General features: G+C 63.0%; 58 protein-coding genes (1 of these 58 only partly in view). 32 read left to right on the forward strand and 26 right to left on the reverse strand.

Annotated elements, in window-relative coordinates:
* Positions 1–160: 160 nt before the first annotated feature.
* From fusA to QUV35_RS13815, 9 genes are all read right to left on the reverse strand, one after another.
* The gene (gene fusA, locus QUV35_RS13775) at positions 161–2,263 is read right to left on the reverse strand and encodes an elongation factor G (RefSeq protein ID WP_300875051.1); all 2,103 of its coding nucleotides are present in this window, start codon (positions 2,261–2,263) and stop codon (positions 161–163) included.
* Between the two features lie 94 nt (positions 2,264–2,357).
* Positions 2,358–2,828, reverse strand: coding sequence for a 30S ribosomal protein S7 (gene rpsG / locus QUV35_RS13780; protein ID WP_056266870.1), 471 nt, complete (start codon positions 2,826–2,828; stop codon positions 2,358–2,360).
* Between the two features lie 158 nt (positions 2,829–2,986).
* On the reverse strand, positions 2,987–3,364 hold the full coding sequence (gene rpsL, locus QUV35_RS13785; protein WP_056266875.1) for a 30S ribosomal protein S12: 378 nt from the start codon (positions 3,362–3,364) through the stop codon (positions 2,987–2,989).
* A gap of 117 nt (positions 3,365–3,481) precedes the next feature.
* Positions 3,482–4,588 carry a D-alanyl-D-alanine carboxypeptidase family protein gene (locus tag QUV35_RS13790; protein WP_300875055.1) on the reverse strand — a complete coding sequence of 369 codons (1,107 nt, stop codon included), beginning with the start codon at positions 4,586–4,588 and terminating at the stop codon, positions 3,482–3,484.
* A 123-nt stretch (positions 4,589–4,711) separates the two neighbouring features.
* Entirely contained in the window at positions 4,712–5,335 is a 624-nt protein-coding gene (locus tag QUV35_RS13795; RefSeq protein ID WP_300875058.1) for a CocE/NonD family hydrolase, read from the reverse strand.
* A gap of 45 nt (positions 5,336–5,380) precedes the next feature.
* Positions 5,381–5,719, reverse strand: a complete 339-nt coding sequence (locus QUV35_RS13800) for a (2Fe-2S) ferredoxin domain-containing protein (RefSeq protein ID WP_300875061.1) — start codon at positions 5,717–5,719, stop codon at positions 5,381–5,383.
* 9 nt (positions 5,720–5,728) lie between these two features.
* Positions 5,729–6,838, reverse strand: coding sequence for a VanZ family protein (locus QUV35_RS13805; RefSeq protein WP_300875063.1), 1,110 nt, complete (start codon positions 6,836–6,838; stop codon positions 5,729–5,731).
* A 4-nt stretch (positions 6,839–6,842) separates the two neighbouring features.
* Positions 6,843–7,271 carry a CopD family protein gene (locus tag QUV35_RS13810; RefSeq protein WP_300875066.1) on the reverse strand — a complete coding sequence of 143 codons (429 nt, stop codon included), beginning with the start codon at positions 7,269–7,271 and terminating at the stop codon, positions 6,843–6,845.
* A gap of 275 nt (positions 7,272–7,546) precedes the next feature.
* Positions 7,547–8,671 carry a hypothetical protein gene (locus QUV35_RS13815; protein WP_300875069.1) on the reverse strand — a complete coding sequence of 375 codons (1,125 nt, stop codon included), beginning with the start codon at positions 8,669–8,671 and terminating at the stop codon, positions 7,547–7,549.
* 281 nt (positions 8,672–8,952) lie between these two features.
* Between QUV35_RS13815 and hemB the strand changes: the two genes are divergently transcribed.
* Entirely contained in the window at positions 8,953–9,954 is a 1,002-nt protein-coding gene (gene hemB / locus QUV35_RS13820; protein ID WP_300875072.1) for a porphobilinogen synthase, read from the forward strand.
* A gap of 10 nt (positions 9,955–9,964) precedes the next feature.
* The gene (locus QUV35_RS13825) at positions 9,965–11,077 is read left to right on the forward strand and encodes a magnesium transporter CorA family protein (RefSeq protein WP_300875075.1); all 1,113 of its coding nucleotides are present in this window, start codon (positions 9,965–9,967) and stop codon (positions 11,075–11,077) included.
* Between the two features lie 15 nt (positions 11,078–11,092).
* Here the strand turns inward: QUV35_RS13825 and QUV35_RS13830 are convergent, their stop codons facing one another.
* From QUV35_RS13830 to QUV35_RS13840, 3 genes are read right to left on the reverse strand one after another with little or no spacing between them, the layout of a single operon-like run.
* Positions 11,093–12,022: an amidohydrolase gene (locus tag QUV35_RS13830; protein WP_300875077.1), complete on the reverse strand. Its 930-nt coding sequence runs from the start codon at positions 12,020–12,022 to the stop codon at positions 11,093–11,095.
* A 6-nt stretch (positions 12,023–12,028) separates the two neighbouring features.
* Positions 12,029–12,712: a dienelactone hydrolase family protein gene (locus tag QUV35_RS13835; protein WP_300875080.1), complete on the reverse strand. Its 684-nt coding sequence runs from the start codon at positions 12,710–12,712 to the stop codon at positions 12,029–12,031.
* 29 nt (positions 12,713–12,741) lie between these two features.
* Entirely contained in the window at positions 12,742–13,341 is a 600-nt protein-coding gene (locus QUV35_RS13840) for a 2-hydroxychromene-2-carboxylate isomerase (RefSeq protein WP_300875082.1), read from the reverse strand.
* A gap of 85 nt (positions 13,342–13,426) precedes the next feature.
* Between QUV35_RS13840 and QUV35_RS13845 the strand changes: the two genes are divergently transcribed.
* The 3 genes from QUV35_RS13845 (at position 13,427) to QUV35_RS13855 (ending at position 15,492) form a co-directional block, all read left to right on the forward strand.
* Positions 13,427–14,185, forward strand: a complete 759-nt coding sequence (locus tag QUV35_RS13845; RefSeq protein ID WP_300875085.1) for an SDR family oxidoreductase — start codon at positions 13,427–13,429, stop codon at positions 14,183–14,185.
* A gap of 88 nt (positions 14,186–14,273) precedes the next feature.
* On the forward strand, positions 14,274–14,744 hold the full coding sequence (locus QUV35_RS13850; RefSeq protein WP_300875088.1) for a MaoC family dehydratase: 471 nt from the start codon (positions 14,274–14,276) through the stop codon (positions 14,742–14,744).
* A 127-nt stretch (positions 14,745–14,871) separates the two neighbouring features.
* Positions 14,872–15,492, forward strand: a complete 621-nt coding sequence (locus QUV35_RS13855; RefSeq protein WP_300875090.1) for a MarC family protein — start codon at positions 14,872–14,874, stop codon at positions 15,490–15,492.
* A 7-nt stretch (positions 15,493–15,499) separates the two neighbouring features.
* On the opposite strand, the gene QUV35_RS13860 is transcribed toward QUV35_RS13855, so the two are convergent.
* From QUV35_RS13860 to QUV35_RS13875, 4 genes are all read right to left on the reverse strand, one after another.
* Entirely contained in the window at positions 15,500–16,522 is a 1,023-nt protein-coding gene (locus QUV35_RS13860; protein WP_300875138.1) for a TRAP transporter substrate-binding protein, read from the reverse strand.
* A 17-nt stretch (positions 16,523–16,539) separates the two neighbouring features.
* A complete protein-coding gene (locus QUV35_RS13865) occupies positions 16,540–17,646 on the reverse strand; it encodes an aromatic ring-hydroxylating dioxygenase subunit alpha (protein ID WP_300875141.1) in 1,107 nt (368 codons plus the stop codon).
* 111 nt (positions 17,647–17,757) lie between these two features.
* Positions 17,758–18,585: a LuxR C-terminal-related transcriptional regulator gene (locus QUV35_RS13870; protein WP_300875143.1), complete on the reverse strand. Its 828-nt coding sequence runs from the start codon at positions 18,583–18,585 to the stop codon at positions 17,758–17,760.
* 41 nt (positions 18,586–18,626) lie between these two features.
* Positions 18,627–19,661 (reverse strand): 2-dehydropantoate 2-reductase, encoded by a 1,035-nt coding sequence (locus QUV35_RS13875; protein ID WP_300875145.1) that lies wholly within the window; start codon positions 19,659–19,661, stop codon positions 18,627–18,629.
* 323 nt (positions 19,662–19,984) lie between these two features.
* Here QUV35_RS13875 and QUV35_RS13880 point away from each other — a divergent pair, with 323 nt between their 5' ends.
* Both QUV35_RS13880 and QUV35_RS13885 read left to right on the forward strand, forming a co-directional pair.
* Positions 19,985–20,437 (forward strand): rhodanese-like domain-containing protein, encoded by a 453-nt coding sequence (locus QUV35_RS13880; RefSeq protein ID WP_300875147.1) that lies wholly within the window; start codon positions 19,985–19,987, stop codon positions 20,435–20,437.
* Between the two features lie 49 nt (positions 20,438–20,486).
* Positions 20,487–22,058, forward strand: coding sequence for a methyl-accepting chemotaxis protein (locus QUV35_RS13885; RefSeq protein WP_300875150.1), 1,572 nt, complete (start codon positions 20,487–20,489; stop codon positions 22,056–22,058).
* Between the two features lie 28 nt (positions 22,059–22,086).
* Here the strand turns inward: QUV35_RS13885 and QUV35_RS13890 are convergent, their stop codons facing one another.
* The 9 genes from QUV35_RS13890 to hpaR all read right to left on the reverse strand — a co-directional run bounded on the left by QUV35_RS13890 (position 22,087) and on the right by hpaR (position 29,574).
* Positions 22,087–22,992: a class II aldolase/adducin family protein gene (locus tag QUV35_RS13890; protein ID WP_300875152.1), complete on the reverse strand. Its 906-nt coding sequence runs from the start codon at positions 22,990–22,992 to the stop codon at positions 22,087–22,089.
* 10 nt (positions 22,993–23,002) lie between these two features.
* On the reverse strand, positions 23,003–23,830 hold the full coding sequence (locus QUV35_RS13895; RefSeq protein ID WP_300875155.1) for an HpcH/HpaI aldolase/citrate lyase family protein: 828 nt from the start codon (positions 23,828–23,830) through the stop codon (positions 23,003–23,005).
* Between the two features lie 13 nt (positions 23,831–23,843).
* On the reverse strand, positions 23,844–24,671 hold the full coding sequence (gene hpaH / locus QUV35_RS13900) for a 2-oxo-hept-4-ene-1,7-dioate hydratase (protein WP_300875158.1): 828 nt from the start codon (positions 24,669–24,671) through the stop codon (positions 23,844–23,846).
* Between the two features lie 64 nt (positions 24,672–24,735).
* Positions 24,736–25,182, reverse strand: a complete 447-nt coding sequence (locus QUV35_RS13905) for a 5-carboxymethyl-2-hydroxymuconate isomerase (RefSeq protein WP_300875161.1) — start codon at positions 25,180–25,182, stop codon at positions 24,736–24,738.
* Between the two features lie 4 nt (positions 25,183–25,186).
* Positions 25,187–26,110, reverse strand: coding sequence for a 3,4-dihydroxyphenylacetate 2,3-dioxygenase (gene hpaD, locus QUV35_RS13910; RefSeq protein ID WP_300875164.1), 924 nt, complete (start codon positions 26,108–26,110; stop codon positions 25,187–25,189).
* 80 nt (positions 26,111–26,190) lie between these two features.
* Complete coding sequence (hpaE, locus tag QUV35_RS13915) at positions 26,191–27,660, reverse strand: 5-carboxymethyl-2-hydroxymuconate semialdehyde dehydrogenase (protein WP_300875166.1); 1,470 nt, start codon at positions 27,658–27,660, stop codon at positions 26,191–26,193.
* Positions 27,657–28,451, reverse strand: coding sequence for a fumarylacetoacetate hydrolase family protein (locus QUV35_RS13920; RefSeq protein ID WP_300875168.1), 795 nt, complete (start codon positions 28,449–28,451; stop codon positions 27,657–27,659). Before QUV35_RS13920 ends, hpaE begins: the two co-directional genes overlap by 4 nt.
* Complete coding sequence (locus tag QUV35_RS13925; protein WP_300875171.1) at positions 28,448–29,095, reverse strand: fumarylacetoacetate hydrolase family protein; 648 nt, start codon at positions 29,093–29,095, stop codon at positions 28,448–28,450. Before QUV35_RS13925 ends, QUV35_RS13920 begins: the two co-directional genes overlap by 4 nt.
* Positions 29,095–29,574, reverse strand: coding sequence for a homoprotocatechuate degradation operon regulator HpaR (gene hpaR, locus QUV35_RS13930; RefSeq protein ID WP_300875174.1), 480 nt, complete (start codon positions 29,572–29,574; stop codon positions 29,095–29,097). The genes QUV35_RS13925 and hpaR overlap by 1 nt, the downstream gene beginning before the upstream one ends.
* Before the next feature lie 78 nt (positions 29,575–29,652).
* Between hpaR and QUV35_RS13935 the strand changes: the two genes are divergently transcribed.
* A complete protein-coding gene (locus QUV35_RS13935; RefSeq protein WP_300875177.1) occupies positions 29,653–30,705 on the forward strand; it encodes a nitronate monooxygenase in 1,053 nt (350 codons plus the stop codon).
* Here the strand turns inward: QUV35_RS13935 and QUV35_RS13940 are convergent.
* Positions 30,689–31,804, reverse strand: a complete 1,116-nt coding sequence (locus QUV35_RS13940; RefSeq protein ID WP_300875180.1) for a hypothetical protein — start codon at positions 31,802–31,804, stop codon at positions 30,689–30,691. The genes QUV35_RS13935 and QUV35_RS13940 overlap by 17 nt on opposite strands.
* 23 nt (positions 31,805–31,827) lie before the next feature.
* Here QUV35_RS13940 and radA point away from each other — a divergent pair, with 23 nt between their 5' ends.
* From radA to QUV35_RS14060, 24 genes are all read left to right on the forward strand, one after another.
* Entirely contained in the window at positions 31,828–33,204 is a 1,377-nt protein-coding gene (gene radA, locus QUV35_RS13945; protein ID WP_300875183.1) for a DNA repair protein RadA, read from the forward strand.
* Between the two features lie 62 nt (positions 33,205–33,266).
* Positions 33,267–33,689, forward strand: a complete 423-nt coding sequence (locus tag QUV35_RS13950; RefSeq protein ID WP_300875186.1) for a glycerate kinase — start codon at positions 33,267–33,269, stop codon at positions 33,687–33,689.
* Positions 33,690–33,756: 67 nt separating this feature from the next.
* Complete coding sequence (locus QUV35_RS13955; protein WP_300875189.1) at positions 33,757–34,707, forward strand: branched-chain amino acid transaminase; 951 nt, start codon at positions 33,757–33,759, stop codon at positions 34,705–34,707.
* Between the two features lie 5 nt (positions 34,708–34,712).
* A complete protein-coding gene (locus tag QUV35_RS13960; RefSeq protein ID WP_300875192.1) occupies positions 34,713–34,919 on the forward strand; it encodes a zinc-finger domain-containing protein in 207 nt (68 codons plus the stop codon).
* A gap of 102 nt (positions 34,920–35,021) precedes the next feature.
* Positions 35,022–36,101 (forward strand): dTDP-glucose 4,6-dehydratase, encoded by a 1,080-nt coding sequence (gene rfbB, locus QUV35_RS13965; protein WP_300875194.1) that lies wholly within the window; start codon positions 35,022–35,024, stop codon positions 36,099–36,101.
* Positions 36,098–36,997: a dTDP-4-dehydrorhamnose reductase gene (gene rfbD / locus QUV35_RS13970; RefSeq protein ID WP_300875195.1), complete on the forward strand. Its 900-nt coding sequence runs from the start codon at positions 36,098–36,100 to the stop codon at positions 36,995–36,997. Before rfbB ends, rfbD begins: the two co-directional genes overlap by 4 nt.
* A 10-nt stretch (positions 36,998–37,007) precedes the next feature.
* Entirely contained in the window at positions 37,008–37,895 is an 888-nt protein-coding gene (gene rfbA / locus QUV35_RS13975; protein WP_300875197.1) for a glucose-1-phosphate thymidylyltransferase RfbA, read from the forward strand.
* On the forward strand, positions 37,892–38,437 hold the full coding sequence (rfbC, locus tag QUV35_RS13980; RefSeq protein WP_300875200.1) for a dTDP-4-dehydrorhamnose 3,5-epimerase: 546 nt from the start codon (positions 37,892–37,894) through the stop codon (positions 38,435–38,437). The genes rfbA and rfbC overlap by 4 nt, the downstream gene beginning before the upstream one ends.
* Before the next feature lie 36 nt (positions 38,438–38,473).
* Complete coding sequence (locus QUV35_RS13985; protein WP_300875203.1) at positions 38,474–39,418, forward strand: hypothetical protein; 945 nt, start codon at positions 38,474–38,476, stop codon at positions 39,416–39,418.
* A 1-nt stretch (position 39,419) separates the two neighbouring features.
* Positions 39,420–40,508 carry a GDP-mannose 4,6-dehydratase gene (gmd, locus tag QUV35_RS13990; protein ID WP_300875206.1) on the forward strand — a complete coding sequence of 363 codons (1,089 nt, stop codon included), beginning with the start codon at positions 39,420–39,422 and terminating at the stop codon, positions 40,506–40,508.
* A gap of 6 nt (positions 40,509–40,514) precedes the next feature.
* A complete protein-coding gene (locus QUV35_RS13995) occupies positions 40,515–42,011 on the forward strand; it encodes an oligosaccharide flippase family protein (RefSeq protein ID WP_300875209.1) in 1,497 nt (498 codons plus the stop codon).
* Positions 42,012–42,074: 63 nt separating this feature from the next.
* Positions 42,075–43,022 (forward strand): FkbM family methyltransferase, encoded by a 948-nt coding sequence (locus tag QUV35_RS14000; protein WP_300875212.1) that lies wholly within the window; start codon positions 42,075–42,077, stop codon positions 43,020–43,022.
* Between the two features lie 39 nt (positions 43,023–43,061).
* Entirely contained in the window at positions 43,062–43,910 is an 849-nt protein-coding gene (locus QUV35_RS14005; protein ID WP_300875215.1) for a hypothetical protein, read from the forward strand.
* On the forward strand, positions 43,903–44,970 hold the full coding sequence (locus QUV35_RS14010; RefSeq protein WP_300875218.1) for a glycosyltransferase family 2 protein: 1,068 nt from the start codon (positions 43,903–43,905) through the stop codon (positions 44,968–44,970). The genes QUV35_RS14005 and QUV35_RS14010 overlap by 8 nt, the downstream gene beginning before the upstream one ends.
* Before the next feature lie 7 nt (positions 44,971–44,977).
* Entirely contained in the window at positions 44,978–45,949 is a 972-nt protein-coding gene (locus QUV35_RS14015; protein ID WP_300875221.1) for a GDP-mannose 4,6-dehydratase, read from the forward strand.
* A 6-nt stretch (positions 45,950–45,955) separates the two neighbouring features.
* Positions 45,956–47,191 carry a class I SAM-dependent methyltransferase gene (locus QUV35_RS14020; RefSeq protein WP_300875224.1) on the forward strand — a complete coding sequence of 412 codons (1,236 nt, stop codon included), beginning with the start codon at positions 45,956–45,958 and terminating at the stop codon, positions 47,189–47,191.
* 39 nt (positions 47,192–47,230) lie between these two features.
* Complete coding sequence (locus QUV35_RS14025) at positions 47,231–48,016, forward strand: methyltransferase domain-containing protein (RefSeq protein ID WP_300875227.1); 786 nt, start codon at positions 47,231–47,233, stop codon at positions 48,014–48,016.
* Between the two features lie 26 nt (positions 48,017–48,042).
* A complete protein-coding gene (locus QUV35_RS14030) occupies positions 48,043–49,311 on the forward strand; it encodes a hypothetical protein (RefSeq protein WP_300875231.1) in 1,269 nt (422 codons plus the stop codon).
* A 14-nt stretch (positions 49,312–49,325) separates the two neighbouring features.
* The gene (locus QUV35_RS14035) at positions 49,326–50,189 is read left to right on the forward strand and encodes a glycosyltransferase (RefSeq protein WP_300875234.1); all 864 of its coding nucleotides are present in this window, start codon (positions 49,326–49,328) and stop codon (positions 50,187–50,189) included.
* An 11-nt stretch (positions 50,190–50,200) separates the two neighbouring features.
* A complete protein-coding gene (locus QUV35_RS14040) occupies positions 50,201–51,025 on the forward strand; it encodes a glycosyltransferase (protein ID WP_300875237.1) in 825 nt (274 codons plus the stop codon).
* A 50-nt stretch (positions 51,026–51,075) separates the two neighbouring features.
* A complete protein-coding gene (locus QUV35_RS14045) occupies positions 51,076–52,206 on the forward strand; it encodes an N-acetyl sugar amidotransferase (protein WP_300875240.1) in 1,131 nt (376 codons plus the stop codon).
* Entirely contained in the window at positions 52,203–52,817 is a 615-nt protein-coding gene (gene hisH / locus QUV35_RS14050; RefSeq protein WP_300875243.1) for an imidazole glycerol phosphate synthase subunit HisH, read from the forward strand. The genes QUV35_RS14045 and hisH overlap by 4 nt, the downstream gene beginning before the upstream one ends.
* Positions 52,818–52,821: 4 nt before the next feature.
* Complete coding sequence (locus QUV35_RS14055) at positions 52,822–53,601, forward strand: AglZ/HisF2 family acetamidino modification protein (RefSeq protein WP_300875245.1); 780 nt, start codon at positions 52,822–52,824, stop codon at positions 53,599–53,601.
* Positions 53,598–55,566: the 5' portion of a bi-domain-containing oxidoreductase gene (locus tag QUV35_RS14060; RefSeq protein WP_300875248.1), read on the forward strand. It continues 185 nt past the right edge of the window; only the first 1,969 of its 2,154 coding nucleotides appear in the window; it begins with the start codon at positions 53,598–53,600; its stop codon lies off the right edge, out of view. Before QUV35_RS14055 ends, QUV35_RS14060 begins: the two co-directional genes overlap by 4 nt.

Genomic DNA, 55,566 nt, shown 5'->3' on the forward strand with positions numbered 1-55,566 from the left:
TGCCCACGTTCACGTGCGGCTTGGTCCGCTCAAATTTCTCTTTTGCCATTTTTCAATTCCTAAAGAACAAAACCCGTGTCACGGTTTAAGGTCTGCATCACACTGCTGGTTCGCCCCGCACGGGGACAGGGCGGCGCGTGATCGCAGACCGGCTAAAAACTTACTTGGCGCGTGCTGCGACGATGGCTTCGGCCACGTTGCGCGGTGCTTCGGCGTAGTGCTTGAATTCCATCGAGTAGGTGGCGCGGCCTTGCGACATCGAGCGCAGGGTCGTGGAGTAGCCGAACATTTCAGACAGGGGCACCTCGGCCTTGATGGCCTTGCCGCCACCAACCATGTCTTCCATGCCCTGCACCATGCCGCGGCGGCTGGACAGGTCGCCCATCACGTTGCCGGCATAGTCTTCAGGCGTCTCCACCTCCACCGCCATCATGGGCTCGAGAATCACCGGGCTGGCCTTGCGGCAGCCTTCCTTGAAACCGAAGATGGCGGCCATCTTGAAGGCCATCTCGGACGAGTCCACATCGTGGTACGAGCCGAAGTGCAGGGTGACCTTGACGTCGACCACCGGGTAACCGGCCAGCACGCCCGTGGTCAGCGCTTCGATCACGCCTTTTTCCACCGCAGGGATGTATTCGCGCGGCACCACGCCGCCCTTGATGGCGTCGACGAACTCAAAGCCCTTGCCGGCTTCGTTGGGCTCGATCTTGAAGACCACGTGGCCGTACTGGCCCTTGCCGCCCGACTGGCGCACGAACTTGCCTTCCGAATCCTCCACCGTCTTGCGGATGGTTTCGCGGTAGGCCACCTGCGGCTTGCCGACGTTGGCTTCGACGCCGAATTCGCGCTTCATGCGGTCCACCAGGATTTCCAGGTGAAGCTCGCCCATGCCGGCGATGATGGTCTGACCCGATTCTTCGTCGGTCTTGACACGGAAGGAAGGATCTTCAGCGGCGAGGCGCTGCAGGGCGATGCCCATCTTCTCCTGGTCGGCCTTGGTCTTGGGTTCCACGGCCTGCGCAATCACGGGCTCCGGGAAGACCATGCGCTCGAGCATGATGATGGCTTCAGGATCGCACAGGGTTTCGCCCGTGGTCACGTCTTTCAGACCCACGCAGGCGGCGATGTCGCCCGCGCGGATTTCTTCGACTTCCTGGCGGTTGTTGGCGTGCATCTGCACGATCCGGCCGATGCGCTCTTTCTTGCCCTTGATGGGGTTGTAGACGCTGTCGCCTTTTTTCATCACGCCCGAATACACACGCACGAACGTGAGCTGGCCAACGTACGGGTCGGTCATCAGCTTGAATGCCAGGGCCGAGAACTTCTCGTTGTCATCCGGACGGCGGCTGGTGACTTCTTCGTCATCGTCCGTGCCTTTGACGTCTTCGATGTCCACCGGCGAGGGCATGAGCTCGATCACGGCGTCAAGCATGCGCTGGACACCCTTGTTCTTGAACGCCGTACCGCACAACATCGGCTGGATCTCGACCGCCAGCGTGCGCACGCGCAGGCCGTGGGTGATCTCTTCTTCGGTCAGGTCGCCTTCTTCAAGGTACTTGTTCATCAGCTCTTCAGAGGCTTCGGCCGCGGCTTCAACCATCTTCTCGCGCCAGATCTTGGCGGTTTCGAGCAGTTCGGCCGGGATTTCCTGGAACTCGAACTTCATGCCTTGCGACGCTTCGTCCCAGATGATGGCCTTCATCTTGCGCAGGTCGACCACGCCGGTGAAGTGCTCTTCAGCACCGATTGGAATCACGATCGGCACGGGGTTGGCCTTCAGGCGCAGCTTCATCTGCTCGACAACCTTGAAGAAGTTGGCGCCGGTGCGGTCCATCTTGTTCACGAAGGCCAGGCGAGGCACCTTGTATTTGTTGGCCTGGCGCCAGACGGTCTCCGACTGGGGCTGCACGCCACCCACAGCGCAATACACCATGCAGGCGCCGTCAAGCACGCGCATGGAGCGCTCCACCTCGATGGTGAAGTCGACGTGGCCGGGAGTGTCGATGATGTTGATGCGGTGCTCCGGGAAGGACATGTCCATGCCCTTCCAGAAACAGGTGGTGGCAGCCGAGGTGATCGTGATGCCACGCTCTTGCTCCTGCTCCATCCAGTCCATGGTGGCCGCGCCATCGTGAACTTCACCGATCTTGTGGTTGACACCGGTGTAGAACAGGATGCGTTCGGTGGTGGTGGTCTTGCCGGCATCGATGTGCGCGGAAATACCAATGTTGCGATAGCGCTCAAGGGGCGTGATGCGGGACATGGAAATACTCCGAAAAGGGATCGAGCCCGCCACCCCTGGAAATCAAGGGACGCGGGCTCTCGGTGCTGAATGCTCTAAGGGGCGGTGGCCCGGATCAGAAGCGGAAGTGGCTGAAGGCCTTGTTGGCCTCGGCCATGCGGTGGACTTCATCGCGCTTTTTCATCGCGCCGCCACGGCCTTCGGTGGCTTCGATCAGCTCGTTTGCCAGGCGCAGTGCCATGGACTTTTCGCTGCGCTTGCGCGCGGCTTCCTTGATCCAGCGCATCGACAACGCCAGACGACGGACGGGGCGCACTTCAACAGGCACCTGGTAGTTGGCACCACCGACACGGCGGGACTTCACCTCGACCATGGGCTTGACGTTGTTGATGGCCACCGAGAAGATTTCGACCGGGTCTTTGCCGCTCTTCTTCTCGATCTGCTCCAGCGCGCCATAAATGATGCGCTCGGCGACAGCTTTCTTGCCGCCTTCCATGATCACGTTCATGAACTTGGAGAGCTCGACGTTGCCGAACTTGGGATCCGGCAGGATTTCACGTTTAGGGACTTCGCGACGACGTGGCATTTTTTCACCTCATATTGCTTCAGTTGGCACCTTGGCAGGCACCGCGAGGGTCATTGGAACCCTCACTTACTCGACCCACACGGACAATTCCGCGCTTCGGGTCACTACGCTGCATCACCGCGCCACGCGGCGAACAGCACCTTGAATTCGAACCAGGATTACTTGGCCTTGGGCTTTTTCGCACCGTACTTGGAGCGCGACTGCTTGCGGTCTTTCACGCCCTGCAGGTCGAGCGAACCGCGCACGATGTGATAGCGCACACCGGGCAAGTCCTTGACACGACCGCCGCGGACCAGCACGACGCTGTGTTCCTGGAGGTTGTGGCCTTCGCCGCCGATGTAGGAAATGACCTCAAAACCGTTGGTCAGGCGCACTTTGGCAACCTTGCGCAGAGCGGAGTTGGGCTTCTTGGGGGTCGTGGTGTACACACGGGTGCACACACCGCGACGCTGCGGAGAATTTTCCATGGCCGGGCTCTTGGACTTGGTCTTTTCGACCTCCCGGCCGTGGCGCACGAGTTGATTGATGGTTGGCATTGAAAACGTCCCTAAACGTTTGAGAAAAGCGAAAACGGAAAGCTCTTCGGAAAATTCCGAAAAGCCCGCTAATGTAGCACGAGGGTGGGCCCCTGGCAATTCAGTGGCTGCAGGCCTTCACTGGATCCAGAGGCGGATGGCGTCCCAGGCGCGGCCGAAGACGCCGCTTTCTTCGACGGTTTCCATCACCACCAGGGGCACCTCGGCCACCGTCGCGCCGCCGGCCAGGGTCACGCGCAGCGTGCCGAGTGCATCTCCGCGATTGAACGGAGCCACCAGGGGTTCGGGGCGGATCACCTCGGTCTTCAGGCGCGCACCTTCGCCCGCAGGCACGGAAACCACCACCCCTTCCGGGCGTCCAAGCTTGATCTGCTCGGCCTTGCCCTTCCACACGCGGGGAGTGGCCACAGGCTGACCCGCGGGGAACAAACGCACGGCGTCATATGCCGTGTAGCCCCAGTTCAGCAGCTTCTGGGTTTCAGCGGCACGGGCATTTTCGCTGGCGGCCCCGAGCAGGATGCTGATCAGCCGTCGCTGCCCCTGTGGGCCCTCTCCGAGTGCCGCCACCTGCCGCCGCGCTGTGGCGACCAGGCAATAGCCAGCGGCATTGGTGTGCCCCGTCTTCAGACCGTCCACGCTGGGGTCGCGAAACAGCAGCATGTTGCGGTTGGTGTCGTTCGCCGCCGGCGTTCCGGGGTAGCGGTAGCGCTGGATCGCGTAGTACGGCACATAGTCCGGAAAGTCGGTCATCAGCCGGTTGGACAGGATGGCGAGATCGCGGGCGGTCGTTGTGTGACCCGCTTCGGTCAGACCTTCCGGGTTGCGGTAGCCGGTTGAATTCATGCCCAGGGACTTGGCCTGCGCGTTCATGAGTTCGACAAAACGCTCCACCGATCCAGCCACCCCTTCGGCAAGGGCGACCGTGGCGTCGTTGCCCGACTGCACGATCATTCCCTTGACAAGGTCCTCGACCGGCACCTGCATCTTGGGGTCGATGAACATGCGCGAGCCCGGCATTTTCCAGGCGCGTTCGCTCACCCCGAAGGTTTGCGTCAGGCTGATCTTGCCGGACTTGAGTGCATCAAAAACGATGTACGCCGTCATCAGCTTGGTCAGCGAGGCCGGCTCGACGGACTGATCGGGATTCAATGACGCCAACACCTGACCGGAGGTCACGTCCATCAAGAGATAGGCCTTGGCCGCCACCTCGGGGGCTTGTGGCATTTGGGCGGATGCCGGCAGAACCGACCCGCACAGCACGACCGCAGAAAGCAACAGGGCAGAGAAACGACGAAACAAAATCCAGTCCTTCAACGAGAAGCAAAAAAAGAAAACCTGCCTGGCCCGTCAGGCCCGCAGGTGACGCAGCACCAACTCCCGCAACAAGGGAAGCTGACCATGAAAGAAATGGCCTCCACCCGGCACCACCAGAACAGGCAGCACCTGAGGCCGGGCCCAGTCCATCACGCTGGACAGCGGGACCGTGTCGTCCTGCTCCCCATGAACGACCAGGGTTCGGGCATGGAGTTCCGCGTTCACCGGAGCGACGTCGAACCGGCTGGCAGCTGTGCCGACCAGCACCAGATGCTGAAGATCGCGTGAGGCGTGCAGGCTGGCGGCCGCATGACTGGTGACGAACGCGCCGAACGAGAACCCGGCCAGACACAGGGCGCCCTCGCCCGCCTGGGTTGCGACCACAGCCAGAAGATCCTTGAGCTCGCCGCGCCCTTCGTCGTACTGGCCCTCGCTGGCCCCCACACCACGAAAATTGAAACGCACAGCGGTCCAGCCGGCAAGCACACATGCTCGGGCCAGCGTCTGCACCACCTTGTTCGTCAACGTGCCGCCGTGCAGGGGATGTGGGTGCGCAATGACCGCGGTTCCGCGGGGTGTGGCTTCAGGGCGGTCGATGGCCAGCTCGATCAGTCCCGCAGGCCCGGCCATGGTCAGGCTCTCGGTTTGGGCATTCATGTCGGGCCGACCGCGTTCACCCGGACGCAGACACGCTGTGCAGGGTCAACGGCCCACATCGGCGGGCGTCACAAGCCGCTGCACCACCACGCCATCGCGCAGGTGCGATTGAACGATCTCGTCGATGTCGTGCTCGTCGACATACGTGTACCAGACCGCCTCCGGATAGACCACGGCGATCGGGCCTCCCGAACAACGGTCGAGGCAACCCGCCTTGTTCACGCGCACCTTGCCCTCTCCGAGCAGGCCCATCGATTTGGCCTGTGACTTGCAGCGATCGAATGCAGCCTGCGCTTTGTGTTGCGCGCAGGAGGCCTCACCACTGTCACGCTGGTTGAGGCAGAAAAAGATGTGGCGCTCGTAATAAGACTTGTTTTCAATCATCCCCGGATTCTAGTTGGCGTGTGTGGGAGTGGCGGTCGAGCGCGACACCGCCAGCAGGCCAAACACGAGAGCGGCAAATGGCCACATCCAGCCCAGCCATTGGGAGAGCCCGTGGAAACGGATGAAGCGTCCTTGCTCCCAGACTTCGAGCGACTGCGCGAAATAGGGGCTGATGGGCGCTCCGTTGAGCAAGGCAAGAGAGACAGCCAGACACAGCAGCATGACCACGTTGCACATCCTGCGAGGCATCAGGACACACGACACGCCCACCACCACAGCAAGGATCAGACCCAGCTGCGCCTGCGGCGTGAGCCAGGCCCATGCGTGGTCCGGGCCGTAGGTCAGTGCGGCTGACAAGCCCGCGACGCAGACGGCACCCGCCACGACAAGGCCGCAGAAAAACAGCCGGCGGATCCTCGATCGCATGTCTGCGTAGCCCATGAGCAGAGGCGTCAGCACGCACAAGCCTATGCAAAACGCCTCGGCCAGAGGACTCAAAGGCGCCGGCGCCGTCTGGCGGACGGGGACCCAGGAGAGAAACGGCGTGTCCATCAACAACGTCGTGAGCGCATCTTCCAGGCGATCACGGACTTGCCCCAGTCCGAACGGCACGGGCTGCGGGTACAGCAAGGCAAACGGCCACAGCGCCAACAGCACGAGTCCCCCATGGGCAGAAGGCTCAAACCAGTTGGCCCGGATCTGGCTCCAGCGGCGCAGGGCGCCCAACCACTCGATCAACATCGCGAGTGCGACCCCCAGTGCGGCGCCAAGGGCGTTCAGCGCCAGATCAACGTTGGAAGGCACCCGCATGGGCAGGTAGCTCTGAAGCATCTCCACGGCCAGCGACAGCAGCACCGGAAGCGCCAGGGCCACCAGCCAGGCCCACTGCCCCACGCCAGAGCGCCGCAGGGCCAGTGCCAGCAGAAAGCCCAGCGGGGCATATCCCACCAGATTGGAGGCGATGTCGAATCCGGTCCAGTACTGGGGCAAAGGCGCCTGCAGGAAAGCCAGCGGCACCACACCCTGGTCGCGCCACCCTGTGAACGGGTAGAGGCTGGCATACACCACCATGCCGGCGAAAAGCAACGCCAGCGGCCAGGCGGAGGTGCGTGCTTTCAAAGCATCAGAAAGGCTTGACGACCACCAGAACCACCGCCATCACGAGCAGGATCACGGGAGCCTCGTTGAACCATCGGTACCAGACATGGTTGCGGCGGTTGGCGCCCTGGGAAAACCGCTTGAGCATCACACCGCAGGTGTGGTGATAGGCCAGCGCGAGCACCACCACCACCAGCTTGGCGTGCATCCAGCCATTGCCCGCGCCCAGACCGATTCCATAACCCAACCAGAGCCACAGGCCCAGTGCCACTGCGGGTACCGCCAGCAGGCTGGTGAAACGCATCAGCTTGCGCGCCATGAGGAGCAAGCGCTCACGTTCCGCGAGGCTCTCGGCCGGCACCATGGCCAGGTTCACGAAAATCCTGGGCAGGTAAAAAAGGCCGGCAAACCAGCTGGCCACGAAAACGATATGGAAGGATTTGACCCAAAGCATGGGGGCAGTGTAGCCCCCGTTCAGAGCCGGTTGTGCGTTCTCGCCAATGGCCTCTGGCGGGTAACGGGACAAAAAAAACCCGGCCGTTTGGACCGGGTCGGGAAGCCTTTTTGCTGTCACACACCAAGGCACCCGCTCAGGGAGGAAAAGCGGGGAGCCGCCTTGCGGCGGCCCAACGGCATGGTACACCAAACAAATCGGATATCCAACTTTGACCTGTCAACCTTGACATTGCTGACATTCCAGACCGACCAGCGCCGCAGGATCGAACCGGTCTACATCATCTTGGCCAGCTCGAACATCACGGCCGTGCCGAGCGCTTCGCGGATGTTGCCGCGCCCCACCTTGGCCATGGACAGTTCGCCAAAACCGGACATGTCGAAAGAGCTGTCGTCGGGAGAAATTTCCACGAACGGAAATTCGAAAACCTCGCGCAGCAGCTCGCGCCGGAACATGTCGAACGCTTCACCCTTGATTTCCGAGTCCACGATGATGAGGTTGGGCATGCGACTTCGAAGCGCCTGGCGCGCCTGTTCGAAATCGACCACGCTGTCGGACATCACGCCGATCTCCCGCAGGGCGTCCCGGATGTCGGCGCGAATCTGCAGTGTCGGAGAGATCGTCAACACATAAATGCCGGAGAGCGACTTGAACATCGACGAGTGATCGTCCGAGAGTTCAACAGCGGAAATGCCGTCCACAGCCTGCACGGTGCGCGTGAACAAGGCTGTGAAACTCACACCATCGTCGGTGACTTCGCGACTGATCTCGATGCCGCCAGCGGTCTGCGCAATCTGGCGGATGAGCACCCAACTCAGGCTGTCGAGCATCGCAACGCTGGAAGGAGGAGCACCGTCGTTCGACACCCGAACCTGCAGTCGCGCGTGTTTGGGCCAGGCGTTCATGTCCATGCGCACGTCGATGCGGTTGCCGAATGGCAGGCCCCAGTCGAGCACTGCGTTGACGAATGTGTAGGCCACCGTCGGGTCCACCAGCACTTCCACCGGCTTGAGCTTGCGGCGCAGCTCGATGCCGAGCACACCCAACTCGACCTTGCGGTCCTGAAGAATGCCCTCGACCAACTGAGCCATGTCCACCTTCTCGTGCGACTGACGGATTCGTCCGCCATAGAAGCGGTGGATCTGCTGCGTGCTGACGCCAGCCATTTTCAGGCGCTGGGTGGGGATGCTCAGGGAACGGTGTTCAGCAGAGGTGATGCGATCCTTGGCCAGCAGCTGGTCGATGCTGTTCTGGAGTGCGCTGACTCCCTCGGTGATCTGGTCGGCCAGGCCCGCCACCAGTTCGGGCCAGTGCGCTTCCAGTGACCAGGGTTGTTCGGCATGGCCACCCGGCTTTGCGGCTGCGGGGGCGCTGGCATGGTTCTTTTTGACAGAAAGCATGGTCGGTGGACAGGTTCGGTAAAGCGGGAACGTGCGTTTCGCAACGGTCTGAAGGAGGGCTCGCAAATAGCCACAAGTCTTCAGAAGAGGCCGGGCAAATGTTGCAAATTGCAATTATCACGACCGATTCGTGCTGGAACCGTGGGGGGGTATCAATCATTTCTTCTTACCGTGGACTTCAACACAATGCCGGCACCTTTGAATCCACCAATGCCACGAATGGCCGGCCGACCGGGCCAGGGCGACACCCGCAAGGGCTGGCTGTTTGCCACAATAGCCTGATGCACAACCCCGCCCCCTACCCCTTCAGCCGCCCCCGACGCCTGCGCCGGGACCCGTTCACCCGCGACCTGGTGCGCGAGAACCGGCTGAGTCCGGCCGATCTGATCTACCCGGTGTTCGTGCTGGATGGCTCGGGCCGTCGCGAAGCCGTGGGCTCAATGCCGGGCGTCGAGCGCCTGAGCCTGGATCTGTTGTTGCCGGTGGCCGAGGACTGCGTGGCGCTGGGCATTCCGGTGATGGCCTTGTTTCCCGTGATCGACCAATCGCTGAAGACGCCCGACGGCCGGGAAGCACTGAACCCTGAAGGCCTGGTGCCGCGCGTGGTTCGTGAGCTGAAAAAGCGGTTTCCCCAACTCGGCGTGATGACCGATGTGGCGCTCGACCCCTACACCAGCCATGGCCAGGACGGCCTGCTGGACGACAACAACTACATCCTGAACGACCCCACGGTGGAGATTCTGGTGAAGCAGGCGGTGAACCAGGCGCAGGCGGGCGTGGACATGGTCGCACCCAGCGACATGATGGACGGCCGCATCGGCGCCATTCGCACCGCACTTGAAGCCAACGGCCTGGTGCACACGAAGATCATGGCCTACAGCGCGAAGTACGCCAGTGCTTTCTACGGTCCGTTCCGCGACGCGGTGGGCTCGGCTGCCAACCTGGGCAAGGCCGACAAGAAGGTCTACCAGATGGACCCGGGGAACTCCAACGAAGCACTGCGCGAAGTGGCACTGGACCTGGCCGAAGGCGCCGACATGGTCATGGTCAAACCCGGCATGCCTTACCTGGACATCGTGCGCCGGGTGAAAGACGAATTCGCGGTGCCCACCTTCGCTTACCAGGTCAGCGGCGAGTACGCCATGCTCAAGGCCGCCGCCATCAACGGCTGGCTGGACCACGATGCGGTGATGATGGAGAGCCTGCTGGCTTTCAAGCGCGCAGGCGCCGACGGCGTGCTGACCTATTTCGCGCGCGACGCAGCCCGCCTGCTGCGCGGCTGAGCGCCCGTCCATGCGCGTCTTCCACATCCTGCCCGGCTCGGTGAGCGAGTCGGCGAGCCTGCCGATGGTGATGCCCGGCAAGGGCTACCTGTGGATCGCCTGCGGTCGGCGCGAGTTCGAGCTGGAGCAGGGCGCGGTGCAAAGCACCCTGCAGGTGCTTTGCGGCATGACGCTGGTGGACCTGCACCTCTCCGACCTGCTCAACAACCAGTTGCCCTCGCACTACGACTACACCTCGCAATACGACATCCTGGTGTTCCGTCGTCTGGCGGCCGGTCACAGCGAAACCGACCTCGCCCACCCGGGCACGGTGCTGACACACTCGACCAAGCGTGGCGGGCCTCCGGTGCTGCGTCGCATCGACACCAGCCCGGTCGGCTTCGCGGTTTTCGAACGCGTGTTGCTGACCGTGCACCCGGCCGGCTGCCTGGTTCTGGACCAGTATGCCGCGCGGCTGAACTCGGCCGCCTCCGCCGCCTCGCGGGCCGCCGGCGTGCATTTGCCGCCCAGCCCGGCCGATCTGATGCTGCGCATCATCAACCAGATGGTGGATGGCTACCTTGAACTGCGGCGTGAACTCACGCGCCAGCTGGACCACTGGCAGGCCGAACTGCTGCACCCGAAGGCCCGCTTCAGCAACTGGGGGTCGCTGCTGGACGCTCGCATTTCGCTGCACCAGCTTGACGAAATCTGCGAAGACCAGCGCTCGGCCATCCAGGACTGGATCGAGGCACTGGCCACCTGGGAGCCCAACGACCACCACGGTGGTCAACGGGGGCTCGAACTGCTGAAGGTGCGCTCGCGCGATGTGCTCGAACACATCGAGCGGGTGGTGCACCATGTGCGCCGGCTCGAGCAGAACGCCGAGACCGCGGTTCAGATGCATTTTTCAGCGCAGAGCAACCGCACCAACGACATCATGCGCACGCTCACCGCGCTCACCGCCATCTTTCTGCCGCTGAACCTGATCGCGGGCATCTTCGGCATGAATTTCGAATTCATCCCGCTGCTTCATCAGCAGACCGGGTTCTGGTGGGCCCTCGGTTCGATGGCACTGACCGCCGCGGTGCTGGGCGTGCTGTTCTGGCGCAAGCGTTACCTGGTGCGCTCGCCGGGGCGCTGAGTCCCCGCCCGCCACTCACCGCGCCGGCGTGGCCACACCAAACGTCTTCGCGCCGTTGTCCCAGGCAATGCGCCGCGCCACATCGGCCGGCAGACCGCCCAGCCAGGTGCGGTAGCCCTGCATGAGCTCACCGTAGTACAGCCAGCGCTGGTTGACCCAGGTGTCGGAGCCGATCATGAAACGACCGGGGTACTTGAGCAGCAGGGCGCGCCAGTCGGGGCAGAGTTGCCCATCGCCGCAGGTAAGGCCCGGTCGGTACGAGAGCTCACCCATCAACGCCGGATAACGCGCGAACAGTTCGTCCACCCGCTGCGCGGGCGTACCACCAATGCCCGTGTGCGCCCAGATCAGGCGAAAGTCCCGATGTTGCGATGCTGCGCGATCCGCGCTGGCCGCTTTCGTGTGGGCCATCAGCAAATCGATCGCCACGTCGTCCACGTGCGCCAGGATCGCAAGGCCTTTTTCTTCGGCCAGCGCCATGAGTTGCCTGGCCACCGGTCCGTTGGCATTCGCGCTGTCGTAGAGGTGGAACTCCCCCAGGCCCCGGTAGGGCCCGGCCGGCGTGCCGCGCGCGAGTTCTGCGTTCACCATGTCCACGATGGTCGGGTCGCGGAACCAGTTGCTGTAGTCGGCGCGGTTGCGGTAGAGGCGCACGAAGGGCACCACGGTCACGCCGGCCGCGCGCGTCAGATCGGTTGCGCTGGCCAGGGCAAAGGTGCCGTCATTGGGCCGCGAATTGGCAATGATGGCGCGCACGCCGCTCTTGTTCATGCGCTCCAGCACGTCGGCCTTGGGGTGCGGGCAGCCGGGGGACGGTGCCGTGTGCACACAGGCTTCGTCGTTGTAATGCAGGTGGGCGTCGAACAGCGGACCGCTGTAGTCGGCCGCCGCCACCGAGCCCACCCAGGCCATCCCGAGACACACGAGCAGGCTGGCGCGGCGCATCGGCGTTCAGCTCAGGTGCTGCGCGAAAAACGCCAGCGTGCGCTCGCGCGCCAACCGGGCTGCGGCTTCGTTGTAGGAGCCGCGCTGGTCGCAGTTGAAGCCGTGGTTGGCCTCGTAGACATGCACCGTCACGCCGGGCTGTGCCCGCTGGAAGACCTCGACCGTGTCCATCGGGATCCAGTGATCCTGATCGCCGAAGTGAACCATCACCGGCACGGTCGGCGCGCGTGCGGCATCGGCCGCAGCTGTCATGCCACCGCCGTAGTAGGGCACCGCAGCGGACAGTCCATCCAGCGTGCAGGCCGCGCGCCAGGTGAGCAAGCCGCCCCAGCAATAGCCGACGATGCCGACCTTGCCGGCCTGGGCCGCGTGGTCGATGGCGGCCTGGATGTCGGCCATCACGCCGGGCGGGGGCAGGCCCTCTGCCGCGGTCTTGAAGCCGAAACCGGCGTTCATGTCGGCCTCGGTGTAGCCCAGTTCCACGCCGGGCTGCACGCGATGGAAGGTGGCGGGTGCCACCACAAGGTAACCATCGGCCGCGTAGCCGTCGGCCACCGACCGGATGTGCGAGTTCACGCCGAAGATTTCCTGCAGCACGACCAGTCCCCCCTTGGGCGGGCCGGAGGGTTCTGCCACGTAGGCAGAGAAAGTTGTGCCGTCGGCGGACTTGAGTTCGATCGTCTGTCCCATGGAAGCTCTCCTGGTGTCGGTTGAAGGATTCAGGCCCGCAGTTTGCGCGCCACGAAGTCCAGGCGGTCCTGGCCCCAGAACAGTTCTCCGTCGATCAGGTAGCTGGGTGCACCGAACACCTGCGCATCGATCGCTGCCTGGGTCTGTTCCTCGTAGCGTGCCTGCACCTCGGGTTGTTGCGACTGCGCCAGCCGCGCTGCGTCCAGACCGCATTCTGCAAGCAAGGCAGCCAGCACGTCCATGGACGCGATGTCGCGTTCCTGCGCCCAGACGGACTTCATCACCGCGCCCGTGAGGCGCATCGCCGCTTCCTCGCCGTCGTGCATGGCAACGGCCGTGATCAGGCGCGCCGACGGATCGCCCGCCACCGGGAAGAAACGCGGCTCGGGATGCAAAGGCATGGCCAGCGCATGGCTGAAACGGCGCAGCTCCAACAGCCGGTAGGCCTGGCGCTGGGGCGCGCGCTTGGGCAAGGGCAGACCGCCGGAGAGCGGGAAGATCTTGCCCAGGTCCATGGGCAAGACACGCACGCTGGCGCCGGTCTCGCGCAACAGGGCTGCAAACCGCTCGTGGCCGAGATAGGCCCAGGGACTCTGGGGGGCAAAGAAGTAGTCGACTGCGCGACGCATGGCGGTCTCCTCGGGCTGTTGTAATGGCCGGATGTGGTAGCCCCGAGTTGTACGCGATGCCACCACTTCATGCAGGAGACAGGTTATGGACAAGGCGAGTGGCCGGGTGCTGCTGGTCACCGGCGGCGGGCGCGGCATCGGTGCGGCCACCGCACGGCTGGCGGCCGCGCAGGGCTGGGCGGTGGCGGTGAACTACACCGCGAATTCGCTGGCCGCCGACGAGGTGGTGCGCAGCATCCGCGACCTCGGCGGCACGGCCATCACCGTGCAGGCCGATGTGGCCGACGAGGGCCAGGTGCTGGCGATGTTTCAGAAGATCGACGCCAAGCTCGGGCGCCTCAACGGCCTGGTGAACAACGCCGGCGTGGTAGATGTGAGCGCGCGCCTTGACGAGATGAGCCTGGCGCGCATCAGGCGCATGTTCGACATCAACGTGATCGGCTCGCTGCTGTGCGCACGCGAAGCGGTGCGCCGCATGAGCACGAAACACGGCGGCGAAGGCGGTGCGATCGTCAACGTGTCCAGCGCGGCGTCGCGCCTGGGCTCACCCGGGCAGTACGTGGACTACGCCGCGGCCAAGGGCGCCATCGACGCCTTCACCATCGGGCTGGCCAAGGAAGTGGCGGCCGAGGGCATTCGGGTGAACGCGGTGCGGCCGGGCCTGATCGAGACCGGTATCCACGCGTCGGGCGGCTTGCCCACGCGGGTGCGCGACCTGCAGCACCTGGTGCCCATGCAGCGCGGCGGCACGGCCGACGAGGTGGCGCAGGCCATCGTCTGGTTGCTCTCGGACGCGGCGAGTTACACCACCATGAGTTTGCTGGACGTGTCCGGAGGACGATGATGGACAACCCCCACGCTGCGCCGCTGCGCGGGTCGCTGCCCCCAAAGGGGGCGCTTTTCGCCTTGGGGCGGCCCGGCGGCGAAAAGACATGAATACATCACACATCAAGTACTGGTGGGAAGACCTGGAGGTCGGCGAAACCCGCGACCTCGGCACCGTCACCCCGACCGAAGAAGAGACCGTGGCCTTCGCCCGCCAGTTCGACCCGCAACCGTTTCACCTGGACCACGAAGCCGCGAAGAACTCGGTGTTCGGCGCGTTGAGTGCCAGCGGCTGGCACACCTGCGCCATGGCCATGCGGCTGATGGTAACGAACTTCCTGAGCGAAAGCTCCAGCCTCGGATCGCCCGGCCTGGACAGCCTCAAATGGCTCAAGCCCGTGTTCCCCGGCGACACGCTGCGCCTGCAGCACACCATCCTGGAAAAACGCGCCATGAGCAAACGGCTGGACGTGGGCCTGGTGCGAACCAGCTGGGAGATGTTCAACCAGCATGGGGACAAGGTCCTGTTCATGGAGGGCTACGGCATGTTCCGCCGCCGTGAACCCGGGCAGCCGTAGCCCGCACGCTGCGCCGGCACGGGAGGTGCCTCATCCAGGGCAGGCGAGGACCCGGCTTCGCCGCTCCCGGCGTGCGCCCCCTCGAGGGGGACGCGCGCAGCGCGGCGGGGGTGGGTCACAATCCATCATGGATTTCAAGCCGCTCATCACCCTGCTGGCCATCGTCAACCCGCTGGCGATCGTGCCTTTTTTCATTCACTACACGCAGGGCTTCAGCCGCAAGCAGCGGCGGCGCACGGTGCTGATCTCATCGGTGAGCGCCTTTGCGGTCATCGCCACCTGTGCGCTGATCGGTCTGCAGATCCTCGAGTTCTTCGGCATCTCGCTGGCCAGTTTTCAGGTCGGTGGCGGCATGCTGCTGCTGACCTCGGCGCTGGCCATGCTCAACGCCCAACCCGCCGAGGCCAAGACCAACGAAATGGAAGTCAACGACGCATCGGCGCGCGCCTCGATCGCCGTGGTGCCGCTCACCATTCCGCTGCTCACCGGCCCGGCCACCATGTCCACCGTGGTGATCTACGCCGACCAGGCCAAGACCTTTTTCCAGCACGCTGCGCTGGTCGGCTACGGCGTGGTGATCGCGCTGGCCACCGCCATCTGCTTCACCATGGCCGAGCCCATTGCGCGCTTCCTGGGCCAGACCGGCATCAACGTGATGACGCGGCTGATGGGTTTGATCCTCGCCGCCCTGTCGGTGGAGGTGATGGCCACCGGCCTCGTGAAGTTGTTCCCCGCACTGGCCGGCTAGGGTCGGCTCACTTCAGCTTCTGCGTTTCGGCGCGGAATTCGGCCAGCACGGCGCGGGCGTTCTTCAGTCCGCGGGCTTCGGCTGCCGTCACCCACTTGTCTTCGAGCGCGGCCTGCTTGGCCCTGACTTCGCCCACGAAGGCATCGCTGGCCATCTGGCGCTGAACCCCGGTGGTTTTCTGGATGTCGCGGGAAGCGGCGTCGGTGCGGTCCCAGCCGGCGCCGAACAGGCGGGCCGCGGCTTCGCCCGAGACCTTGTCGATGGCGGCCTTCTCTTCGGGCTTGAGCGAGTCGTACTTCGCCTGGTTCATCATGAAGACGAAGCTGGTGTTGTAGAGACCACCAGGGAAGGTGGTGGCGTACTTCACCATCGACAGGCGCATCGACTGCAGCGATTCGTCGGGGAAGAAGGTGCCGTCCATCACGCCGGTGGACAGCAGTTCGAACGAGTCGGTGGCGGGCTTGAGCGTGGTGTTCCAGCCCATGGACTTGGAGAGCTCGTTGATGTTGCCGCCGCCGATGCGGAACTTCAGCTTGGCCGCGTCGGCCGAGCTGGTGACCGGTTGTTTGACAGTGAAGATGATGCCCGGGCCGTGCGTGAACACCGCCAGCGGTTTCACGCCCCGGTGTTCACCCAGCGGCGCGAAGTACTTGTTGTAGATGCGCTGGTAGGCCACCGAGGTGGTGGTGGAGCTGTCGCCCAGGAACGGGAATTCAGCAACCTGGGTGAAGATGAAGCGACCGGGCGTGTAGCCATCGACCGTGAAGGACACGTCGGCCAGACCGTCGCGCACCGCGTCGAAGGTGCCGGGTGGCGCCGACACCGCCTTGGGCAGCAGGTTGCACTTCACACTGCCCCTGGTTTCCTTCTCCACCGCTTCACACCACTGGTTTTGCGCCATGGTGGCGCCATGCGAGGGCGGCAGCCAGGTGGAAACCGAAAGCACGGTCTGCGCCTGGGCGAATGAAGCGCCGGTGAGCGCGGCCAGGGCCAGCGCGGTGCGGGTCCAGCGGAATGAAGTCGGGGTCATGGAATGTCTCCTTGTTGTCAGGTGATGGGAACGGGGTGGGACGCGGGAAGGGATGCGGACAGGCCATCGCGGGGGCTGGCCTGCTCGGCCTGCACACGCTGTTCGAGCAGGCGCCGGAACTGGATGAGTGCGGCGTCCATGGCCAGCGGCAACATGGGCAGGCCGGGCTTGAGCACCAGGTTGCGGTGCTGGGCGCTGATCATGTCGCGGTCTTCGTTGAAGGCCACCAGCAGGCTGTTGAAGATGCTCTCGGTCACGCTGGCATCGCCCTCGTCGGCGCGGTGCGACTGCTGGAAGAAATAGTGCGTGGTCGTCTCGGTCTCGGGCGTGAGGGTCTGGCAGCTGTGCAGGCGCACCGACTGGCTGCTGTCTTCACCCTGCGTGCCGGTGGGCCGGCCGCCGGAGTGCATCAGCAGCGTGCCGGGCAGCAGGAAGTCGTAGATGAACCAGCGGTCCAGGTTCGTGCTGAACTCGCGGAACTTTCGGTAGAAGGGCGGCGGCGGCACGTCGTTCACCCGCCGGGTGACCTTGATGCCCATCTGCGGCCAGTCGGCGTTGGCGCCGGACACCGGCTCGATGTCGGGGCGGGCCTGCGCGATCTGGGTGGAGCCGCCCAGCGTCTTCTCGTGCACATAGCTCAGGTGCGAAAAATCCAGCAGGTTGTCGCAGATCAACAGGTAGGGCGTGTCGTAGTGCAGGTAGCCGGGCTTGTGCTGCCAGTCGGGGTGCTCGCACGAAAAGTTGTCGGGCAGCAAGGCCGGGTCGGCCAGCGCCGGCTCACCCATCCAGACAAACACCCAGTTGTTCTGCTGCACCACCGGGTAGCTGCGCACCCGGGCTTTGGCAGGCACCACCGCAATGCCCGGCGCCTGCACGCAGGCCCCGTGCGGATCGAACATCAGGCCGTGGTAGCCGCAGCGCACACAGTCACCCTCGCGCCGGCCCTTGGACAGCGGTGCCTGGCGGTGGCAGCAACGGTCCTCGAGCGCCACCAGCGTGCCGTCGTCCAGCCGGTAGACGAGCACCGGCTCGCCCAGCACGGTGCGGGTGAACAGCTCGGGCGAGCCGGCGGCGGGAATCTCGTGACCCCAGGCAATCACATACCAGCAGTTGCGCAGCCACATGGGCAGCTCCTTCTCGGGTGGTCTCCAGCCAGCATGCTAGGGGTGTCCTGTGAGCGGCCTGTCCCCTTCGAGGGGGATGGACGCGGGTATCGGCACGGTCTGGCTGCGGCCTCAGTTCACCCAGCGCGCGAGACCCATGCGGTGCGCAGGCAGGCCCTGCTCGGCCAGCTTGAGATAGGCGCGCTTTCGCAGGGTGACGACGGTCGAGGGTGCGATGTCGAGTTCGGCGGCGATGCCGTCTGCGCTGATGCCGCAGGCGATGCGCGCGCACACCGCCCGTTCGCGCGGCGACAGGCGCGGCGCGCCGTGCTCGAGCCGGTCGGCGGCGCTGGCGACCCGGGCGCACAGGTCGGCCGTGGCATCGGCAGCCCGCAACGACGCGTGGTGGGCCTGGCGCAGCAGGGGCGCCAACGCCAGCAGCTGCTCGATCTCGGGCGCCTGAAACAGGCCCTGGCGCTCGTCCCGGTAGAGGTGGATGGCGTGCACCACGCCGGGTGCGGGCGCGTGCAGCAGGCTGAAGCGCTCGGTCAGGCGCTCGCGCACGTAGATGTCGTCGCGCCAGCCGGCCACCGGCAGTTCGTCGGCCCGGCAGTGCAGCGCGGCCACCTCGCGCGCCGGGCGACGACCCACCTGCTCGGCCAGGTGCATCACCGCATCGCTCTGGTAGTAGCTGCGGCGGTAAATGGCAAAACACTCGGCCACCACATCGCGGTCGTGGGTGTGGTCCGAACAGCCCTGCACCAGTTCGGGCATCACCTCCTGGCGCTGGCGGCGGAATTCCACCAGCGAGAGGTATTCAACCGGCACCACCTGCTTGATGGCGAACAGCAGGCGCTGTGCACTGGCGGGGCCGGCGGCCACGTCGAGCAAGGCAGCCACGGCCGCCCCGTTGAGCGGGTGACCAGGGTGTGGCGTGTCGAGGGACCAGGTGGAGGGCATGCGGACCATTCTTCAGCCGGCGGCCCCGCCCTCCTACCGGATTAACCCTGTTTCGGCTCGGGCTGGGGAGGCTGGGGATAGAGGCCGAGCGTCTGCGCCTGCAGGCGCGACAGGCCCAGCAGCGCATCGGTGAACGGCGTGGGCACGCCGGTGAGCTGGCCGAGTTCGCGCACCACGGTCACCAGCGCGTCGAGCTCCACCGGCTTTCTCGCCGTGACGTCCTGCAGCATCGAGGTCTTGAAGGCGCCGAGCTTGAGCGTGACCGCGTGGCGGTCTTCGGGCTGCTGGTCGATCGGGATGCCGATGCGTGCGCCGATGGCCCGGGCTTCCAGCATCACGCTGCTGATGAAGCCGCGCACCAGGTCGTCGCCCAGGATGCGGTCGGTGGTGGCGCCGGTGAGCGCGCTCACCGGGTTCACCGTCATGTTGCCCCAGAGCTTGTACCAGACGTCCTTCTGGATCTGCGGCGACACGGTGGCGTTGAGCCCGGCACGCTGCAGCAGTTCGGCCAACGCGGCCACGCGCTCGGTGGCTTCGCCCGAGGGCTCGCCGATGATCAGACCGTTGCCGAAGTGGTGGCGGATGACGCCGGGCGCATCGACGGAACAGCTGGCGTGCACCACGCCGCCGATGACGTTGCGCGCCGGGATCGACCGGTCGATGCCGCCGCCGGGGTCGACCGAGGTCAGCCGGGTGCCGGCGCGCTCGCCGCCGAAGCCGTTGAAGAACCACCAGGGCACGCCGTTCATGGCGGTGAGCACCACCGTGTGGCGGCCGATCAGCGGGGCGATGCCGCGCGCCACCTCGGCCAGGGCCGGCGCCTTCACCGCGACGATGACCAGGTCCTGCACACCCAGGGCCGCCGCGCTGCTGGAGGCTTCCACCGGCGCGCCGATGAGACGGCCGTTCTCGTGCAGTTGAAGGCCATCGCGCTGGAGTGCCGCGAGCGTGTCGCCGCGGGCGAGCGCGCTGACGATGCAGCCGGTGTGCGACAGCAGCACGCCGAGCCAGCCGCCGATGGCGCCGGCACCGACGATGGCGACCCGGGCAAAAAGGTCAGGGTTGTTTGCATTCATGCGGGGCACCTGTGTGAAAAAACCCGGCCGGCCGAACCCGGACGGACCCCGGCTGCAGTTCCCATGCCGGTCGGCCGATTATCCGGCTGACCCCGGGCCACAGGTCGCCCGAACGCGGGAACAGCACTGCTCAAGGCCGTCAATTGCGGCTAAAGGATGCAACCAGCCAGACCGATACACACACAGCAGCTGATTTCATGCTGCCGTTGGATGGTTTTCTGCGATCGCGACACTGGCCCATGGGCAGGTTCGCCGCGCCAGCGACAGGTCCGACGCCACCCTCGAACGGTCGTGACCGTCCTTTCTTTCTAGGAGAAACCGAGATGAACAAGCGCAACTGGATGCAATGGGCTGGCGCAGCGGCCCTGGGTCTGGGCTCCCTGAGCCTGTCGTGGGCCGCTGAGACTCCCCCATCGCTGGCCGGAGCCAAGGTGATTCAGGCCGACGAGGCCAAGAAGCTGCTGGACAGCGGCGTGCCCTTCTTCGACACGCGCGTTTCAGCCGAATACGCCGAAAAGTCCATCAAGGGCGCCAAGAGCCTGACGTACCGCGAAAAGAGCGCCAAGGCGGCTGATTTCGATCCTGCCCAGGACCAGTTCGACCTCAGCAAACTGCCCGCCGACAAGGCCGCTCCCGTCGTATTTTTCTGCAATGCGGGCGAATGCTGGCGCAGCTACAAGGCCTCGGCGATGGCGGTGAAAAATGGCTATGCCAAGGTGAACTGGTTCCGCGGCGGCATGCCGGAATGGACCGCCAAGGGGCTGCCGACCCAATGACCGGGGAACCTTGAGGTTCCAGCTGCACGCACTGCAACGAGGATTCGACATGCGCTTCAAGCTTTCCATCAGGCAGCGGTTGCTGCTGCTCTCCGTACTGGCGGTTGTGGCGGTTTCCCTGGTGACTGCCCTGTTCTTTTTCTCCAACCGGACCAACGAACATGCGCTGAGCGAAATGTTTGAAGAGAACGGCCAGTCGCTGGTGCGCATGCAACGCATGGAGAACCTCTTGCTGGAGGTCCGCTTTCGCGCGGCTGGCGTGTTGCTCGACCAGCTCCCTGTGCCCGGTTCGCTGAACCATCTCAAGGCCACGCGGGAGGAGCTCGGCACCTTGTGGTCTGAACTCCAGGGCGGCGCGGGGAGCCTTTTCGCAACGGGCGAAGCGAACGAACAGTTCGCCGCGCTCCAGGCGGGTTGGCCGACGGTGGAGCGCATCACCTCTGCGCTGGAACAAGGCTATGTGGCCAAAGACACCGCAAGACTCACCAGCTTGCTGGAAGACGACTGGGCACAGATGGTCACGTCAGTGGTCAAACCGCTGCAGGCGCTCATTCCTCTTGCACAGCAGCAGTCGGGCGAGACGTACCAGAACGCCCGAGCACAGAGCCAGCGCCTGCTGATGCTCGGCGTGGCCGGCGCGCTGGCCTGCCTGATGCTGCTGGTCTGGGTGTCGTGGTTCACGACCCGGTCGATCCTGGTGCCGCTGGACGGCGTGAAACAGGCCATGCGGCGCATCGCCGACGGTGATCTGTCCCACCCGGTGCCGCCCGCACGGCAGGACGAGTTGGGCAGCATGATCGAAGCCATGGCCGACATGCAGCGGGCGCTGTACAAGCTGGTCCATCAGGTGAGGGAGTCGTCCGACAACATCCAGATGGCAAGCTCGGAGGTGGCCACGGGCAACGCCGATCTGTCGATGCGCACCGAACAGACCGCCTCGAGCCTGCAGGAAACGGCAGCGTCGATGGAAGAGCTGCACGGCACGGTGCGGCAATCCGCCGACTCGGCCCGCACCGCCAACCAGCTGGCCGTCACCGCCTCGCAAGTGGCGCTCAAGGGAGGGTCGATGGTGTCGCAGGTGGTGGCCACGATGGACGAGATCAACGCCTCGTCTCGGCAAATCGCTGAAATCATCGGCGTCATCGACGGCATCGCCTTCCAGACCAACATCCTGGCGCTCAACGCAGCGGTGGAAGCCGCCCGGGCCGGTGAGCAAGGGCGCGGCTTCTCGGTGGTGGCCGCCGAAGTGCGCAACCTCGCCGGGCGTTCAGCCGAGGCAGCAAAGGAAATCCGTTTGCTGATCAGCTCCAGCGTGGAAAAAGCCCGCGTCGGCACGCAGCTGGTGGCCAGTGCCGGGGAGACCATGGGCGAGATCGTGTCATCGGTGCAGCGGGTGGCCGACATGGTGAGCGACATCAGCGCCTCCACCGCCGAGCAATCCGGCGGGATCAGCCAGGTCAACACCGCCGTCTCGCAGCTGGACCAGATGACCCAGCAGAACGCCGCTCTGGTGGAGCAATCGTCTGCGGCATCGGAAAGCCTCAAGGATCAAGCCCTGCGGCTGTCGCAGCTGGTGGCGGTCTTCAAACTCGGCGGGCTGGCAGAGCAGAAGCTCCGCTGAAATCACGGATGGCGCAGCGACTGGAACGTCAGCCCTGGTAGCTGCTGTCCAGGCGGTTCACCTGCCGCACCAGCGCATCGAACACGTCACGGCCTGCGCCGTGGTCGGGGCTGAACTGCAGCGCGTCGCGCGTGCATCTGGCCGCAATGCTCTCGGGCACGGGAATGGCGGCCTCGGCGCCACCCATGGAGAAGGTCGCCAGCTGGATCTCGCAGGCGCGCTGCAGCGTCCAGAGGATGGCAAAGGTCTGCGGCAGCGTCGTGCCCCAGGCCAGCAGGCCGTGGTTGCGCAGGATCACGGCCTGTTTGTCGCCGATGCTCCGAAGCAGGCGCGGCGCTTCCTCGGCGTGGATGGTGATGCCCTCGAACTCGTGATAGGCCAGCATGCCGTGCAGTTGCGCGGTGTAGAAATTGGTCTGCTGCAGGCCGTTCCTGAGGCAGGCGACAGCCACCCCGGCTGTGGTGTGGGTGTGCATCACACAATGCGCGTCGGGCAGGCCGTCGTGGATCGCGGCGTGCACCGTGAAACCGGCCGGGTTGACGCGGTGCGCCGACCCGCCGAGCACTTCGCCCTGGAGGTTGATCTTCACCAGGTTGCTCGCAGTCACTTCGCTGTAGTGCAGGCCAAACGGGTTGATCAAGAACTGCTTTCCCGGGGCCCCCACGCTCCCCGCTACGCGTGGTTCGCTGCCCCCCGAGGGGGCTGCCACGCCTTGGGGCGGCCCGGCGGCGGGCTTTCCCGGGGCCCCCAAGCTCCCCGCCGCTTCTCCTGTCACGCTCGCAGGCAAGCGCAGCGTGATGTGGTTGTAAATCATCTCGGTCCAGCCCAGCATGGCGAAGACGCGGTAGCAGGCGGCCAGCTCCAGGCGGGCGGCCCATTCGTCGGGATGCATGCCCGGGGGCAGCACGGTGGTGGCTCGCAGCGTGGCGCTCATGGCGTCTCCTTCAATAGGTGTTGGGGCCGGTGGCGACCGGTCCCTTGAATTGCGCAAGCAGTTGCGAAGCGCTGGAGGCCAGCAGCAGGGTGTCGGCGCCGACCGCCACGAACACCGCGCCGGCGGCCAGCCATTGCCGGGCACCGGCTTCGGTGGTCGCCAGGATGCCGGGCGCCTTGCCGGCGGCGCGGATGCGCCGCACGCCCTCGGCGATCACGGCCTGCACGTCCGGGTGGGCCGGGTTGCCCGGGTGGCCCATGGAGGCGCTGAGGTCGGACGGGCCGATGAAGACACCGTCCACCCCCGGTGTGGCGGCAATCGCATCGAGGTTCTTCATGGCCTCTACCGTTTCCACCTGCACCAGCACACAGACCTGGTCGTTCGCCTCGTGCACGTAGCGCGCATGCGCCTGCCAGCGCGAGGCGCGGGCCAGCGCGCTGCCCATGCCGCGGATGCCGGCCGGCGCATACCGCGTGGCCTTGACCACCCCTTCGGCCTGCGCGGCGGTGTCGATCATGGGCACCAGCAAAGTCTGTGCGCCGATGTCCAGGTACTGCTTGATCAGGGCCACACCCACCTCGCCCGTGCCCACCGGCACCCGCACGATGGGGTGGGACCGCGCATCGCCAAACGCGTGCTGCGCGCTGGCCACGGCCTGCAGCTGCGCCAGGGTGTTGCGCACATCGTTGGGCGCGTGTTCGCCGTCGATCAGCAGCCAGTCATAGCCGATGCCGGCCAGCAGCTCGGTGCTGTAGGCGCTGGCGAGCGCGGCCCACAAGCCGATCTGCGGTGTGCCGGCGGCCAGCGCCTGCTTGAAGGTGTTGATGGGGGTGTGCATGGGGGATGGGTCCTCAGACGAACTTGAATCGAAGGCAACCGAGCGGACCGTAGTCGGCCTCGAACAGGTCACCGGCCCTGGCCGCCACCGGCCGCGTGAACGAGCCGGCCAGCACGATCTGGCCCGCGCGCAGCGATTCGCCCCAGGGGGCGAGCTTGTGCGCCAGCCAGGCGATGCCGATGGCGGGATGGCCCTGCACGCCGGCCGCCAGACCGGTTTCCTCCACCACGCCGTTCTGCCGGAGCACGGCGCCACACCAGGGCAGGTCGGTGGTGATCGGGTCGGCCCGGTAGCGAGCGTCACCCGCACCGAGCACGATGCCGGCGTTGGCGGCGTTGTCGCTGATGGTGTCGAACACCTTGCGCATGGCGCGGGTGTGGCGGTCGAACTGCTCGATGCGCGCATCGATGATCTCGATGGCGGGGGTCACGAAGTCGGTGGCGGCCAGCACCTCGGCCACCGTCACGTTCGTGCCCTTGAGCGGGGCCTTGAGCACGAAGGCCAGCTCCACTTCCACGCGCGGCGCGATGAAGCGGCCGGCAGGAATCTCCAGCACCTGGCCGGCCGTCGCGGTGAACAGCATGCTCTGCAGCAGGGTGCCGAAGTCGGGTTCGTCGATCTGGCTGGCCATCTGCATGGCACGGCTGGTCAGGCCGATCTTGTGACCGATGACCTGGTTGCCGCCCGCCACCTGCAGCGCGACCCAGGCGCGCCCGATGCGATAACCGTCCTCGATGGTCATGTCGGGGAAGCGCCTGGAGAAATGCTCCAGCGGCACGCGGGTCTTCTCTGAGCGCTCGAGCTCGGCGGCGAGTTGCTGGATGAGGGTGTCGTCAAACATGGGGGTGTGCGAGGGCTTCGACAGGCTCAGCCCGAACGGAGTGGGTGGGAGGGGGCGAAGGACTTCATGTCCGGTTGAACAACGGATGGATGGAGCTGTTCTTGGCGTCGAACACCTCGTGCCCCTCGTCCACCTGCACGGTGATGCCGATCGGGCGCGCGGCGAGCTGGGCGGCGAAGTGGGTTTTGACGCAGGCCTGCAGTGCATCGCCCACGCGCTGGTGCGTGAGCGCGCTGCGGCCCTTGGCCATGCGCAGGTTCATGTAGACGAAGGCGTAGTCGCTGCCCAGGCCGGCGGCCTCACCGGCCGCGCCACCGTCGGCCACGGCGCTGTGCGCGGCCGGGTAGGCGAGCACGCGGGTGCCGCCGGTGGGAAAGACCTGCTGGTCCGATTCATCGCGCACCGCGAGCATGGCGTCGCACAGCACCCGGCACAGCCGCTTCATGTCCAGGCCTCCCTGCGCTTCAGGTCGGTCGAGGTTGGGGGTGTAGAGGATGACGAGGTGCGGCATGGGTTCAGAGCCTGGAGACGGCCTGGTAGCCCCGGGCGGCGGAGGCCTGGGCGGCGGGAATGGCCTTGCCCGTCTGTGGCGTGACAGGGAAGACGGCGTTGATCTGGCCGGTGCCGGAGGCGCCGAAGTAGGGCGTGATGACCTCGGCCTGGCCGTTGTAGTCGCTCCAGCCCAGCGCGCCCAGCATCATGGCGGTGTCGTGCATGAAACCTTCGCCGTGCCCCTTGGCGGCGTACTCGGGCAGCATCTCGCAAAAGGCCTTCCAGTCGCCTTGCTCCCACATCTGCACCACGCTGCGGTCGAGCGTTTCCAGAAACGGGCTCCAGATCCTGAAGGCGAAGTCGGGGGCGAGACCGTTCTGCGCAAAACGGTGGCTCAGGCTGCCGCTGGCCAAAAAGGCCACGGTGCCGTCGTAGTGGTCTTCCACGGCGCGGCGCATGGCCCAGCCCAGGCGGGCGCTGTCGTTGAGGTAGTGGGCCTGGCACAGGGCGGACACCGAGATGGCCTTGAAGTGCCGGTCGGCGTTCATGTAGCGCATGGGCACCAGCGTGCCGTACTCGGGGCCGAGGGTGGTGGCGTGGTGGGCCAGGGTTTCCACGCCGTGCTCGTTGCAGACCCTGGCCAGGATCTGGCCGAGACCGGTGTTGCCCGGTATCTCGAACGGCATGTTGCTGATGAAGTGCGGCAGTTCGTTGCTGGTGTAGCGGCCTTCAAAGTGGGGCGCGCAGTTGAGGTGGTAGTTGGCGTTGACGAGCCAGTGGGTGTCGAAGACGACGATGGTGTCCACACCGAGTTCGCGGCAGCGGCGGCTGATCTCCTTGTGGCCGTCGATGGCGTCCTGTCTGGTTCCCTTGCGCGGCCCGTCGAGTTCGCTCAGGTACATCGAAGGAACGTGGGTGACCTTCGCCACGAGTGCTAGCTTTCCCATGTCTTGTCTCCTGGTGGTCTGCCATGGCGCCGGGTCCGTTCGATTCCGCCAACCCGGTGGAGAGAGCCGCAGGCGGTCACTCAGACACCCCAATGCGGAATGTGGTGTGACCCGAGAGAAACGGCCACGTTCTTGGGCTCCAGAAACACCTCGTAGCTCCAGGTTCCACCCTCGCGCCCGGTGCCGCTGGCCTTGGTGCCGCCAAACGGCTGGCGCAGGTCCCGCACGTTCTGGGAATTCACGAAACACATGCCGGCCTCCACCGCAGCCGCCACCCGGTGCGCCCGGCCCAGGTTTTCGGTCCACACGTAGCTGGACAGACCGTACTGGATGTCGTTGGCCAGCTCGATCGCGTGTGCTTCGTCGCGAAACGGAATGAGGCAGGCGACCGGGCCGAAGATTTCCTCTTGCGCAATGCGCATGCGGTTGTCCACATCGGCGAACACGGTGGGCCAGACAAAGTTGCCCTTGGCCACACGCGATGGCAAGGCCGCCGCATACGACGGCCGGTCCAGACCGCCGCACAACAGCGTGGCGCCCTCTTTCGGCCCGAGCTCGATGTAGCTGCGCACCTTTGCCAGGTGTGCCTGGCTGATCATCGGTCCGACGATGGTGTTTTCATCGAGCGGGTCGCCCACGGTGATGCGGCGGGCGCGTTCGGCGAACTTCTGTGCGAAATCGGCGTAGATGCCTTGCTGCACCAGGATGCGGCTGCCTGCCGTGCAGCGTTCGCCGTTGTTGCTGAAGATCATGAAGACCGCGGCGTCGAGCGCTCGGTCGAGGTCGGCGTCTTCAAAGATCACGAACGGGCTCTTGCCACCGAGCTCCATGCTGAACTTCTTCAGCCCCGCGCTCTGCACGATGCGGTTGCCGGTGGCGGTGGAGCCGGTGAAGGAAATGGCACGCACATCGGGATGGGCACACAGCGGCTCACCGGATTCCTTGCCCATGCCGTGCACCACGTTGAGCACGCCGGGCGGAATGCCGGCCTCCAGCGCCAGTTCGCCCAGGCGCGCGGCCGTGAGCGGCGAGAGCTCGCTCATCTTGAGCACCGCGGTGTTGCCGAAGGCCAGACACGGCGCGACCTTCCAGGTGGCGGTCATGAAGGGCACGTTCCAGGGGCTGATGAGCGCACACACGCCCACCGGGTGAAACAGCGTGTAGTTCAGGTGCGTGGGCGTGGGGTAGGTGTGGCCATCGACGCGGGTGCACATCTCGGCGAAGTAATGGAAGTTGTCGGCCGCGCGCGGGATCAGCTGTTTGCCGGTCTGCGAGATCACCTGGCCGCTGTCGTTGGTCTCGGTCTGTGCGATCTGTGGCACGTTGGCCGCGATGAGTTCGCCGAGCCGGCGCATGAGTCTGGCGCGCTCGGTGGCTGGCCGGCCGGCCCAGCCGGGGAAGGCGTCCTTGGCCGCCTGCACCGCCGCGTTGACCTCGCCTGCGCCACCGGCGCAGACCTCGGCCAGCACCTCCTGCGTGGCAGGGTTGATCGTCTCGAAGGTGCTGGCGCTGGCCACGGCATGGCCGTTGATGAGGTGCTGGATCGTCATGCGGATTCGGTCGGTGAGGTGATGGTGTTGACCAGGTCGCCGACGCCTTCGATCGACGTGACCACCACATCGCCGGGCTGGCAGTCGACCACGCCGTCGGGCGTGCCGGTGAGGATCAGGTCGCCGGGTTGCAGCGTCATGAAGGCGCTGAAATACGCGATCAGCGTGGGCACGTCGAAGATCATGTCGCGCGTGTTGCCCTGCTGCGTGACCCGTCCATTGACGGTGGTCTGCAGCGCGAGATTCATCGGCCCTCCGTGGCGCTCGTGCACGTCGGCGGCGTCGACCAGCCAGGGGCCGATGGGTGTGCAGGTGTCGCGGTTTTTCACGCGCAGGTTCGGGCGGTACCAGTTTTCCAGGACGTCGCGGATCGCGTAGTCGTTGGCCACGGTGTAGCCGGCGACGAAGTCCAGGGCATCGGCTTTCTGCACGCGCCGCGCGGTGCGCCCGATCACCACGGCGAGTTCGCATTCGTAGTGCATGTTCTGCACGCCCACCGGGCGCAGCGTGACGCCGCGGTGCCCGGTGAGGCCGGCTTCACCCTTGAGAAAGGCCAGCGGCTCGTCGGGCGCCTTGAAGGCGAGTTCTTTTGCGTGGTCGGCGTAGTTCAGGCCGAGCGCGAGAATGGTGCGGGGGCGTGAGGGCGGGTTGGGCGGCAGCGGCGGCAACCACACCACCTCGTCGAAGCCCACGCGCCGGCCTCGCAGCGCGGGGGTGAGCAGCGCCAGCTGGCCCTCAAGCTCCACCGCGTCGTGAACGGCGCCGGCCCAGGCGATGCGGGCGTGTTTCATGCCGTCTCCTCGCTCGCAAAGCGGTGCACCACCGGCTTGAAGCCGGTGGCGCCGATCTCCACCGTGTCGCCCGCATGGACCAGCGGGCGCGAGCCGTCCGCCAGGCAGTCGCTGCCCAGCATCAGCACGTCACCGGGGCGCAACGTCATGAACTCGCCCACATCGGCGAGCAAGGTGGCGGCATCACGCACCAGCTCGGCCAGCACGGTGGTCTGGCGGTGCACACCATGGATGCGAAGCTCCAGTTGCAGGGCCGACAGACCGGCCAGTCCACCCAGGCGCTGCAGCGGCACACACTCGGGGCCGACGCCCAGGAAACCATCCAGGCACTGGAACTTCACTGGCGGGCGGTAATAGCTGTCGTGCACGATCGCCACCTCGCAGAACAGCACCGCACCGGCCACCCCCGCAGCACCCATGACCAGGCCGAGCGAGGCGGACACGGCGACCGGTTGACCCGCGGGCAGCACGATGGTGTGGCCCGCGGGCGTGAAGGTGTTGGCCGTCTTGACGTACAGCACCGGCGCCTTCGGCGGCGCCAGGTAGGGCGGCTGGCTCATGCGCGGCGCCCACAGCGCGAACTCGCGCTGGAAGTTCAGCAGCGTGCCGTAAACCGTGCCCTCGGGCATCCAGTGGGTGTTCATCAGGCGTCCTCTTCCACGGCCTCGGCTTCGGCCGGCTGCTCCAGCGCAATCACTTCATCGAGCAGGGCGTAGAGCTGTGCCAGCCGCTCCTTGCCCAGGCGCTCCTCCATCCACGCGTAATGCGACTCGATGGTGCTGGAGAGTCGCTTGACCAGCTTGAGCCCGGCGGGCGTGGCGCGCACCACGGTTCGGCGCGCGTCCTGCGGGCAGCGGCCGCGCGCGATCAGCCCGTCACGCTCCATGCGGGTGAGCACGCCGGTGAGGCTGGGGCCGAGCAAAAAGGCTTCGCGCGCCACGCGGCCAGTCTCCACACCACCAGGCAGGCGGGCATGTTCACCGAGCACGCGCAGCACGCGCCACTGCTGGTCGCTCAGACCGTGTTCGCGCAGGCTGGGCCGCGTGTGCAGCATCACGGCCTCGCGCGCTTCGAGCAGCAGACGCGGCAGGTTGCGGTGGATGAAGGGGGTGGCGTCGGTCATTTAGTTAACATGTTAAATGATTGCCCTGTTACACGTTTGAGGGTTTACCCGGCCGTGGCGCGCGCGGAGAATGCGCGCATGAACGCACTCACTTCGTTGCTCGGCACCGACCACCCGCTCATACAGGCACCCATGGCCGGCGTGCAGGGGGCCGCTCTCGCAGCGGCGGTGAGCAACGCGGGCGCGCTGGGTTCACTGCCCTGCGCGATGCTCGCGGAAGATGCGCTGGAGCGCGAACTCGGTGCGCTCACCGCCGGCACCCAGCGCCCGTTCAACGTCAACTTTTTCTGCCACAACCCGCCGGTGCCCGACGACGCGCGCGAAGCCGCCTGGCGTGCCTGGCTCGCCACCTACTACCGCGAAGCCGGGCTGGACATCGACGCCGTGCCCGAGGGCCCCGGCCGCGTGCCGTTCAACAGCGGGTCGGCCGACCTGCTCGAACGCTTCAAACCCCGGGTCGTGAGCTTTCATTTCGGCCTGCCCGACCTCGACCTGCTGGACCGCGTGAAGGGCTGGGGCAGCGTGGTGCTGTCTTCGGCCACCACGGTCGAAGAGGCGCGCTGGCTCGAAGCCTTCGGCGCCGACGCCATCATTGCCCAGGGGGCGGAAGCCGGTGGCCACCGCGGCATGTTCCTCACCGACGACCTCACCACGCAGGTGGGCAGCTTTGCGCTGCTGCCGCAGATCGTGGCGGCGGTGAACGTGCCGGTGATCGCCGCCGGTGGCATTGCCGACGCGGCGGGTGTGGCCGCGGCCATGGCGCTGGGCGCATCGGGCGTTCAGGTGGGCACGGCCTTCCTGTGCAGCCTTGAGGCCACCACCAGCGCCCTGCACCGCGCCGCTTTGCAGAGCGAAGCGGCACACCACACGGCGCTGACCCACCTGTTCACCGGCCGCCCGGCACGCGGCATCGTCAACCGCGTGATGCGCGAACTCGGCCCGATGAACCCGGTGGCACCCGCCTTCCCGCTGGCCGGCGCGGCCATGGCGCCGCTGCGTGCGCATTGGGAGGCCAAGGGCAGTGGCGACTTTTCGCCGCTGTGGTCGGGGCAGAACGTCAGTGGTTGTCGCGAGGCGCCGGCAGCAGAGATCGTGCGCTCGCTGGCCGAAGGCTTCAGCGCTCGCGCCTGACGGCGTCGCGCTGCGCATTGAGCCAGCGCTTCGCCCGAACCCCGTTGCCGAGCTGCCCCAGGTCGTCTTCGATGCCGGCGAGCTCGGCCTCCAGCGCACGCACCTGGTCGATGCGGTTCTGCAGCAGCGTGTTGGCGTTGGGCGACTGGCCCTGGGGCAGGTCGAATTCATCGGCCAGCGCGGTCTGGCGCCCGGCGCGTTCGCGCTCCAGTTCGGCCACCTGGGCCTTCAGCAACAAGGTGAGTGAGGCCAGGCGTTCGTCCGACAGCTTGTGGACCGCGGCCGGGTCACTCAGCTCGGCGCGGCTCTGGATCTGCAGCAGTGTGACGAGATCGCGCTTTTCGTAGGCCGCGTTGGCTTCGCTCATGAGGGCGGTCTTGTGCAGGCGCGCTTGCGGGTCGGTTTCGCGGTCGGGGTGCAGGGCGCTGGCGAGCTGGCGAAACAGGCGGCGCAACAGCGTGTCGGCGTCCAGTTGCCCGGTCTGGCGCAGCGCGGCACCCGGCTTCTTGCGCTCCCGCCGGGCCTGGGCGGCTTCGCGCTTCTTGTCCTGCGCTTCTTCCTGCGAGCGACGCAGGCGCGCCATGCCGGCGCGCAGCAGTTGCTCGGCAGTGAGGTCCTGGCCTTCGTCGTCAAGGCGCTCGCCAAGGACCGACTCCAGCCGCGTGCGCAGCGCATCGGCCTCGGCCTGCCGGAGCTCGGCCAGGGTGCGCGGGCTGTGGCGATCGTGCAGTTCGCGCATGGCCTCGCCCACCGGGCCGCCCGCATCCACCAGGGCGCGGGTCAACCGGCACAGCACCGCGCGGGCCACCTCGGCCTGACCCCGGCTGAGTTCCTTGCCGAGCAGAAAGCCGTCGAGCGCCAGTGCCAGTTCGCGTTGGCCCTGCTCGAGCCGGCGGCGCAGCGGGTGCACGGCGCCATGCAGTTCCTGGCGGTGCAGCTGGCCCAGCGTGTCGAGCTCGGCGAGCTGGCTCTTGAGCTTGTCGATGCGGGTGAGTTGCAGGTTGTAGGCGCGCGCCGCGGCGGACAGGGCCTGGGCGTCGGGCGGCAGCACGAGCAGGGAGGCAGCGGGGCCGGCAACGGCGGGACGTGAGGAGGGCATGAGGGACTATATTGCCCAGCACCATGGCCAAAGACAAAACCCAATTCACCTGCAACGAGTGCGGCGGCTCCAGCCCCAAATGGCTGGGCAAATGCCCGCACTGCAACGCCTGGAACACCCTGGTGGAATCGGTCGCCGAACCGAGCGCCCCGCCGAAGAACCGCTTTGCCTCTCTGGCCAGGACCGCCGAGGTCACCACCCTGGCCGACATCGACGCCACCGACGTGCAGCGCACGCCCACCGGCCACGACGAGCTGGACCGCGTGCTGGGTGGCGGCATTGTGGAAGGCGGCGTGGTGCTGATCGGCGGCGACCCGGGCATCGGCAAGTCCACTCTGCTGCTGCAGGCGTTGGATTCGTTGCAGCGCGCCGGGGTCAAAACGCTCTATGTGACCGGTGAGGAAAGTGGTGCCCAAGTGGCGCTGCGCTCGCGCCGCCTGGGGCTGGACGGCTCGCAAGTCAGCGTGCTGGCCGAGATCCAGTTGGAGAAGATCCTGGCCACGCTGGACCATGTGCGGCCCGGCATCGCGGTGATCGACTCGATCCAGACCGTGTATTCGGAGCAGCTCACCTCGGCGCCGGGCTCGGTGGCGCAGGTGCGGGAGTGCGCGGCCCACCTCACCCGCGCGGCAAAGGCCAGCGGCACTGCGATCGTGCTGGTCGGCCACGTGACCAAGGAAGGCGCGCTGGCCGGCCCGCGCGTGCTCGAGCACATGGTCGACACGGTGTTGTATTTCGAAGGTGACACACACAGCAGCTTTCGGCTGATCCGTGCGATCAAGAACCGCTTTGGCGCGGTCAACGAGATCGGCGTGTTCGCCATGACCGAGAAGGGCCTCAAGGGCGTGAGCAACCCGAGTGCCATCTTCCTGTCGCAACACACGGAGCCGGTGCCGGGCAGCTGCGTGATGGTGACCCTGGAGGGCACGCGGCCCATGCTGGTGGAGATCCAGGCGCTGGTGGACACCGGCGGCCCTTCGCCCCGGCGCCTGAGTGTGGGCCTGGACCGCGACCGCCTGGCCATGTTGCTGGCGGTGCTGCACCGCCACGCCGGCGTGGCCTGCATGGACCAGGACGTGTTCGTCAACGCGGTGGGCGGCGTGCGCATCAGCGAGCCGGCGGCCGATCTGGCGGTGATGCTGGCCATCACCAGCAGCCTGCGCGGCCGGGCCTTGCCCAAGGGCTTCATTGCCTTTGGCGAGGTGGGCCTGGCCGGCGAGGTGCGCCCGGCGCCGCGCGGCCAGGAGCGCCTGAAGGAGGCCGCCAAGCTGGGCTTTTCGGTGGCGGTGGTGCCCAGGGCGAATCTGCCGAAGAAGAACGACAAGTCGTTCGAAGGCCTCACGGTGCACGGCGTGGACCGCATCGAAGAGGCCATGGAGCTGGCCCGCAGCCTGGCCTGAGGCCGCGCGGCCTGCGTACAAACCGCAGCAGCGCCGGCGGCGCGGCAACGGACAATGGCGCCATGCAACTGAAGAAATTCCTTGTTCCCCTGGGCTGCGCGGTCCTCCTGGTGGTGGCGCACCGCGCCTCCGGCTGGCCCGGTGTGGCCGCGGTCGGCGGCGGCCTGCTCATGTGGCTGCTGCTGCACCTCACCCGCTTGATGACGGTGCTCAAGCGCGCCGCCAACCGCCCGATCGGCCACGTCGACAGCGCGGTGATGCTCAATGCCAAGCTCAAATCCGGCGTGACGCTGATGCACGTGATCGCCATGACCCGCGCGCTGGGTGAGCGGCTGTCCGTCGAGGGCGCCGAGCCCGAGGTCTACCGCTGGACCGACGCCGGGCTGTCCTGCGTGGAAGCCGAATTCGCCGGCGGCAGGCTGGTGCGCTGGCAGCTGGCACGCCCCGACCCGCAGGCGCCAGACCCGCTCGTCCCGGCGCCGTAAAATCGCCGGTTTGGCGACCCGCCCTGTGGGTTGGGCGCCCCCCCACGAACAACTCACAAGGACCCCCATGAGCCCCATCGTTCCCTCGATGTCCGACCGCGACGGCAAGATCTGGATGGACGGCCAGATGGTGGAATGGCGCGACGCCAGGATCCACGTGCTGACCCACACGCTGCATTACGGCTGCGGCGCGTTCGAAGGTGTGAGGGCTTACAACGCCGTCGGCGGCACGGCGATCTTCCGCCTGGAAGAACACACCGAGCGCCTGTTCAACAGCGCCAAGATCCTGCGCATGAAGCTGCCCTTCACCATGGAAGAGGCCATGGAAGCGCAAAAAGCCGTGGTGCGCGAGAACAAACTCGAGAGCTGCTACATCCGCCCGCTGACCTGGATCGGCGACAAGAAACTGGGCGTTTCTCCGAAGGGCAACACCATCCACCTGATGGTCGCGGCCTGGGCCTGGGGTGCCTACCTGGGCGAGGAAGGCCTCAAGCGCGGCATCCGCGTGAAGACCAGCAGCTACACGCGTCACCACGTCAACATCACCATGACGCAGGCCAAGGCGGTGAGCAACTACACCAACAGCATCCTGGCCAACATGGAAGTCACCGACGAGGGCTACGACGAAGCGCTGCTGCTCGACGCCTCGGGCTTCGTGAGCGAAGGCGCCGGCGAAAACATCTTCGTGGTCAAGAACGGCGTGATCTACACGCCCGACCTGTCCGCCGGCGCGCTCAACGGCATCACGCGCAACACCGTGTTCCACATCGCCAAAGACCTGGGGCTGGAAATCGTGCAGAAGCGCATCACCCGCGACGAGGTCTACATCGCCGACGAGGCCTTCTTCACCGGCACCGCCGCCGAGGTGACACCGATCCGCGAACTCGACCGCATCGAGATGGGCAAAGGCGACTACGTGGGTACCCGCGGCCCCATCACCGAGAAGATCCAGAGCGCCTTCTTCGACATCGTGAACGGCCGCAATCCGAAGTACGCCCACTGGCTCACCAAGGTTTGACCGACATGAGCACCCCAGCCATCGAACTCAAGGCCAGCGACCTCAATGCCCAGGGCGGCGTGTTCTGCCCGAACAAGCTGGCCGACATGAAACTCTGGAACAGCCACCCCAAGGTGTATCTGGATGTGGCGCACACCGGCGAAGCCAAATGTCCTTATTGCGGAACGGTCTACCGCCTCAAGGCGGGCGAGACGGTTTCACACGGACACTGATCTGCCCACTGAAACCGCCGAAAGCCGCGGTTTGGCAAAGATAATGTGGGGCGGTTGGCAGCCTGCGGGTGGCCACAACATTGTCATTTTCAGGAAGATTCCATGATCCTCGTCACTGGCGGCGCCGGCTTCATCGGCGGCAACTTCGTGCTCGACTGGCTGGCCGGGCCTGCCGAGGCCGCCGAGTCCGTCATCAACCTCGACAAGCTCACCTACGCCGGCAACCTGGAAAACCTGGCCAGCCTGCAGGGCAATCCGCGCCATGTGTTCGTGCAGGGCGACATCGGTGACAGTGCACTGGTGGCGCGCCTGCTGGCCGAGCACCGGCCACGCGCGGTGATCAACTTTGCGGCGGAGAGCCACGTCGATCGCTCGATCCATGGCGCAGAAGACTTCATCCAGACCAACATCGTGGGCACCTTTCGCCTGCTCGAGGCGGTGCGCGCGCACTGGACTGCCTTGCCGGCCGACGAGAAGTCTGCGTTCCGTTTCCTGCACGTGAGCACCGACGAGGTGTATGGCAGCCTCGCCCCCGACGCACCGGCCTTCACCGAAACCCACGGATTCGAGCCCAACAGCCCGTACTCGGCCAGCAAGGCCGCCAGCGACCACCTCGTGCGCGCCTGGCACCACACGCACGGCCTGCCGGTGCTCACCACCAACTGCAGCAACAACTACGGGCCCTTGCATTTCCCCGAGAAACTGATCCCGCTGATGATCGTCAACGCACTCGCGGGCAAGCCCTTGCCGGTGTACGGCGACGGCATGCAGGTGCGCGACTGGCTCTACGTGAAAGACCATTGCAGCGCCATTCGCCGCGTGCTCGAAGGCGGGCGCCTGGGCGAGACCTACAACGTCGGTGGTTGGAACGAGAAACCCAACCTGGAGATCGTGCACACCGTCTGCGCCCTGCTCGACGAGCTGCGACCGCGCAGCGACGGCCAGCCCTACGCCAGCCAGATCAGCTACGTGAAAGACCGCCCCGGCCACGACCGCCGCTACGCCATCGACGCGCGCAAGATCGAACGCGAGCTCGGCTGGAAGCCGGCAGAAACCTTCGAGAGCGGCATCCGCAAGACGGTGCAGTGGTACCTCGACCATCCCGACTGGGTGGCCAACGTGCAAAGCGGCTCGTACCGCCAGTGGGTGCAGACGCAGTACGAGGCGCCCGTGTCCGCATGAAGGTTCTGCTGCTGGGCAAAAACGGACAGGTCGGCTGGGAACTGCAGCGCAGCCTGGCCCCGTTGGGCGAGCTGGTTGCCCTGGACCGGCACAGCACGCTCACCGACGGCGGCTGCGGAGACCTGAACGACCTTGACGGCCTGCGCGATACGGTGCGGCGCCTGCGGCCCGGCGTCATCGTGAATGCAGCGGCCCACACCGCCGTGGACAAGGCCGAGAGCGAGCCCGACCTGGCGCGGACGCTGAACGCCCGGGCGCCCGGCGCGCTGGCCGAAGCGGCCAACGGTGTCGGGGCCTTGCTGGTGCACTATTCCACCGACTACGTGTTTGACGGCGGCGGCCACACACCCTGGACCGAAGACGCCACCACCGGCCCGCTCAGCGTGTATGGGCAAACCAAACTGGAGGGTGAGCGCCTGATCGCCGCGGCCGGTGCGCGCCACCTGATCTTTCGCACCAGCTGGGTCTACGCCGCACGCGGCGGCAACTTCGCCAGGACCATGCTGCGGCTGGCGCAAGAGCGCGAGCGGCTTGCCGTGATCGACGACCAGGTCGGCGCACCCACCGGGGCAGAGTTGATCGCCGACGTGACGGCGCATGCCATTCGCCAGACCCTGAGCGACGAGGCCTGCTGCGGCACCTACCACCTGGCAGCTGCGGGTGAAACCAGCTGGAACGGCTACGCCCGCTTCGTGCTGGAGACGGCCCGCGCGCTCAAGCCCGAGCTTTTGATCAAGGCGCAGGAAGTGGCCACCGTGCCCACCAGCGCCTACCCCACGCCGGCCCGCCGGCCGCTGAATTCGCGGCTGGACACTTCATACTTGCGCAGCACCTTTGGTTTGAACCTGCCCGACTGGCAACACGGCGTGCGTCGTATGCTTGCCGAAATTTTGTGAGACCCATCGCATGACGCAACGCAAAGGCATCATCCTCGCCGGTGGCTCCGGCACCCGCCTGCACCCGGCCACCCTGGCCATCAGCAAACAGCTGCTGCCGGTGTACGACAAGCCGATGATTTATTACCCGCTGACCACGCTCATGCTCGCCGGCATCCGGGACGTGCTCATCATCAGCACACCGCAGGACACACCGCGTTTCCAGCAGCTGCTGGGCGACGGCAGCGCCTGGGGCATGAGCCTGCAATACGCGGTGCAACCCAGCCCCGACGGGCTGGCCCAGGCCTTCATCATCGGCGCCGACTTTGTGGGAAACAGCCCCAGCGCCCTGGTGCTCGGCGACAACATCTACTACGGCCACGACTTCACCACGCTCCTGGCCGACGCCGACAACCAGACCAGCGGGGCCACGGTGTTCGCTTACCACGTGAACGATCCCGAACGCTATGGCGTGGTGGCCTTCGACCAGACAGGCAAGGCCAGCAGCATCGAAGAAAAACCATTGAAGCCGCAAAGCAACTACGCGGTGACCGGCCTGTACTTCTACGACCAGCAAGTGGTGGACATCGCCAAAGCCGTCAAGCCCAGCGCACGCGGCGAACTTGAAATCACCGCGGTGAACCAGGCCTACCTGGACCTCGGCCAGCTCAACGTGCAAATCATGCAGCGCGGCTATGCCTGGCTGGACACCGGCACCCACGACAGCCTGCTCGAAGCCAGCCAGTTCATCGCCACGCTGGAACACCGCCAGGGCCTGAAGATTGCCTGCCCCGAAGAGATCGCCTGGCGCCACGGCTGGATCGACAACGCCCAGCTCGACGCCTTGGCCCAGCCCATGCTCAAGAACGGATACGGCCAGTACCTGGCGCGTCTGCTCAAGGAACCGGTGCACCGATGAAAGTCACTCCCACCGCCATCCCCGATGTGCTCATCATCGAACCCAAGGTGTTCGGTGACGAGCGCGGCTTCTTCTTCGAGAGCTTCAACCAGAAGGCCTTCAACGACGCCACCGGTCTCGATGTGAACTTCGTGCAGGACAACCACAGCCGCAGTGCCAAGGGTGTGCTGCGCGGCTTGCACTACCAGGTGCAACAGCCGCAGGGCAAGCTGGTGCGGGTGGCGCGCGGGGCGGTGTTCGATGTGGCGGTCGACATTCGCAAGGGGTCGCCCACTTTTGGTCAATGGGTCGGCGTGGAACTCTCCGAAGACAACCACAGGCAACTCTGGGTGCCGCCTGGTCTGGCCCATGGATTCCTCGTCGTCAGTGAATCAGCCGACTTTCTGTACAAGACCACGGACTACTACGCGCCGCAGCATGAGCGATGCATTGTCTGGAACGATCCGGGCATTGGTATCGAATGGCCGCTCAAGGGTGCACCTGCGCTATCCAACAAGGACCGCCTCGGATTGGCGTTGGACGCGGCCCAGTTGTTTGAATAGGCCGATATGCCGTGTGAATGGCAACAGGGAAATGCCATGAGTCGCAATCTGGAAAAAGACAACGAGGTCGGTCTGCTCGACCTGCTGATTCTGGTTGCGGAAAACTTCAAGCTGCTCATCATAGGATCCGTGCTCGCAGGCTTGATCGCAGCGGGCTTGGCTTATCTCGCTCCGAAGCGTTTCGTGAGCCACGCCATATTGGCACTGCCTTCTCAAGTTCACGGACTGAGCCATGTCTACGACGTGATCAAGATTCAGACTCCGCCCCAGGTGGCCGAACTGATCACCGCTCCAAGCGTACTTGACCCCGTGATCGTCAGTCTGAAGCTGGCGCAAGGGCACACGCTCGCCACAGCACGAAACAAACTTTTGAGCCAACTCAGGGTAGCGGCTCACCCAGACGGCCTGGTGCACCTGCACGTTACATCGCAGACACCCGAGCAGGCACAGGCTGTGGCCAACGCAATCCTGGAGAGTTGGCTGAAGAGCACGGTACCTGGCGTGGAAGAGCAGGCCGCGCTGAAGAAAATGCTCGCCCATGCCGAGTCATCCCTGAGCGCGTCACGTCGACTGATCGAGCGATTGTCGCCAGAGCATGACGTGTCCCCTGGAAACACCCTGAAGCCGGACGATGGGGCAGCAATGCTGATTGCGGCTGCAGATCTTCAAACACGCTATCTGCACGAAACCACGGAAATCGCCAGCTTGCTTCGAGGCTATTCAAATGACGTTGTCAAACAGGTGCCAACCCTGCCCTCCGGGCCAGAAGCAATGCCGAAGGGCTTGATTGCCTTGCTGAGCGCTCTGGCCGCGGCCATGATGCTCCTCCTCTGGATTCTGATCGTGCAAGCATGGAGGAGCGCTGAGCAGGATCCGGCGATCGCGCCCAAGTTGCTGCGGCTACGGGCCGCTCTCGGGATGAAACACCCCCCAACCAATGGTATCCAGCTGCGAGCCGACCACAGCAATGACCAACTCTGACATGAACAACAAGACAGCACTGATCACGGGTGTGACCGGCCAGGACGGCGCTTACCTGGCCGAGTTCCTTTTGAAGAAGGGCTACATCGTGCACGGCATCAAACGCCGCGCCTCGATGTTCAACACGGCCCGCATTGACCACCTTTATCGCGATCCACACGAGCCGGGGGTCCGTTTTTTTCTGCACCACGGAGACCTGACCGATTCCAGCAGTCTCATTCGCATCATTCAGCAGGTTCAGCCCGACGAAATCTACAACCTGGCCGCGCAGAGCCACGTCGCAGTTTCCTTTGAGGAACCGGAGTACACGGCCAACTCCGATGCCCTGGGTGCCCTGCGCGTTCTGGAGGCGATCCGCATTCTGGGGATGGAAAAGAAGACCCGCTTTTACCAAGCCTCCACCTCCGAGCTGTATGGCCTGGTGCAGGAAACGCCACAAAAGGAGACCACCCCCTTCTACCCTCGTTCGCCCTACGCGGTAGCCAAGCTATATGCCTACTGGATCACGGTGAACTACCGCGAAGCCTACGGCATGTACGCCTGCAACGGCATCCTCTTCAACCACGAATCACCGGTGCGCGGCGAAAACTTCGTGACCCGAAAAATCACGCGCGCGCTGGCACGCATCAAGCTCGGTTTACAAGAGCACCTTTACTTGGGCAACCTGAATGCGCTACGCGACTGGGGACACGCCAAGGACTACGTTGAGATGCAGTGGCTCATGTTGCAGCAGACGCAGGCCGAAGACTTTGTCATTGCCACAGGGGTTCAATACAGTGTGCGGGACTTCGTGAACGAAGCCGCGGGAGAGCTGGGCATCAGGATGCGCTGGGAAGGCGACGGCGTGGAAGAAAAAGGATACGACGAACAAGGCAAGTGCCTGGTCTCTGTCGACCCCCGCTACTTCCGCCCTACGGAAGTAGAAACGCTTTTGGGCGACGCGTCCAAGGCACGTGAGAAGCTCGGTTGGTCGCCCAGGATCACCTTCCGGGAGCTTGTCAGCGAGATGGTCCGCGAGGACCTGAAATCCGCGGAGAGAGACGAGCTCGTCAAACGCCACGGCTACTCGGCAAACGATTACCACGAGTAAGCGCAGATGAATTTGCGTCGCAACCTGCTGGCGGGGCTGGCCAATTCAGGCTGGTCGGCGCTGGTGGGCTTTGCGGTCGTGCCCTTCTATCTCAAGTATCTGGGCATGGAAGCCTATGGCTTGATCGGTTTCTTCATGACCGCGCAAGTGATGTTTCAGCTGCTTGACATGGGGATGGCGCCGACCATGAATCGTGAGGTCGCACGGTGCTCGGCATCAGGTCAGCTGCGGGATGCCGGCAAGCTGCTGCACACGCTTGCCGTCATCTACTGGTGCGTGGCAATTGTCATCGGGCTGGTGATTATTTTGCTGGCGCCCTTCATTGCGACACATTGGTTGAAGTCCAAGGACCTGCCAAGTCACACCGTGGTGAACGCGTTGATGTTGATGGGCCTGGTGGTTGCGTCCCGCTGGCCAATCGGCTTGTACCAAGGCGCGCTGCTCGGCGCACAGCGCATGACTGTCTCCAGCGCGGTGAACATGTCCATGGTGACCCTGGGCAGCGTAGGCGCGGTGCTGATCCTGGCATTCGTGTCGCCGACCATAGAAGCATTCTTTGCCTGGCAGGCCTTTGTGGGGTTGGTCTATGCTGTGACGCTGAGAAAAGTCACCTGGTTGGTCATTGGAGCGTCGGATGCAAACCGGTTTGACACTTCAGAGCTCAAGCGGATCTGGCGCTTCACTGCGGGCATGAGTGCCATCGGCCTGACAGGAGTTGTGTTCAGCCAACTCGACAAGATCATCCTCAGCAAAGTGCTCGCCTTGGAAGACTTTGGCCAATACATGTTGGCCTCGGTCGTGGTGAGCGGGCTCTACGTACTGATCACACCCGTTTTCAACCTCATCTATCCGCGCTTTTCGGCCCTCGTCGCCAAGGGCGATATCGAAGAACTGAAAAAGCATTACCACCTCGGCACCCGCCTGCTGGCCTCGATCCTTTTTCCGGCAGCCATGCTGCTGGCGGTTTTTGCAAAGGATATTGTTTATATATGGACAGGCAATCTCCAAGTTGCGACGAGCACAGCACCTGTGATTGCACTGCTCGCATCGGGATCGGCGCTGCATGGTGTCATGCATTTTCCATACGCGTTGCAACTCGCATATGGTACGACTCGCCTGTCCTTGACGATTTATCTGGTGCTGATTGTGGTCATGCTCCCCTTGCTCGCCTTCCTTCCGTTGAAGTTCGGCACTGTGGGTGGTGGCGCAGCCTGGCTGGTGGTATTGATTTTCTACATGCTGTTCGGAACGTGGTTCATGCACAGACGCTTGCTGCCAGGACAAGCCATCATTTGGCTTGGCCGAGATGTCGGCATTCCTTTGCTGCTGTCAGTCACCGTTGGCGTCTGCCTTTTCCAACTCACTTTTGCTGGATTCGACGGTCTCTACGTCAAGTTTGCCGGGGGGCTCATCCTGATGTTGATTCTTCCACTCGCATCTGCCTTTACATCTGGAGAACTGCGGGGTTACGCTTTTGCAAAAGTTCAAGGCAGGATCCGCTGAACAATTTGCAGCCGCCTGAACACTTTCAAAACCCGCACTCCATCACTTGAGTTCCAACCAAACATGACCGTCATCCCGAAATCTATTCGCCAGCGTCTGAAGCAATATGACTGGCTGTTCTCTTTCTACAAGAGCATGGAGCGCAAACTTCATCATTTCAAGGACTGGTGGGGCACCAAGATTTGGAAAAAGACCACCGAAGTGACAACACCACTCGGTTTCAAACTGGTCTCCGGTTTTCATCCTGCATATCAGCAAATGCGAACCGGTGAGTTCGAGGTGGAGGAAACAAGGATCATCAAAAGGATGCTGAAACAGGTTCAAGTGTTTGTTGATGTCGGTGCGAACCTCGGGTACTACACCTGCTTGGCCTCACAGCACGGAAGATCAGTGCTTGCCTTTGAGCCGCAGCAGCAGAATCTCAAGTGTCTGATGCAAAACTTAACGGTAAATGGCTATCAGGATGGGGTGGAAATTTTCCCGCTCGCACTCAGCGACAAGCCTGGCCTACTAACTCTGTATGGAGCCAGCGGACCATCCGCCTCCCTAATCAAGGGGTGGGCTGGGTATTCTTCCAAGCACAGCCAGCAAATACCAGTTTCAACACTTGACAATATTCTCGGTTCGCGATTTGAAGGAGAGCGAATTTTTATCAAGATCGATGTAGAGGGTGCGGAATATCAGGTGTTGAGTGGGGCGCATCTGACACTTGATCGCAAAGTCAAGCCGATATGGCTCCTTGAAGTCTGCTTGGAAGAATTCCATCCATCCGGCTTCAACCCTGACTATCAGAAGATATTCGACTTGTTTTTCGATCGCGGCTATGCAGTTTATACCGCCACCGAACCACCAACTCCAGTGAATCGACAGAGTATCTTGAACTGGGTTGAGCAGAAATCAAACCGGCGAAGTACCTTCAATTACGTGTTTGTCGATGAATCACTTGAACCAGAGCTCATGCATGTTGCATTAGATGATTTGGAAAACGGACATGCACCCGTGCGTATGTAGCCCGCAGCGAAAAATCAGAACCCGAAAAGAGAGTGCAACTTGATCAAAAAATTGTTCCACTTCATGCTCGATCTTAGAGATCGGCAGCAAATGGCGATCGCTGTTGGTAAGGGAGCCGCCATGATGCAAGGCCGTCGAATCGACATGACGCGCCCGGCGACTTGGGAGTTTTCTGCCTTCAGTCAGAATGGAGAAGATGGAGTCCTTGATGTACTACGAAAAGAGCTAACAGATTCCAACCGATATTTTGTTGAAATTGGCTCCGCTGACGGAATGCAAAATAACTCCTCTTGGTTGGTCGTTGCAGAACAGTATGCCGGTTTAATGGTTGAAGGCAATTCAAAATTGGTTGATCGCGCCAAGAGGTTGATTCCCCATTATAGTGTTGGCGCCGAATGTGTGAATATGTTCGTCAACTCCAACAGTATCAAAGCACTCAAAGACTTGGCATTGCACAGCGATCCAGACGTCTTTTCACTGGATATCGACGGAATTGACTATTACGTGGCTGAAGCGGTATTCGATGCCGGGTTTCGGCCCAAAATTTTTGTGGTCGAGTACAACTCTGCGTTTGGTCCGGAACGCAGCATAACGATTCCCTACAAAGAAAATTTCTCATTTGGCCAAGAACATCCAACACGTCTTTACTATGGTGTTTCCATCTCTGCATGGCGAAAGTTTTTTGATAAGCAGGGCTATCGCTTTGTCACGGTTGACTCCAAGGGTGTCAATGCCTTTTTTGTCAACCCAAACAGCTTCGATGCTTCGTTTCTGAATGCTGTTGCCGGATCTTCATTTGCTGAAAATCTCTACCAGCTCAGAAAGTTTCGTGGCGCTTTTTCGGAGCAGTTCAAACTCATTGCAGACCAAAGGTTCGTTGATGTCTGAGGATACATTTTCACAATCTCTTTTGGAAGCGACTCCGGAACGCCCAGTTTTGAGGCTTTCCATCTGCATGACCACCTACAACCGCGGTCGTTTCATCGGTGAAACACTGGATTCAATACTTCCACAACTGGGGCCCGAGGTCGAGTTGATTGTGGTGGATGGCGCCTCACCAGACAACACGGAGCAGGTCATGGCAAATTACGTTTCGAGGTATCCATCAATTCAGTATTTCAGACAGGCGGAGAACTCGGGCGTTGACAAGGACTACGACAAGGCGGTGGCCTACGCGTCCGGAGAATACTGCTGGTTGATGACCGATGATGACCTTCTGAAGGAGGGAGCCATTTCGTCTGTTCTGGATGCTCTCTTGGAATTTCCTGACCTTGTGGTTGCCAATTCCGAACTGAGAACTGTAGACATGTGCAATGTTCTGGCAACAGGGCTGCTCTCGCGTTCCGGCAACGAACGTTATGACGGGAGTGAAACCGAACGCCTATTCGTTGAGGTTGGAAGGTACCTATCTTTCATTGGAGGAGTTGTCATCAAACGCAGCCTATGGTTGGAGCGAGATCGATCCACCTACTACGGCAGCCTGTTTATTCATGTGGGCGTCATATTTCAAAAACCTTTGTCCTTGGTACTCGTCATTCGTGAGCCGCTTATTGCCATTCGTTACGGCAATGCGATGTGGACAGCGCGCGGTTTCGAGATCTGGATGTTCAAATGGCCGGGGTTGATCTGGTCTTTCAAGGACTATTCTGAAGAGGCGAAGTCCATGGTTTCGGCACGTGAGCCTTGGCACGTGAAGACCCGGGTACTCCTCTACAGGGCATTGGGTGGCTACGGACCCAGCGAATACGAACGGTTCATAGCACCCAAAGTCTCTGGCTTCATGCGATTCATCTACTCGGCCATCGCTTGGTTGCCTGCATCCCTGCTGAATTCGCTGGCAAGCATTTACTGCGCCTTCATCAACAAGAGGGCTCGCTCAGATCTTTACGATCTTTCGCGAAGCAAGCACGCCACTTGGCTGAGTCGTCATCTGGCACGTTCGTTGTAACTGCACTATGTCAACTGCGCTGATTACCGGTGTGAGCGGCCAGGATGGTTCCTACCTTGCCGAGCAACTGATCGCAAAGGGCTACCGGGTGCTGGGTGGCGTGCGCGATGTTTCGCGCGCAAGCGATGCCCTCCCAATGAACCTGCGTGAGGGGGTGGAGCTCGTCGCATGGGACATGAGCGATCTCTCTGCGCTGCAGGAAGTCATCGCCACCACAAAGCCGACCGAGATTTACAACTTTGCGGCCTATGCCAGCGGCGCTGCAATGTTCGAAGATCCCCTGGGAATGGCAGAAGTCAACGGCGTTGCGGTGACCCGGATTTTGGAGGCGATCAGGGCAGTCAATCCCAAGATCAAGTTCTGTCAGGCATCCAGTCGCGAGATCTTCGGAGAAGCACTCGAAAGCCCTCAAACCGAATCGACTCCCCCGAGCCCCAGGAGCCCATACGGCGCAGCCAAGCTCTATGCAGACGCCATGATCCGCATCTACCGGCACAGATATGGCATGTACGCTTGCTCGGCCATTTTGTTCAACCACGAGAGCCCGCGTCGCAGCGTCGATTTCGTGACGCGCAAGATCTCGCGCGAAGCCGCCAGGATCAAGCTGGGCCTCTCTCAGGAACTGCATCTGGGGAATCTGGACACCCAGCGAGATTGGGGGTTTGCCGGCGACTACGTGCATGCCATGTGGCTGATGATGCAGAAGGGCGAGCCTGAAGACTATGTGGTGGCCACCGGCGTGGCCCACTCGGTGCGCGAATTTTGCGACCAGGCATTCGCGCACGTGGGTCTTGACTATCGCGACCACGTGCGGGAGGACGCAGCGTCCTACAGACCATCTGAGCCAGCTCCGCTGGTGGGATCACCCGCCAAAGCTTGGAGAAACCTGGGCTGGAAACCAGAAGTGAGCTTTCCCGAGCTTGTCCACATGATGGTGGATTCGGATCTGCGCGATTTGCGTTTCTCGATGAACAACTGAACGAACATGACTTACCAGAAAACTGATCGGTGCCGGATCTGCGGCAATCACCAACTCGAACGTGTTCTGAATCTGGGCGAACAAATGCTCACCGGCGTCTTCCCTCGCGAGAAGGGTGCCGATGTCACTCGGGGCCCTTTGCACCTCGTCAAATGCACCGGCGACGGCGACGTGTGCGGGCTGCTTCAGATGGAGCACTCGTACGACTTGGGCGAGATGTACGGCGAGAACTATGGCTACCGCTCGGGTCTCAACGCCAGCATGGTTGCCCACTTGCACAACAAGGTGAAGCGCATCATGGGCCTGGTGGAACTGCGCGATGGCGATCTGGTGATCGACATCGGCAGCAACGACAGCACCACGCTACGGGCGTATCCAGCCGATGGCCTGTCGCTGGTGGGCGTGGACCCCACCGGGGTCAAGTTCCATTCGTACTACCCGGCACACGTTCAGCTGATTCCGGATTTCTTTTCTTCGAAGTTGATTGAAGCGCGCTTCCCCGGGAAGAAGGCGAAGGTGGTCACCTCGTTCTCGATGTTCTATGACCTGGAAGATCCCATGGGATTCATGCAGCAGGTCTTCGATGTCTTGGCCGACGACGGCGTTTGGGTGTTCGAGCAAAGCTACATGCCCACCATGCTGGCCACCAACTCTTACGACACGGTATGCCATGAGCACCTGGAGTTCTACGCGCTGCGCCAGATCAAATGGATGACCGACCGAGTGGGATTCAAGATCATTGACGTCGAGTTCAACGATGTGAACGGTGGCAGCTTTTCAGTCACGGTATCCAAGGCTCACGGCGACACGTCGGTGCTGCCTGCGGTGCAGGCCATTCTGAATGACGAGCGCGCACGGGGACTGGACACCTTGCAACCCTTCCGGGATTTTTCCGATCGAGTGGAGGCATCCCGCAGAGAACTGCTGGCCTTCCTGACCGAGGCGCGAATGCAGGGCAAGCGCGTGGCAGTGCTCGGCGCATCGACCAAAGGCAACGTTCTACTGCAGTATTGCGAAATCACCACGGCCGACGTGGAATGCGTGGGCGAGGTGAATGCAGAGAAATTCGGCTGCTTCACCCCGGGCACATGGCTTCCCATTGTCAATGAGAACGACCTGCTGACCAACGAGCCTGACTACCTCTTGGTACTCCCATGGCACTTCCGGAAGTTCTTCATCGAGAACCGGAAATGGAAAACAGCCAAGCTGGTATTTCCCTTGCCGCGCCTGGAAGTGGTCTGACCGGACGCCCAACAACGCATTGCAGAAGCGGGATCCTCCATGTCCATCCGAACATTGCGCCAGGCCGTCAAGCGACACCTGCCGCAGCCCATCAAGAGCCTGCTCGTCGCGATCAAGTACCGTGGCGCGCAACTGCCTGAAGCCGAGGTGTACTGCGCGCGCCTCAAAGGCAAGCTCGGGCTCGAAATCGGCGGCCCCAGCACGCTGTTTGCCACGCAGTTACCCGTCTACCAGCTCGTTCGGCAGCTGGACGGCGTCAATTTCTCTGCCAGCACGATCTGGGAAGGTGACTTGGAGGCGGGCAACACCTTTCGCTTTCATGGCTGGAAAAAGGGGCGGCAGTTCGTGGCCGATGCCACCGACCTTTCCCAGATTGGTTCTGAGTCCTACGATTTTCTTCTCTCATCGAATTGCCTCGAACATGTCGCCAATCCGCTGAAAGCCATGAGTGAGTGGGTTCGCGTGGTGAAACGCAATGGTCACTTGCTGCTCGCTCTGCCCAACAAAGCAGCCAACTTCGATCACCGCAGACCCGTGACATCGTTTCAACATCTGCTGGAGGACTTCCATAAAGATGTTGGTGAGGACGATCTGACGCATCTCGACGAAATTCTCCGTCTCCACGATCTGTCGATGGATCCTCCAGCCGGGACTCGCGAGTCTTTCCAAAGGCGAAGTCTGGACAACGTCCACAATCGCACGCTGCATCACCATGTGTTTGATCGCGAATTGATCGGCAAGATATTCGAACATGCCGGTCTCGACGTGATCGCCCAGCAGGAAACGCCCACAGACCACATCGCTTTCGGCGTGAAACGGAGCTGAGCCCGACCCCGGGTTCATCCAGCAGCGTGGCCATCTCTTCCCTGATCAAGTTCTCCATGGCGGCCTTGATGATGATGATCTTCATCATTCCTCAGTCGTTCTTTTGGCTCAAGCTGCCATTCTTGTGCGCGGTGCTTGCCTGGATGCTGGTGGTGGGAATTCACGACCACTGGAAAATCAGGTCCAGTGCATTTCTTCCCTATTACCTCATCTTTTGTCTTCTGACCGTCACATGGTGCATTGTGGGCTTGGTGAGAGTGAATCCGGAAATCGCCGTCCTGGAGGCGCTGCGCGTTTATGTGGTCTACATGGGCATCTTTTGTGCGCTCGGCATTTACGTATCGAATCTGGAGTACCAGGCCTATGTAGACCGAGTGGTCATCGCCGGCGCTTTCGGCATTGGCGCGGTGGCGTTGTATGCCTTGCTGGATCACATCCTCCAGCTCGGCTGGCTTCCCCAGTCGATCAAGGACGACATGTATCTCCAGGTCGGCCTGCACCAAGGTTATGTGCAGATGAACAACGTCAACATCGGCATTTTGACTTTCATCGTTCCCTATCTGCTGAGCAGAGTGCTGATGGGAGAACAAGACGAACAACGGGGATGGATGCTGCTGGGGCTTGCGGTTGCGGTGGTGTCTGCCGTGCTGGCCTCCCGGCGCGTGGTGCTGGTGCTTCTGGTCATCACGCCCCTGCTGGCCTTCGGGCTCACCGTGTTGGCCGGCCAGGCAAATCAGCGGCATTTGCGACGGTTCACGCAGTTCTACACCCTCCCTTTGTTGATCGCAGGGGCCGGCAGCCTGCTGGTGATCTACGGTGGGTTCGATTTCCTGGATGGCTTCTCGGGGCGCCTGGCAAGTGCTTTCACCACCGACGCCGACGCCCCCAGACCACAGCAGCACGCTGCCTTGATGGCGGCCTTTACCGACAACTATTTCTGGGGGTCGGGCTTTGGCGGGCTCACGTCGGTGATCCGCTCAGATGAAAGACCCTGGACATTCGAATTGACGTATTCCCGGTTGCTGTTCAACGCAGGCCTTGTGGGCATGGGCATCCTTCTGCTTTTCTTCTGCACCTACCTGTTCCTGACGCTGCGCAAGATCAGGCACAGTGCCCACGCATCCATCCTTGTGTCATTGCTGACCGGCTTTCTCACGGTCCTGATTGCCACAGCGTCGAACCCCTACCTTTCATCTTTCGACTTCCTGTTTGCACTGTCGATCATTCCGCTCATTCTGAACACAACAGACCGGCCCCATCAACGATCTGCGGTTGACGAAGGGGCCACGCAGTGACCACGACCCGAAAGGTGGCAGCCGTCGTCACGACCTTCCACGGCGGGGATGGCCTTCGGTCCCACCTCGAGAGAATCGCCGATCAAGTGGAGGTGGTGATCATCGTGGACGATTCTGGAGACCCCTTGAGGAACGATGCCATCACGTTCACTGGCATGGAAAAGACGATCGTCTTGCGAAACGAAGACAACCTCGGAATCGCCGCCGCGTTGAACCGGGGTATTGCGCGAGCGGGTGCGATGGGATGTGACTGGATCATCACGCTGGACGACGACACCCTTGTTTCCAGAACCTACCTGGACGACGTCTTCAGCTTTGTTCAGACAGGCGCTCAACCCACCGCGGGGCTCATCGCCTGCTCGCGCGAAGGCAGCGTCCCGTCCTCCCAGGGAGATCCGGCTGGTTACAAGATCAAACGCACCCTGATCACCTCCGGCTGCGTGTTCGAGTTCCGCACGTTTCAGGAGATTGGGGGGTTCGACGAAGACTTGTTTATCGACCTGGTGGACTTCGACTTCTGCACCAAGCTGAGACAATCTGGTCGAACCTTGGTGCTGTTGAACAAGACGGGCATGGCCCATCGGGTGGGGAACGCCCGAAAAGTCTGTTTGTTGGGCGTGGCCATCGTGATCTATAACCATGCGCCGTTCAGGCTCCACTATCAGGTGCGCAATGTGTTCCTTTTCGCGAGGAAACATCTCGCCTTCGACCCGGTGCTCAGTCTCTATCTCTTGCTCGACGCTATCCGGTTACCGCTCAAGGCGCTCTTGTTCGAGCCGCAAAAACGCGCCCGGCTTTTCTATGTGTGCACCGGCCTGCAGGACGGGCTTCTGGGTCGAGGCGGGCGGCTGACTCGCAGGTTTGTAGAGTCTTCCTGAGAATGCCAGCCATGAAAATCGGATACGTCTGCACCAACTACAACAACAGCGCCTTCACCGCCAAGGCGGTACGAACGCTGAAGGCGGGCGCTGGCCACGAATACGTGATCGCTGTCGTCGACAACAACTCCAGTCACGAAAGCGTGAAGCAGTTGAAGGAACTGGCGGTGGAGGTGCCATACCTTCATTTGATTCTCAACGCCGAGAACGAGGGCTACTTCCGCGGACTGAACATCGGCATCCGGTATGTGCGGGAGCATCACCCCACCGTCGAATGGATGGTGGTCGGCAACAACGACCTTGAGTTTCCGGTCGATTTCGCCGACAAGCTCTCGGAACACGCCCCGCGCCTGCGCGAACACGCCGTGGTGTCGCCCGATGTCGTGACCGTCGAAGGTGAGCACCAGAATCCTCATGTCATCAGCGGCATCAGTCCGCTGCGAGAGCTTGCCTATGATCTCTACTACGCCAACTACTACCTGGGTCTGGCCATCCTGAAGCTGGCGAAGCTCCTGCCTTCGCTCTCGGAGCGAAGCGACGAACAAGAGTGGCAGACCGCCAGACCGATCTACCAGGGGCATGGTTCGTGCTACCTTCTGGGGCCGCGCTTCTTTGAGCAATTCGACGAGCTGTGGGCACCCACATTCATGATGTCCGAGGAGTACTTCCTCAGCAAACAGCTCAGCGATGTGGGACAGCGCGTCTTCTACGAACCCGCCCTACAGGTCGTTCACCATTGGCATGGCTCCCTGGAAAATCTGCCCAGCAGAAAACGATGGAACATGGCCCGGGATGCACATCGGGAATACCGCAAGCACGTCGGGATTTTTCGATGATGCTGTGCCACCACTTTGAATACCAATGACGATGCCATGAGGGCAAACGAATGAGAGCTTTTCAAGTCTGCAGCCGCTGTGTGATGGACACCAGCGACAGTCAGATCGTGTTCGACCAGAACGGCGTCTGCGACCACTGCCTCACCTATGAGCGCGACGTCAAGCCGAACTGGCACACCGACGAACGCGGACACCAGGAATTGCGGGCACTGGTCTCCCAGATCAAAGCCCAGGGCAAGGGCAAGGAGTTCGACTGCATCATCGGCCTGAGCGGCGGTATTGACAGCTCTTACCTCACCCACGTCGCCACCGAATATGGCTTGCGTCCGCTGGTCTTCCACGTGGATGCCGGCTGGAATTCGCAGGTGGCGGTCAACAACATAGAGAAGCTGGTCGACAAGCTGGAACTGGATCTCTACACCGAGGTCATTGACTGGGAAGAGATGCGCGATCTGCAGCTCGCGTACTTCAAGTCGGGCGTGCCGCACATTGACTCACCGCAGGACCACGCGTTCTTCGCCACGATGTACAAGTTTGCCGAAGAGCACGATGTCAAGTACATCCTGACGGGAGCCAACTTCTCCACCGAGTGCATCCGCAACCCGATCGAATGGATGTACTACCAGTCCGATGCGATCCAGCTCAAGGACATCCACCGGCAATTCGGTACCCGTCCGCTGGTCAACTACCCAACCACCTCAATCCTTCGTCACAAGGTCTGGTTGCCCTATGTCAAGGGCATCAAGGTGGTGAGGCCGTTGAATTGCGTACCCTACGACAAGTCCCACGCCATGCAATTGCTGGCCGATGTGTATGGCTGGCAGCCGTATCCCCAGAAGCACTTCGAGTCGCGTTTCACCCGCTTCTATGAGGGTTTCTGGCTGCCATGCAAGTTTGGCTACGACACGCGCAAGGTGCAGTTCTCCAGCCTGATCGTGACCGGTCAAATGACGCGTGAGGAGGCGTTGAAGCAGCTGGAGAAGCCAGCCCTCGACGATGCCACCGTGCGACAGGAGTTCGAGTACGTGGCCACCAAGCTGGGCATCACGGTGGATGAACTGCAGGGCTACTTCGATGCCCCGAACAAAACCTACCGCGACTATCGATCCCAGCAAAGCGTCTACAACTTTGGCGCTCGGGTCATGAAGGTGCTGGGGCTGGAACGGGGAGGCAAACGTTGATTGCCATCGTGGACTATGGCTTGGGCAATGTTCAGGCCATTGCCAACATCTACAGGCGGCTCGACCTGCCTTGCCAGCTGGCACGTCAGTCCAGCGATCTTGCCGTTGCCTCGCACATCGTGCTCCCCGGAGTCGGCGCGTTCGACTGGGCCATGACGAAACTCAATGAATCAGGCATGCGCGAGGCCTTGGACAATGCCGTGATGATCCAGAAGCGACCGGTGCTGGGAATATGCGTCGGCATGCAGATGCTGGCCCGTCGAAGCGATGAAGGCTCAGCCCCGGGTCTGGGCTGGCTGAACGCAGAAGTCAAGCGCCTTGATCCTGGCCCTGAAGACGCGCCACTGCAGTTGCCCCACATGGGCTGGAACGACGTCATGCCACGAAGCACCGATGGGCTGTTCGCTGGCTTCGAACCATCGCCTCGCTTTTACTTCCTGCATTCGTACTATTTCTCTCCCGACGATCCTGTCGACGCGCTGGCGGAGTCGGACTATGGCGCAACGTTCACCTGTGCGGTGCGCAGGGGGAACGTCCACGGCGTGCAGTTCCACCCCGAGAAAAGCCACGCATGGGGCATTCAGCTCCTGAAAAATTTCGCCAACATCTGACTCCATGCTCCGACCACGCATCATTCCCTGTCTCTTGGTACACAAGGGCGGACTCGTCAAGACCATTGGTTTTGAGCAACCAAAATACGTCGGAGATCCGTTGAATGCGGTGCGCATCTTCAACGAGAAGGAGGTGGACGAACTGGTGGTGCTGGACATCGATGCCACCCGGGAAGGACGGGAACCCGACTACAAGCTGATCGGAAGTCTTGCAGCGGAGTGCCGCATGCCGCTTGCCTATGGCGGCGGAGTGAGAACTGTCGAGCAGTTCGAAAAGCTGATCAGTCTGGGAGTCGAGAAAGTGTCGATCGGTGCGGCATCCGTGCACACGCCCGACCTGATCAGTGAAGCAGCGCGCCGCGTCGGCAGTCAAAGTGTTGTGGTCGTGATCGATGTGAGAGAGGTCCATGGTCAGCGCCAGGCCTGGACCCACAACGGCACCAGGCTCGTGGCGGGCAAAGACCCGGTAGAACTGGCGCAGCTGGCCCAATCCAAAGGCGCCGGCGAGATCGTCCTCAATTCGATTGACCGTGACGGTCGTATGCAAGGCTACGACCTTGACCTTCTGCGCGAGGTGCGCGCAGCTGTTTCACTGCCGATCACGTGCCTGGGCGGCGCCGGCTCGTTGACAGATCTTTCCAACCTGATCAGGGAATTCGGTGTCATTGGTGCGGCCGCAGGCAGTTTGTTCGTTTTCAAAGGCAAGTACCGGGCTGTGCTGATCAATTACCCCTCGCGTGCCGACAAAGACGCCCTGGTGTCACAAGCAAGGGGAACCGCATGAAACAGGTGCTGCAAGACCTTTCCAACGGAGAAACCACCGTTGTGGAAGCGCCGACGCCCGCGCCTGGCAGGGGGCAATTGCTGCTGCGAACCACCCGCACGCTTGTCTCGGCGGGTACGGAACGCATGTTGGTGGACTTTGGGCGAGCCTCTTACATCGACAAGGCACGCCAGCAACCAGAGAAGGTCAAGCAGGTGCTTGACAAGGTTCGCACCGACGGCCTGCTGACCACGGTGGAGGCCGTGCGTTCCAAACTCGGTCAGCCTATCCCGCTGGGTTATTGCCACGTGGGTGTCGTACACACCGTTGGCCCAGGTGTTGATGGATTTCAGTTTGGCGATCGCGTTGTGTCCAACGGACCTCATGCCGACATGGCCCTGGTACCGAAGAACCTTTGCGTCCGGATCCCGGACAGTGTGAGCGACGATGAAGCAGCCTTCGTTGTCCTGTCGAGTATCGGCTTGCAAGGCATCCGGCTGGCGCAACCGACGTTGGGAGAGTCGGTGGCTGTCATCGGGGCAGGCCTGATCGGCCTGATGACAATTCAACTCTTGGTCGCACAGGGCTGCAGGGTGCTGGCCATTGATCTGGACAGTGGCAAGCTCGCACTGGCAAGGCAGTTTGGTGCCGAAACGTGCAAAGCCGGCAGCGGGGAAGATCCCATCTCTGCCGGGCTGGCTTTCAGCCGGGGCCAGGGCATTGATGCCGTTCTCATCACAGCGTCCACTTCATCGAGCGATCCGGTGACGCAGGCCGCACGCATGAGCAGAAAGCGCGGCCGTATTGTGTTGGTGGGTGTGACCGGACTGGAACTCAACAGAGCGGATTTCTATGAAAAGGAACTGAGCTTTCAAGTCAGTTGCTCCTATGGCCCTGGACGCTACGACCCGGTGTACGAACAGCAAGGGCACGACTACCCTTTGCCGTTTGTGCGTTGGACCGAACAACGAAATTTCCAGGCCGTGCTGGACCTGATGGCCGGCCGACGGCTTGACGTCGATGCGCTGATTTCGCACCGGTTTGCCTTTGAGGATGCTCCTGCGGCATACGAAGCCCTCACACACGACCGGACAGTCCTGGGCATGCTGTTGGAATACCCATCGGACCCGGCAACGCGTCTGAAGAACCGGGTTGTCGTGTCCCCCGCGCCATCAGCGGCCCGGGCGGGTGAACCTGTCATTGGATTCATCGGTGCTGGCAACTACGGAGCCAGGGTACTGATACCCGCTTTCCGCGCTTCAAAGGCACGCTTGCACACCATCTGCTCGTCGGGTGGAGTGAGTGCCGTCGTTCAAGGCACCAAGGCGGGCTTCGAGGTGGCATCCACTGACGTGCAGGCGTTGCTCGAGGAACCCTCAGTCAACACGGTCGTGATTGCTTCGCGTCATGACAGCCACGCATCGTTGGTGGCTCGGTCGCTGGATGCTGGAAAGTCGGTATTCGTTGAAAAGCCGCTGTGCCTGACGCTGGCGGAATTGACCCACATTGAGCGCGCGTTGGCCGACCAACCAGAAGGAAAACGCGGTGTTCTCATGGTCGGCTTCAATCGCCGCTTTTCCCCGCACGTGGTCAAGCTCAAGTCGCTGCTCGATACGGTGCTGGAACCCAAGTCGTTTGTGGTCACAGTCAATGCGGGGCGCATTCCGGCAGAACATTGGACGCAGGATCCTGAGGTGGGAGGCGGTCGTCTGATTGGTGAAGCCTGCCACTTCATTGATCTGCTCCGGTTTCTGGCGGGGTCTCCGATTGCCTCGGTGCGCGCGATCGGGATGGGGGTGCGTGCGGGCAAAGCCACCACACGAGATACCTTCGCGATCACGATCGAGTTCGAGGACGGATCCCTTGGTTCCATCAACTACCTGGCCAATGGATCAGCGGCCTTTCCCAAGGAAAGGATCGAGGCGTTCACGGCAGGCAGAGTGCTGCAGATCGACAACTTCCGCGCACTCACCGGGTTTGGTTGGC

Origin of the sequence: Hydrogenophaga sp. (assembly GCF_030373225.1) — a bacterium.
Classification (GTDB): Bacteria; Pseudomonadota; Gammaproteobacteria; order Burkholderiales; family Burkholderiaceae_C; genus Hydrogenophaga.

Excerpts from the sequence above, each read along its gene's own strand:
- fusA (WP_300875051.1), bottom strand. The coding sequence starts at position 2,263 with ATGTCCCGCATCACGCCCCTTGAGCGCTATCGCAACATTGGTATTTCC.
- rpsG (WP_056266870.1), bottom strand. The coding sequence starts at position 2,828 with ATGCCACGTCGTCGCGAAGTCCCTAAACGTGAAATCCTGCCGGATCCC.
- rpsL (WP_056266875.1), bottom strand. The coding sequence starts at position 3,364 with ATGCCAACCATCAATCAACTCGTGCGCCACGGCCGGGAGGTCGAAAAG.
- QUV35_RS13790 (WP_300875055.1), bottom strand. The coding sequence starts at position 4,588 with ATGCCACAAGCCCCCGAGGTGGCGGCCAAGGCCTATCTCTTGATGGAC.
- QUV35_RS13795 (WP_300875058.1), bottom strand. The coding sequence starts at position 5,335 with ATGAATGCCCAAACCGAGAGCCTGACCATGGCCGGGCCTGCGGGACTG.
- QUV35_RS13800 (WP_300875061.1), bottom strand. The coding sequence starts at position 5,719 with ATGATTGAAAACAAGTCTTATTACGAGCGCCACATCTTTTTCTGCCTC.
- QUV35_RS13810 (WP_300875066.1), bottom strand. The coding sequence starts at position 7,271 with ATGCTTTGGGTCAAATCCTTCCATATCGTTTTCGTGGCCAGCTGGTTT.
- QUV35_RS13815 (WP_300875069.1), bottom strand. The coding sequence starts at position 8,671 with ATGCTTTCTGTCAAAAAGAACCATGCCAGCGCCCCCGCAGCCGCAAAG.
- hemB (WP_300875072.1), top strand. The coding sequence starts at position 8,953 with ATGCACAACCCCGCCCCCTACCCCTTCAGCCGCCCCCGACGCCTGCGC.
- QUV35_RS13825 (WP_300875075.1), top strand. The coding sequence starts at position 9,965 with ATGCGCGTCTTCCACATCCTGCCCGGCTCGGTGAGCGAGTCGGCGAGC.
- QUV35_RS13830 (WP_300875077.1), bottom strand. The coding sequence starts at position 12,022 with ATGCGCCGCGCCAGCCTGCTCGTGTGTCTCGGGATGGCCTGGGTGGGC.
- QUV35_RS13835 (WP_300875080.1), bottom strand. The coding sequence starts at position 12,712 with ATGGGACAGACGATCGAACTCAAGTCCGCCGACGGCACAACTTTCTCT.
- QUV35_RS13840 (WP_300875082.1), bottom strand. The coding sequence starts at position 13,341 with ATGCGTCGCGCAGTCGACTACTTCTTTGCCCCCCAGAGTCCCTGGGCC.
- QUV35_RS13845 (WP_300875085.1), top strand. The coding sequence starts at position 13,427 with ATGGACAAGGCGAGTGGCCGGGTGCTGCTGGTCACCGGCGGCGGGCGC.
- QUV35_RS13850 (WP_300875088.1), top strand. The coding sequence starts at position 14,274 with ATGAATACATCACACATCAAGTACTGGTGGGAAGACCTGGAGGTCGGC.
- QUV35_RS13855 (WP_300875090.1), top strand. The coding sequence starts at position 14,872 with ATGGATTTCAAGCCGCTCATCACCCTGCTGGCCATCGTCAACCCGCTG.
- QUV35_RS13860 (WP_300875138.1), bottom strand. The coding sequence starts at position 16,522 with ATGACCCCGACTTCATTCCGCTGGACCCGCACCGCGCTGGCCCTGGCC.
- QUV35_RS13865 (WP_300875141.1), bottom strand. The coding sequence starts at position 17,646 with ATGTGGCTGCGCAACTGCTGGTATGTGATTGCCTGGGGTCACGAGATT.
- QUV35_RS13870 (WP_300875143.1), bottom strand. The coding sequence starts at position 18,585 with ATGCCCTCCACCTGGTCCCTCGACACGCCACACCCTGGTCACCCGCTC.
- QUV35_RS13875 (WP_300875145.1), bottom strand. The coding sequence starts at position 19,661 with ATGAATGCAAACAACCCTGACCTTTTTGCCCGGGTCGCCATCGTCGGT.
- QUV35_RS13880 (WP_300875147.1), top strand. The coding sequence starts at position 19,985 with ATGAACAAGCGCAACTGGATGCAATGGGCTGGCGCAGCGGCCCTGGGT.
- QUV35_RS13885 (WP_300875150.1), top strand. The coding sequence starts at position 20,487 with ATGCGCTTCAAGCTTTCCATCAGGCAGCGGTTGCTGCTGCTCTCCGTA.
- QUV35_RS13890 (WP_300875152.1), bottom strand. The coding sequence starts at position 22,992 with ATGAGCGCCACGCTGCGAGCCACCACCGTGCTGCCCCCGGGCATGCAT.
- QUV35_RS13895 (WP_300875155.1), bottom strand. The coding sequence starts at position 23,830 with ATGCACACCCCCATCAACACCTTCAAGCAGGCGCTGGCCGCCGGCACA.
- hpaH (WP_300875158.1), bottom strand. The coding sequence starts at position 24,671 with ATGTTTGACGACACCCTCATCCAGCAACTCGCCGCCGAGCTCGAGCGC.
- QUV35_RS13905 (WP_300875161.1), bottom strand. The coding sequence starts at position 25,182 with ATGCCGCACCTCGTCATCCTCTACACCCCCAACCTCGACCGACCTGAA.
- hpaD (WP_300875164.1), bottom strand. The coding sequence starts at position 26,110 with ATGGGAAAGCTAGCACTCGTGGCGAAGGTCACCCACGTTCCTTCGATG.
- hpaE (WP_300875166.1), bottom strand. The coding sequence starts at position 27,660 with ATGACGATCCAGCACCTCATCAACGGCCATGCCGTGGCCAGCGCCAGC.
- QUV35_RS13920 (WP_300875168.1), bottom strand. The coding sequence starts at position 28,451 with ATGAAACACGCCCGCATCGCCTGGGCCGGCGCCGTTCACGACGCGGTG.
- QUV35_RS13925 (WP_300875171.1), bottom strand. The coding sequence starts at position 29,095 with ATGAACACCCACTGGATGCCCGAGGGCACGGTTTACGGCACGCTGCTG.
- hpaR (WP_300875174.1), bottom strand. The coding sequence starts at position 29,574 with ATGACCGACGCCACCCCCTTCATCCACCGCAACCTGCCGCGTCTGCTG.
- QUV35_RS13935 (WP_300875177.1), top strand. The coding sequence starts at position 29,653 with ATGAACGCACTCACTTCGTTGCTCGGCACCGACCACCCGCTCATACAG.
- QUV35_RS13940 (WP_300875180.1), bottom strand. The coding sequence starts at position 31,804 with ATGCCCTCCTCACGTCCCGCCGTTGCCGGCCCCGCTGCCTCCCTGCTC.
- radA (WP_300875183.1), top strand. The coding sequence starts at position 31,828 with ATGGCCAAAGACAAAACCCAATTCACCTGCAACGAGTGCGGCGGCTCC.
- QUV35_RS13950 (WP_300875186.1), top strand. The coding sequence starts at position 33,267 with ATGCAACTGAAGAAATTCCTTGTTCCCCTGGGCTGCGCGGTCCTCCTG.
- QUV35_RS13955 (WP_300875189.1), top strand. The coding sequence starts at position 33,757 with ATGAGCCCCATCGTTCCCTCGATGTCCGACCGCGACGGCAAGATCTGG.
- QUV35_RS13960 (WP_300875192.1), top strand. The coding sequence starts at position 34,713 with ATGAGCACCCCAGCCATCGAACTCAAGGCCAGCGACCTCAATGCCCAG.
- rfbB (WP_300875194.1), top strand. The coding sequence starts at position 35,022 with ATGATCCTCGTCACTGGCGGCGCCGGCTTCATCGGCGGCAACTTCGTG.
- rfbD (WP_300875195.1), top strand. The coding sequence starts at position 36,098 with ATGAAGGTTCTGCTGCTGGGCAAAAACGGACAGGTCGGCTGGGAACTG.
- rfbA (WP_300875197.1), top strand. The coding sequence starts at position 37,008 with ATGACGCAACGCAAAGGCATCATCCTCGCCGGTGGCTCCGGCACCCGC.
- rfbC (WP_300875200.1), top strand. The coding sequence starts at position 37,892 with ATGAAAGTCACTCCCACCGCCATCCCCGATGTGCTCATCATCGAACCC.
- QUV35_RS13985 (WP_300875203.1), top strand. The coding sequence starts at position 38,474 with ATGAGTCGCAATCTGGAAAAAGACAACGAGGTCGGTCTGCTCGACCTG.
- gmd (WP_300875206.1), top strand. The coding sequence starts at position 39,420 with ATGAACAACAAGACAGCACTGATCACGGGTGTGACCGGCCAGGACGGC.
- QUV35_RS13995 (WP_300875209.1), top strand. The coding sequence starts at position 40,515 with ATGAATTTGCGTCGCAACCTGCTGGCGGGGCTGGCCAATTCAGGCTGG.
- QUV35_RS14000 (WP_300875212.1), top strand. The coding sequence starts at position 42,075 with ATGACCGTCATCCCGAAATCTATTCGCCAGCGTCTGAAGCAATATGAC.
- QUV35_RS14010 (WP_300875218.1), top strand. The coding sequence starts at position 43,903 with ATGTCTGAGGATACATTTTCACAATCTCTTTTGGAAGCGACTCCGGAA.
- QUV35_RS14015 (WP_300875221.1), top strand. The coding sequence starts at position 44,978 with ATGTCAACTGCGCTGATTACCGGTGTGAGCGGCCAGGATGGTTCCTAC.
- QUV35_RS14020 (WP_300875224.1), top strand. The coding sequence starts at position 45,956 with ATGACTTACCAGAAAACTGATCGGTGCCGGATCTGCGGCAATCACCAA.
- QUV35_RS14025 (WP_300875227.1), top strand. The coding sequence starts at position 47,231 with ATGTCCATCCGAACATTGCGCCAGGCCGTCAAGCGACACCTGCCGCAG.
- QUV35_RS14040 (WP_300875237.1), top strand. The coding sequence starts at position 50,201 with ATGAAAATCGGATACGTCTGCACCAACTACAACAACAGCGCCTTCACC.
- QUV35_RS14045 (WP_300875240.1), top strand. The coding sequence starts at position 51,076 with ATGAGAGCTTTTCAAGTCTGCAGCCGCTGTGTGATGGACACCAGCGAC.
- QUV35_RS14055 (WP_300875245.1), top strand. The coding sequence starts at position 52,822 with ATGCTCCGACCACGCATCATTCCCTGTCTCTTGGTACACAAGGGCGGA.